Below are 41605 nucleotides of genomic sequence, written 5' to 3'. Positions count from 1 at the left end.
AGAAGGGTCCCAGATGGGAATCTGGGACCAGCGGGTCAGAGCCCCGCCAAGTCGCATCGACGAAGCAGGGCGCCGACCTGCCGCCGTCTTGACCGCCCCCCCCGCGCCACACAAACCCAACATCAAGCACATCCGCAATTCTCCGCCGCAATCAGTGTCCACCTGCGGCCCCCTTCCGGCCGTCGCGACTAATCGCTGGACTTTGACCTTCTTCCTGTCGAGCAGAAACCCCCGGCCGTGCTTGAGGACCGTCAGTGTGTGCGTCGATGCGGTGATTCCAGTTCGTCGCGCTTGCCGACCGAACGGTCACGAAGCCGGCACGCCCCTCGGTTCGGGCAGATTGACGACCCGGCGGACTGTCTCGGCGATCTGCCGGTGGCCGTCGTCGGACAGGTGCAGGCCGTCGAGCGTGCCGCGTGCCGAGCCGATCACGTCGGACAGGATGCGCTTGGGGATCAGGGCGACGTCGAACTCTGACGCCAGCCGACGCTGAATGCGTCCGTACTTGTTAAAGAAAGGAGGAAGAGGTAGTTCAAACATGACCAGCCGGCGGGAATCGCCGCTCAGCGTCTCAAGAAGTCGGCGAAGATCATTTTCAAAAACGTGCCCGGGCGTTCCCCCGAGAAGGTCATTGCCGCCAATCTCGATCACGATGATGGCCGGGCCCGGCGGCACGCGCTTGGCTTGCTCCATGGCGGTGCCGGCCGTCGCCCCGGCGGCCGACAGGTCCACGATCTCCACGGGCACGCCCGCCGCAAGCACCTTGGGCCATGTCATCTCCTCGGTCCCCATGCCCGCGCTGAGCGAGTCGCCGATGACGTACACTTTTTCCTGTCCTTGCGGTTCGAGCTTCGGCAGCAGCCGGTGCGGAATCTCCATCCCAGCCGCGGCAAGACAGAACAGCAGCGAGCCGATCCGCAGAGCAATCCCGACTTCGCGCTTCAGCATGGGCTCCGACTGATGGATGAGCCACGCGACGATCGTGATGAACCACAGACCATAGAACCATATGGGAGCGGGTGTAGCGGAAAGAAGAATAAACAAGACCCCCATGATCAGAAGGACGCGAGCCGCCAGAACGATGCGAATTCGTCTTGAAGGTTTGCGTTTCTTGCCGGCCGCCAGCACGAGCAGCCCGATGATGACGAGCGCTATTCCCAGGAAGTACGCCCGCCCGTCGGCGAAGAATAAGGCTATGCGCATGGTCAGCATCTTGTCCTGTCCGCCACGAGAGGCCACGTGACTCGGCTACCGCCGCTGTCAGTTGGACCGCCGGCCGCGAACCTGTGAGAGGCCCTTTCGACGGCAGGTCGCGGACGCAAACAGACTTTGCCCGCGCCGACTTCCTGTCGTGTATCGGCTCAGGCACTTGCCGCACTATACGGTCGTTTCCTGCCGAACGCCAGTGTGGACGCCCGACAGGATCAGCGCTACAATCGCCGGTCGCCGTTTCGGACGGCACGGTCGGCCTTGCGGCGGGCAGGCCATGATTCCCGATGCGGCGCCCGCCCTGAAGCAGAGTATGCCACGCGATTCATGCCCGTCATCGGACCGGCAAGGCAAGACACCGGCCCAGACCGAGGCTTTGCGGTGTAGCGCGGTCCGGCCGTTGGGAGGTGATTATGGTTGAGAAGATCATCATCATTGGTTCCGGGCCTGCGGCGTGGACGGCCGCGATTTACGCCGCCCGGGCGAACCTCAAGCCCTTGGTCTTCGCTGGCCGCCCCAAGCAGACTCCCTCGACCGTTTTGCCGGGCGGTCAGCTCATGCTGACCACTGAGATCGAAAACTTCCCCGGCTTTCCGGAACGGATCACCGGGCCGCAACTCATGGCTCGGATGGAACAGCAGGCCGTTCGTTTCGGCGCACGGATTCAGACCGACAACGGCCAGAACCCCGATGTCTCCAACCCCGACGACGGCCACTCCTACTCCTACCACGACGTCACCAAGGTTGACCTGTCGGCACGCCCCTTCAAGGTCTGGGGCGAGGACGCCACGATGATCGAAACGCACAGCCTGATCGTCGCCACCGGCGCCACCGCCAACTGGCTGGGCCTGCCCAACGAACAACGGCTGGCCCGCAGCGGCGGCGGCGTCAGCGCCTGCGCCGTCTGCGACGGAGCCCTGCCGGTGTTCCGCAACAAGGAACTCGCCGTCGTCGGCGGCGGCGATTCGGCGGTCGAGGAAGCCACCTACCTGACCAAATTCGCCTCGAAGGTGTTCATGATCCATCGCCGCGATCAGCTCCGCGCCAGCAAGATCATGCAGAAGCGGGTCTTCGATAACCCCAAGATCGAAGTGCTCTGGAACAAGATTCCCGTTGACGTGCTCGGCGACAAGTTGATCACCGGCGTCCGGCTCAAGGACACCAAGACCGGCGAGGTCAGCGATCTGCCGGTTGGCGGGCTGTTCGTGGCGATCGGACACACCCCCGCAACGGCTTTCCTCGAGGGGCAGCTCGAACTCGACCAGAAAGGCTACGTCAAGCTCAAGGATGCCTACCGGACGACGACCAGCGTGGACGGCGTCTTTGCCGCCGGCGACGTCGTCGACAGCGTTTACCGACAGGCCATCACCGCCGCCGGCATGGGCTGCAAGGCGGCCATCGATGCCGAGCGATGGCTGGCCGAGCAGGGCATCGAGTAGAACAGAACCTTGGAGCCGCGCCGGATGGATCGGGGCGCGATGGCCGACTGCATCGCGTCATCATTCTCGTTTTCTTGGCTCGGCCATCAGCACCGCAATCCGGTACACCCATGCATCGGCCGTCCACTCAAAGGTCGGTTGCGTTGCCTGGACAACCGGCCGTGAGGACTGCGCAAGACCTTTGCCTATCGGGGAGAGGTGCACGACGATCTCGCGGCTGATGCGGTCCTCGCGGGCATAGAAGTTACTGAGAGCCGTCCATTCCGGCTCACCCGGCAGCCGATCGTCGATCACCAGAACCGAATCCTTCCGCAGCAGCAGCGACTCGGGATCGACTTCGCCGATGACCAGCGGGTAGCGCGGCGAATTGCCGCGCGGGTTTGACGGGCTGATGTTGCCGATCCAGCAGATGCGCCCGCTGCTGTGCCCCAAAAGCTGGCTGCACGAACTCGGGGAGTGAAAGGACTCGCCGTTGTCGTACGTCCACGGCTTGGGTGGCGACCAACTTCGGCCGTGGTCGGTGGACACCGCATACCATCGGTAGCCGGGCAGTTCCGGTTTGCGGTCATTGCTGCCGCGGAGCACCATCAAAATGCGGCCGTCAGGCGCCTCGATAATCGTCGGTTCGAGCATGCCGCGGGTCGAACGGGTCGCGTCGCCCTTCACCAGCTTGGACAACTCCCAGTCGAGAATGCCCGAGTCGTTCCATCGGGCGATCAGCACGGCAGAATCGTGATAGGTGTACCCGCCGCCGGGGTTGTAGTATTCGCCGTCGGGGCCGATCGGGGTGATCTGGATCGGCTGGAGGATTTCTCCCGTCCGGATTCTGATCGGCACGCAGGCGGTGTCGCCGATCATCGCCGAGTTCTTTCCGACCCAGACGTTCGGCAGAGGATGCTCGTGAGAATACTCCGTCCCTTTGTGGACAATCGGCCCCTCGTGGTAGTTCGTCTTCCCGCCGTCGCGGCTCAGGGCATAGTGCAGCGTCCAGTACTTCATGCCCTCGAGCGGATTATCCGTCGGCAGGATCGCCTCCTGAAACACCGTGACGAGCACGTCCCGTGTCGGATCGACGAACCCGGGTTTCATGGCCCGCCGGCGCGTGCCGCCGGGAGCGGATTCGTTTGTCACCGGTGCGGAGACGGAATGGGCCGACGAGGGCGTCGGCCCCACTGCGCCGCCGGATACTCGCTCGTTCGTGACCAGCATCGCGGGCGTTGACCATGTCCGCCCGTTGTCGTGGGAGAACCGCTGATACGCGATGTCCGCCTTGTCGCTCTTCGTCTGCTCGGAGTACCGGCTGATCATCTCCTGGCCTTCGCTGCGAACATAGAAGGCCTGGGCCACCACCCTCACGCCCGGCCGGCCGGGAATGAACACCTCCTTGCCGACGAGCTTGAATGCCGGACCGGCCTTGCCAAACACGGCCGGTGCACAAACGGCAATGAGCATCAAGCCAAATAAGGCGTGGCGTAAACGCGTTCTTCGGACAAGGAAAACACTGTTCATGTGTTGATGTCCCGTTCTTGAATGTGCAGAAATCGGCCGCCTTCGCCATTGTCGGCTATAATAGCGCCGCCTCGTCCGACTGCATAGCCGGACTCAGCCGTTGGGTGTCCTTGCGGGATAGGAGAGTATCCGCTTGAAGACTGATCGCACCGCCAAGCTGCCGCCGTTCTTCACCCATCCGATCGGGTCGCTGCCACGGCCGAAGGCCCTGCTCAGCGTCCTGGACCGCCGCAAGCAGATGGATCCGGGGCGCCTGGCCCGCGTCATGGACGACTTCGTGCTGTTTGCCATCCGGCTTCAGGAAGAGGCCGGCATGGACGTGGTCAGCGACGGCGAGTGGCGGCGCGAACAGTACATTCGCGAGCTGCTGGGACGGATCGGCGGTTTCGAGAAATGTCGTCGGTACGAGCATCAAGGCGAAGTGAAGTACACCGACGTTGTCGTCCGCCGTATCGCCGCCACGGAGCCGGTCTTCGCCGAGGATGCGGCTTTCCTGGCCGGTCACACCGAGCGGGTGACCAAGTTCGCCCTGCCCAGCCCGTTCCTGATCGCCTTGCGCTACTGGCACGCCGATCACAGCCGCGAGGCCTACCCGACCATGGAGCACTTTCTTGAACACCTGACCGAGATCTTGGCTCGCGAGGCACGGGCGCTGGTGCAGGCCGGTATCGACATCGTGCAGATCGACGATCCCGCGCTGGTGTACTTCTGCGACCGGGATCTCATGGCCGGGATCAGTTCGCACGACGAGCGTCTGCGGCGGGCATGGAACCCGGAGAAAGAGCTCCCCATGGCGATCGCGGCCATCAACCGCGTGGTCGAGAACCTCCGCGCCGAGACTCACTTGCATTGCTGCCACAGCGTCTACAAGCGGCGCAGCGACGTGACCGGCAACTACAAGCCGCTTCTGCCGGCCTTCAAGGATTTGAAGGTTGACCGCGTTAACCTCGAGTTCGCCTACAAGGACACAGGCGACATCAGCGACCTCAAGCTCCTGCCTTCACACCTGTCCGTTGGAATGGGCGTCGTCGACGTGCGAGGCGAACAGATTCCAACGGTGGAGCAGATCGAATCCCTCGCGGCCGCCGGGGCGGAGATCCTCAGTCCCAATCGCATCGCCTTGAATCCCGACTGCGGTTTCGCTCCCGAGGCCGTCGAGCCGCCGACGATCGACGAGGCGTTCGAGAAACTGTCGCACTTGGTCGCCGCCGCCACGCGACTGCGAGAGCGCTTGTCTTCGACCAAGCCACGGGTATGAGGCTAACGGCTGACTGACAGCCAGGAACCAATGGCTCTTAAGAACACGTTTCACATGGGTAGGGCACGGTCGGAGCCGCCGGAGGCGGCGAAGACCTGCCCGCCCGAGCTCAACAATATGGCAGGTCTCGGTCGCCCCGGCGACCTCGCCGCCGCCCTGCCGAATGCTCGCTGACAGCCAGGAACCAATGGCTCTTAAGAACACGTTTCACATGGGTAGGGCACGGTCGGAGCCGCCGGAGGCGGCGAAGACCTGCCAGCCCGAGCTTCACATATGCTCTGATACGCTTAATCTGCTGGGAGCCGGAAAGAGGAGCACCGCCACCGATCATCAATGATCGTCCGTCACAGGCAAGAGCTCCTTGATCGGAACTTCCATCTCCATCGCCCCGACCGAGACGACGGCCATCTGCTTGTGCAGGAGCATGCGGACGATGGTGCCCTCGCGGTCGAAGCGCCGGACGAGCACGCGGTGGCCGGGCTGGAGCGAAAGAATCATTGCGACCCAACGTTCGAAGCGGGCCTGCTGCTCTTCGAGTTCGCGACGGGCGTTTTCGGCGGCTGCCTGCTGCTTTTCCGCTTCGACACGAGCGGCTTCGGATTGCTGCCGTGCCAGCTCCGCCAGGCGGCGCGACTGCAACGTGCCGGCAATCGCGCGGCTGAGCTGCTGATGCGAGTCGGCCAGGAAGGCCCGAGCCGCCTTGACGATGTGCGGCGGCAGGCCCAGTCGTGAGGCGATATTGATGGCGTTGCTGTTACCCGGCTCGCCGATCAGCAGGCGGTACGTCGGCCGTAACGTCTGGGCGTCGAAGTCCACACAGGCGTTTTCCGCGCGGGGCTCCGTATACGCCAGGCTCTTCAGCACTCCCAGATGAGTGGTCACCAGGGCCGGACACTTGCGTTTGAGCAGCTCAGCCACAATGGCTCGCCCCAGGGCGGCGCCCTCCTCCGGGTCGGTGCCCGCGCCGAGCTCATCGATGAGCATCAGCGTACCCGGCCGTGCGTGTTTGATCATGGCCATCACCCGCGAGATATGGGAGCTGAAAGTGCTGAGCGACTGCTGAAGGCTCTGTTCGTCTCCGATGTCCACCAGAATATCGTGATAGATCGGCACGCGGCTTCCCTCGGCCGCGGGTATGGGCAGGCCCGCCTGGGCCATCGTGCAGGCCAGTGCGACTGTCTTGAGAACCACGGTCTTGCCGCCGGTGTTCGGTCCGGTGATGATCAGGATGTCAAAATCATCCCCAAGGCGAATATCGATCGGTACGACCTCGCGCTTTTCGCCGCGGCCCGCCGCCTGTTTTTGCATCTCGACCAGCAGGAGATGCCTTGCCTGCCGAAGTCGCAGCGAGCCGTCGTTGGAGATCTGCGGAATGTGCAGGTCGTAGGATCGGGCAAACCGCGCCTTGGCCGCGATCAGGTCCAGGATGGCCAGGGCATCCAGAGTCTTGAGGATTTCCACGCTGTTGAGGTGCAACTGGTGTGTCAGGTTCCAGAGCAGGCGGCTGATCTCTGTTTGCTCGTCGTTCTTGAGGGTGATGATCCGGTTGTTCAGTTCGACGGCCTCGGCCGGCTCGACAAACAGCGTGGCCCCCGAATCGGAGCTGCGGTGCACGATACCCGGTACCCGCCCGCGGTGCTCGGCCGCCAGCGGCAGGACAAGTCGATCTTCGTGAAAAGTGGCATTGGCGTACCGCAGCCAGCGGGTCACATGCCGGTCGCGAAGGATGCGGTCGAATACGTGCCCGATGCTGATGCGGGCATTGGCAATCTCCGTCCGAATGGCCCGGAGCTTGGCACTGGCGTCGTCGCGAACCTCGCCGCTGCCGTCAATAACTCGATGGATGACGTCCGCGATGGCCTGGAAGTCGCCGATCTTGTCGCAGACTCGCCGCAGTTCGCCGGATGCCGAGCTCAGCTTGTCGCCCCAGCGGACGATCCGGTGAGTCGCCTCGAGCGTCTCGGCAACGGTGGCGAACTCAGCCGGCTCCGGCAGGTGGGGGGGAATGGCCGAACGGACGATTTCCCGAACATCCCGAACGCCCCCAAACGGCGGGAGTCCGATCGTGGCGCTCGCCTCGATCATCTCCTCGATCTGCCGGAGCCATTGCCGAACAAGGTCCTCCCGCACGACGGGTCTTACCTTCGAGACCATTGCCCGTCCCAGCGCGCAGCTCGCATGTTCTGCCAGGATCTGACGAACACGATCGAAATCAATCTTCTCCAGCGTGTGCGTGTCCACAGCCGCATTCTACGAAACGGGCAGGCGGCCACAAAGTCGCTCGACCGGATGCTCCAGACCGCCGGGCCGCACGGCAGTACTGGCAGGGCCGTTCTGAAGCCTTGCTTCGATCCAGCCCCGGCTCCCCGACCCGCCGCAAGACGGATGGAACCCCGGCGCCAAGTGGCCGCTGGGAGATCCTTTGGTGACTTCAATATACGCTCTCGACTGGCGGGCATGTCGGCGGCCTGATGCCCCAAGATCCGTCTCCATGCGCATCTTTTGCCCGTTTGCCGGCGATTCTTGCGCGATTTTGAAAGGTCCGAGAATCCTTGCCTTCCGCGCCGAAAACATCTGAAGAGCCCACCGACCGGACGTCGATACATACGCAGCATATTATCGGAACAGGCCTGCCAGGATGGCGGCGGATTTAAGTCGAACGGTGTTGCTGAGGAACCGATAAGAAGCCCGATCACTCTCTTCTCGATGGGAACTGGATCGGGACAGTCATGGGCATGCCAATCAACACACGGGCCAGAATGGTTCGCCGAGGTCGCGGGGCAGTATGTGCGGCTATCATCACCACGTGCCTCGTGGGATGCACCTGCTTCGAGAAGGCTAAGGAGGAGAGCGAACGACCGCTTCCTCCTCCGCCACCCGAGCCGGCCATGCCCGCGGCCCAGGACGCCCAGATCACCCTCTTCGGCGAACTCCCCGAGTTGGCCCGCTTACCCTTCCATCCCAGGGCCAACGCCCCGATGAAGCAGCACTCCTTCACCGCCGAGGGAGCGGATTTCGACGTCGACGTTTCACCGGATGGAAAGAATCTGGTATTCGCCTCAACCCGGCATTCCACGCAGGCCGACCTCTATATGAAGACGGTCGACGGTGTGGCCGTCACCCAGCTCACTTCCGATCCGGCGCCCGACGTTCAGCCCTGTTTCAGCCCCGACGGCAAGAGCATTGTTTTCGCGAGCAATCGTTCTGGCAACTGGGACCTTTGGCTCATCGGTACCGACAACGGCCAGGCAACGCAACTGACCCGATCACCCTGGCACGAGATTCACCCCTCGTTCTCACCCGACGGCCGGCAAGTAGTGTACTGCATGTTCAACGTCCGGGCCGAGCAATGGGAATTGTGGATCCTTCAACTTGATCGCCCCGATGCGCGGCGAATGATCGGCGTGGGCCTCTTCCCGCGGTGGAGCCCCAAAGGCGACAGCATTCTTTACCAGCGCGCACGCCAGCGCGGCGGCAGATGGTTCAGCATCTGGCGAATCGACCTTCAGGACGGCGAACCGCGATTCCCGATCGAATTGGCGGCCAGTTCGCAGATGGCCTTCATTCAGCCGACCTGGAGCCCGGATGGCGATTGGGTGGCATATGGAACTGCTCTGCCACAGCCGGTCCCGGCTGATCCCGCCGCCGGACCCCTGCCCCCTGCTTCGCGAGGCGACATCTGGATCATGCGGGCCGACGGAACCGGACCCCGGCAACTGACCGACGGCCAGGGGGCACACTTCGGGCCCTGCTGGGCGGCGGACGGTCGCGTCTACTTCACCAGCCGTCAGAGCGGTTCCGAGAATATCTGGTCAGTCCTTGCAGAGGCGGTCGCGATGCCCCAAACCCCGCTGGCGGCGGATGATAGCGCTGCCGCGCCCGCGGGTGCCCACAGCGCCGTCGTGCCCGCCGGCAACCCGCGGGGAGGATAAGCAAATGGAGGAGAAGCGAATAAAGGGTTTTTGGGAACCAGGCGTTTAAGCTGGTCCCGAAAAGAGCCGAACTACGAACTAGAAATGTCTCGGGCCTGTGTTACCGAGCCGCAGAAGCTGACCCGGGACCGGTGCGGGCGAGCCGCAGTCGCCGTCGGGCCGCGCTGCACCATACGGAAAGGGTGCTCGATCAGGGATGATCGCCGTGGAAAGCCATAGGGTCGTCCGAGAGCCCCGGCGAGACCCTCGCCGGAACCGCGAGAACGCATGGGGGTATAGATCCAGATACTTCCTCATTCTTGCGATGCTTGGGGCGGGCTGTTCGGCAGCCCGGCAACCCATGGAACAAGAGGCCGAGCCGGCGTTGTACCTCCCCGAAGAGGTGCGCATCGCGGTGGCTCCGGCGCTGAATCATAGCGGCGGCGCGGAGTTCGATCCGGCCAGGGTGGGCGACTTGATGGCCTCCGAGCTGTCGGGACTGGAGGGGGTGAAAGTCGTCGGCGTCAGCCGTGTGTTGGCGGTTCTGGCGGAGCAGGGTGATGTCCGGATCCGGTCTCCCGAACATGCGTTGGAGGTGTGCGAGCGACTCGGAGTCGACGCGATTCTGGTCTTCGCGGTTACCGAGTACGACGCGTACACCCCCGTGGTCGGCCTGGCGGCTCAGCTTTACGGGCCGTGGCGGCCCGAGTGGCCGCAAGGCGGACTGGACCCCGTTGCCGCATCCCGCGCGGCCCGCCCTTTTCCGGTGCCACAGGGTTTCGGGGGCATCCGACCGCAAGCCCAGGTGCAGCGCACGTTCAACGCCGCTCATGAAGCCGTCCAGCGCGACGTCCAGCGCTACGCCCATTCACGGTCGGCAACCGCAGGCCCGCTCGGATGGAAAAGATACCTCGCGAGCCAGGAGGCGTACCTGAGATATTGCTGCTTCACCCTGGCCCGCGAATTGTTGTTGCAGAGGATGGAGAACAAGTCGGCAGCGGCCGTTGCCGCCGCCGGGGAGACGGGACAATGAACCATGTTCGGCAGCTCTCGTTGGTGAAAGGCAACCACCGGTACGTGTTCCGCTACAAGGCCGGGGAGGAGCCGTCCATCATCGCGGTGTTCGCCTCGATGGCGGCGGACCCGGAACACGATTTCGATTGGTTCGACGCTGCCGTTCTTTCGTACCAGATGGGTCGAAGACTCGAGATGGATCTCGAGAAAACGCCGGCTTGAGGTCGCTGGTTCGGATGCGAGCGAACGGCCACAGAGCCAGGTTGATAAACGCAGGCAATCGCCGCCGGTGCTAGAAAGTCATGAGTGAAACGACCTTGATCGATGAATTCCTTAATTACCTTCGTTTTGAGCGGCACTTCTCTCCGCATACCGCCAAATGCTACGCAGCCGATCTGCACCAGTTCGTGGAGTTCCTTGGCGGCCCGGCGGACTTTCAGGGCTCAACCCCCCCCTCCACAACGACTGGGCAGCCTCCGGCCGGCGGAGCAGCCCCTGCCGCGCCGACACGCGCCCAGGTTGACACCCGTGAAGTCCTCAAAGGCGTCCAGACCGAGGACGTGCGGAGGTTCCTGGCCTTCCTGACCGACCGCGAGTACTCAAAGAGCACGACCGCCAGGAAGCTGGCCACCTTGCGCAGCTTCTACAAGTTCTGCCTAAAGCGCGGTTATGTCTCGGCCAACCCGCTTTCGGCCATCCGTACGCCGAAGCAGGAGAAGCGCCTGCCGAAGTTCCTCGAGGAGGACGAGGTCCGCAAGCTCCTTGAGACCCCCGACGTGTCCACGCTGCTTGGCGCACGCGACCGCGCCATGCTGGAGACCATGTACTCCACCGGGGTTCGCGTAAGCGAACTGGTCGACCTCAATATCGAGGATGTGGATACCGCCAACGAGTGCTTGCACATCCACGGCAAGGGAAAGAAAGAGCGGCTCACGCCGATCTCGCCCACCGCCCTGGCCTGGATCAAACACTATATGGACATGCGCCGGGCCGACCCGCGAGCGTCGACCTTCGACCAGAAGCCCGTGTTCGTCAACAAGCACGGGAAACGCCTCAGCACTCGAAGCGTGCGCCGCAAACTCGACAAGTACCTGTCCATCTGCGGCCTGGACCCGTCCATCAGCCCCCACACGCTGCGGCACAGCTTCGCGACCCACATGCTTAACCGCGGCGCCGACCTGCGCGCGGTCCAGGAGCTGCTCGGTCATCAGTCTTTGTCCACCACCCAGATCTACACCCACGTGACCACCAGCCGAATGAAACAGGCATACGACAACGCTCATCCGAGGGCTTGAAACGGCACTGACGGCAATAGCACTGCGTTTGAAAACCAACGACAGCTTCGACCGAGAGGCACCCCTTGTCCGGGTGCCTCTCCTGTTTTCCAGTTGACTTTTCAGCATCTGAAAGCATTAGATTGGGTAGAGTGGCTGTGGATACGTCGCTCATACATAAGGAGCTTCGGCGTGAGCCGTAACTCGATGATTCATAAGCCATTGCACGCAGGGTAGTCGTCAGTGGAATAATAGTCATCATACATTCATCTTCCCGCCCGACGACTCATACATCCCCGTCCGCAGCCATTCGAATCGCGGCCACACCGCATCGCCCGCATTGCGGGCCGGGGTGACCGCAACAAAAGGACAAGAGCACAGGTTCGTCTCAGCCGTTCGGTCAGGGCCGTGCCGTGTGCCCGACCAGGGTCCGCGCGCCTGCCCGAACGTCACCGGAGCGTGCAACGACCGGCGAACGTCGCCGGTTCGTCTGCGGATAACTCGTGGTCTCAGCCGTCGGTCCGGCAGCCTCGGCCGGCGGCGGCGCCGGAGGTTGTCATCATGCAGCACGAGTGGCCGAGAGACGGCGGAAGAGCTGGACCCTGCGATCGACAATGTCCAGGCAGCCCGTTCTCATATTTCTCATACCCGATTCGATCCCTTCCGCCATCAAGCGGCAACCTCATGATGCACCGGACAAGCCGAAGGCGCGAACAGCATGTGCGAAAGCACAGGAGGTGTCATCATGAGGCGCAAGAACCGATGTGGTTTCACTCTCATTGAACTGCTGGTGGTGGTGTCGATTATCGCCCTGTTGATCGCGATTCTGCTGCCGAGCCTGACCATGGCCCGCGAATTGGCCAGGCGGGCAGCCTGCGCGGCCAATCTGAGCGGGATCGGCAAAGGTTTCTACACCTACGCGATGGACAACGGGGATTCTTGTCCGATTGCCGCCCCTAACTCGACGATGAATCCCAACCCGTCTCCGGTGGAGTACTACAACATGACCGGCAAGAACGGCGGCGCCGGAACTCTCGGCGACCCCGGCCGGCAGCCCAGCGGCAGCTATTGGGCCCAGTTGTCCACGACTCGGACCTTCTGGCTGCTGGTGAAGATCAACGGTACCTCGTCCCGTTCCTTCATCTGCCCGTCCAGCGGCGACGCGCCCGACAACGCCGAGAACCCGGCCGACTATTGGGATTTCATGGCTGCAAGCCCCGGGACGGACCAGCACCGCGGGTGGGCTGCCAACCGGAACAACGAGACCCATGTCAGCTACGGCACACAGGTTCCATACGGCTCCAAAGGCAGGCCGGGCATCGAAGCCGACCCGCGGATGGCCCTTGCCGCCGACAAGGGCCCATACGGCGGCGTATCGCTGGGTAATCCCCAGATCATTGCTCCGCCGCCGGGTATCGATTTGCGGAATGTCAGTCCCGACGAGTGCATGCCGTACAACTCCGGCAACCATGGCGGCCTGGGCAGCGGCCAGGGGCAAGTGGTGCTGTTCGTCGACAGCCACGCCGAGTTTCTGAACAAGCCGGTCGTCGGTGCGGCAATGGACAACATTTACACCGCCTGGAACCTGAACGGGAACCAGCCTGAGCCCACGTCGCGCTATTGCGGCAGGCGTCCATCGGCTGATCTGCCCTCGCTCGTTCCGGCAGCGGACAGCGACACGCTGATCTACCCGTGATCCGGGCCGACATCACCCCCCGGGAGGGTCGGCTCGGGCGGTCGGGCTATGGCCGGCGGGGGCAACCAGCCACCCGCCGGCTGCCCGGCCCGGCAGATGGCTGTCCTGCATTTGCCCGAGCATGCTCAGCCGGTATTGCCATCACGTGAACCGATATCTAAGCTGGCGACGAAAACCGGGGCCGGCTCGCTCGACGCCGCTGTCCGGACGGCATTGCCCGCAACCGCGGTTTCCCCGAGGGCAACGTATCGTCGACCTTCCGATGTCCCCGTGTTGGCTGAAACGCAGCCGGGATTGTGTGGCGTTTCCATTTGCCGCAGTTTTTGGAGATCTTTTTCAGTGACCAAGCACGAGAACTACCGGCGTTACGGCGACGCATCTCCGCTACCGCGTCGCCAGTTCGCCAGTGACAACTATGCCCCTGTTTGCCCTGAGGCTTGGGAGTCGATGGCCGCGGCCAACCGAGGCCACGCCCCCTCGTATGGTGAGGACGCGTGGACGCGCAAGGCCTGCGATCTGATCCGCGAGGCCTTCGAAACCGATTGCGAGGTCTTTTTCGTGTTTAACGGTACGGCAGCCAACTCGCTGACCATCGCCACTCTCTGCAAGCCGTACCACAGCGTCATCTGCCAGGACATGGCCCACGTCGAGACCGACGAGTGCGGCGCGCCCGAGTTCTTCTCCAGCGGCAGCAAGGTGCTGCACGTCCCCGGCAGGGACGGAAAGCTCGATCCCGCCGGCGTCGAGCACACCGTCAAGCGGCGAAGCGACATCCACTATCCCAAGCCGCACGCTCTCAGCATCACCCAGGCCACCGAACTGGGTACGGTCTATTCGGTCGAGGAACTGTGCGGGCTCGGCGACTTGGCCCGAACATTGGGCCTGAAGATTCACATGGACGGAGCCCGTCTGGCCAATGCGCTCGTGAGCCTTGCGGTCAGCCCGAAGGAAATCACCTGGAAGGTCGGCGTGGACGTGCTTTGCCTGGGCGCCACCAAGAACGGCGGATGCTTGGGCGAAGCAGTGGTCTTCTTCGATCGCAGCCTTGCGGATGAGTTCGACTATCGGTGCAAGCAGGCCGGCCAGCTTGCCTCCAAGATGCGTTTTCTGGCAGCGCACTGGATTGGCCTGCTGGAACACGGGACTTGGCTGCGACATGCTGAAAATGCCAATCGCTGCGCCCGCCGCTTGGAGGAGCAGCTTCGGCGGATACCGGGCGTGCGCATTATGTTTCCCTGCCAGGCGAATTCCGTCTTCGTCGAGATGTCGCCTGCCATGGTCGAGGCGCTCCACCAACGCGGCTGGCATTTCTACACCTTCATCGGCTGCGGCGGCGCCCGCCTGATGTGTTCGTGGGACACAACGGATGAAGACGTCGACGCCTTCGTTGCCGACGCTCGCGAAGTCGCGGCACAGTAGGGCCGATGCCATCCTCGGCTCACCCGCCCGGCTGGCAGGTCACGATCCGCGCACCGGCCGAGGTGCCGGACGATCGTCTTGACCGCCCGATCCTCCGTCGATACCTTGGTCCCTTAGTGCCGCCGATCGCCGCCTTCAGAGCGGCCGGCGGCCCTCCAATGAACCGGCCCAACGGCCAGAACCCGCAGGCCGTGGAACCGTAAGTCCATTGGAATCAGCAGCTTGGAGAGGTGCCGGAGTGGCTGATCGGGCAGCCTTGGAAAGGCTGTGTACGGCTTGTCTGTACCGGGGGTTCGAATCCCCCCCTCTCCGTTGATCTCCCTTCAAGAGTGGGCTTTGCGTATTGCAGGTGACGCTGCGCGTGGAATCTGCAAGCGTTTATAGCCTCCGTTTGCCGCACGGCCGCTTTTCCTCTGCCCGATGTGTTGGACAAGGCAGCAGGATGGGCCCCAAGCATGTTGAGACAGCCGATTCCCTCGCTTGCTCCGGGTTGTGCCCTCAGTTGCGATGCCGTCCGGCAGTAACCGCTTCCGTCATCTCTGTGCTGTGCAGACGCCGGCCAATCTCGCCGGCCTCGGCCGCCGTCAGCGTGAATGCGTTCCCCAGGCCGTGATGGCATCGCTGGCACACGCAAGACACCGGCACGCCCGCGCGGCCTTGTTCATCCAAGCGGACCCGTGTACCGTCAGCGGAAAGTATATCCGTCGGATCAAGGGCACTCGTATCGATATGCACCAAGTGACTTCGCGTATCGCCGATGGAGACGATTTCGCCCCTCGGCAGCTCGACGTCGCGGCACGACCCATTGCTCGCCACGAGCGGCATGTGGCAACTCTCGCATCGCACGGCCTCAACGTAGTCGCCCCACTGGAACACGTTGCCTTCATGGGACGCCGTGTCGAAATCGAGGTGGCAGTTGCCGCACGTGTTTCGCAATCCGTTTTCCCGATCGCGCAGAATGGAGGCGTGCGGGTTGTGGCAGAATGTGCAGGAGAAGCCTTGGTGGGGACTGGCGGCAAACTCCGCGTACTGCTGGCGGCCAAGGATGCATTTGCCTTCGACCGCGATCTCGGAAGGCTCGTCCTGGTTCACATGACACGTCGCGCAGATGCCGCCGCTGGAGTCCACCGTGAGTTTCCCGGCGGCCGGGTCCAGGAGATGACGGCTGCCCGGCCCGTGGCAGGCCTCGCACTGCACGCCGGCTTGCGACCATGTTCCTTCGATTCCCGGAAGGTTGCCCTGCCGCCGGCCTCCGTTCATGGCCAGTGATTCGGGACCGGTAGTATGGCATCGAAAACAGTCTTCGCCGAAAGGATGGGGCGCAACCTGCTCCGGCTTGAATGGGACGAAACCCGCGGGCAACAGAGCGGCGGGGTTGGCCAGATTGTATTGTGTGAACGTACCTGCGGTACCGTCCGTCAGGAGGAAGCCCGCGGTATCGACGAAGAGGGCCGACTTGGCGGACCCGCCGATGACGAAACTGATATCGGACCAGTCGAGACCCGCGGGCGGATTCGGAGCCTCGCCCAAGCCCGGCGTAGCGGGGTATTCGGGAGCGATGCCCTCGACCACCTTCAGGGCGTGGCTGTGACCATGTCGGGCATGGAGCGACCCTGGAGCCGGGTGACAGGCCGCGCAGGTTATGGCGCCGACGTACTCCGCCGGAATATCGTCGCCGTTGTTTGGGGGATCGTCCGGGGGCCAGACGATGCCCGGGTCGCACCCGGCAAGCGCAATCATCGCCATTAAACCGGCGACAAGCACCGTGCCAACCGAAGGGAGACCGGTCATACCACCACCCAGATGACTTGACCTGATGGGCGTTTTCCACATCGACACCCCAACAGTCACACCCAACAGCATAAACAGTGTCACACACGATGGCAAAGTCGCGGTAATAGTTCTGAGCAGTATCGACCTTGTGAATGGCTATGGCCGGGTGAAGGGCCCCATGGACGTCAAAACACTGGCATGTTACCAAGTTTGAACCGAAACGCCTACTGCAACACTGGTTTCAACCGGTGCTTATTCGCCGCTTGCCCCACAGCCTCGCTGCAACCTTCACCGTGGCGGTTTTCGACGAATGATTCGCGACCGGTGCATTGGGCTTGTCATCCGGTTGAGAAATCGCGTATCATGGCATATTGGAATGCAGCGGATGCGCTTACGCGACTCGGGGGGCAGCCGGACGGGGCGGCTGTTGATCCGCCAAAACAGTCGGAAGGAAAAGCACCGATGGTTTTCTTCATTCGTCTGCGCGCTGTTGTGGCGAAAACCTGTCTTGTTGTTGCCGCGGCGGTCTTGTGCCCGGCACAAATGTGTGTCGTCAGCGATGTCGACGTCGACGCAGACGGCTGGCCGGACAGTGTTGATCGGTGCCCTTTGGATCCGAACAAGAGGGCCCCCGGCTTTTGTGGCTGCGGGAGCCCAGAGACCGATACCGATGGAGACGGAGGACCGGATTGCATCGACCAATTCCCCGACGATCCTCTAAGTATCTACCATTATCACGACGTTGATGATGACGATGATGATTGTGGGTGCGGCGGCTCAGATAACAAGTGATACCGGCCGGACCCTTTCGCGGGCGGCAGACGTTGACCCGCCCAAGAGATCGAAAGGAGGAGTCTCAGTGGCATCGAGAAAACACCCCGGCAGCTTTCTTCTGAAGCTCTGCCTCACCGTGCTTGCGGGTGTTTTGTGCACAGCACAGATGTGCGCAGTCAGTGGGCGCGACACCGACGGGGACGGCGTGCCAGACGCCGCAGACCTTTGTCCCACGGATCCGGACAAGACTGCCCCGAAGATTTGTGGCTGTGGTGTACCGGAAACCGATACCGACGGTGACGGAGCCCCGGACTGCATCGACCAGTTCCCGAATGACCCCAACAGCATCTTCGAACAAGACGATTGTGGGTGTGGCGGGTGAGCAGAAAGCGAACACCGGGCCCTGTTGGCAGAGGCCTGACGGTCACCTTTGGTGAATGGACCGGGCGCGTACGAACGGCGACGGCAACAATGTGGCCGGGTTCACGAATGGTTTCGAATCGGCGGGAGCCGCAACAAGACCGAGGGCGACCGGAGGAGCTGAAAAGCGGCGTATGAGCAAGTCCAAACGCATGTTGTTCCGATCCTGGCGGAGCGCGGCCCTTGGACTTGCGGTGATTGGCCTCGCCTGTGTTTGGGGAGGCAGTACCTGCACCCCTGAACATCCTGTCCCTCCGTTTCCGCAGCAGGCCTGGCCCACGAGTCTGCATGCCACACGCCGTGGCAAGGCCACATTCTACAACGCCGAAAACGGCGGTTTCGGAACGCTGACCGGTATTGCCATCGAAGACCTCTGGTGCCAGGACTGTCACGCGAACACCCGGGCGGACGGAACGCCAATTGACAGTAGTACCTATCGGCCCGACTGCTCCGATTGCCACATCACCCCCGGCGATGCCGTAGCGGAAATCATCTGCCTCAAATGCCACGACCGCCGTAGAATCGAACGAAACCGCTTCACCGATGTCCACCGGGACCAGGGCATGACTTGCATGGATTGCCATACCACCCGCGAGATGTGCGGCGACGGGACGCCTTATCCGTCAATGATGGAACCGGGGGCCATGGACGTTACCTGCGAAGGATGCCACGCGGATCGACCAGACAATACCTCCCATTCCGTCCACGCCTCACGGGTACACTGCTCCTCCTGCCATGCCCAGGCGGTCGTCGTCTGCTACAACTGTCACTTTCAGCAGGATCCCGGGGCAGGGCGGCCGACGACTCATGTGGGGCCGGTCATGCGCGAGTTTACATTCCTCGCTCGGCACGCGACCACCGGCCAGGTGCACACCGCAACCATGGTACCCGCCGTCTGGGAAGACTCGTCCTTCGTTCTGATAACGCCCTATGCCTCTCATACCATCACGGCCAAGGGACGACCCTGTGACGCGTGCCACTACAACCAGACCGTGCGGAAATACGCGGAGACAGGCCGGATCACGGTGACCCGCTGGGATGCCGACGAATCACAACTCATCCAGCCACGGGGCGTGATCCCCGTCCCGCCCGACTGGCGACAGGCAATGCAGTTCGATTTCATCGAGTACTTGCGCAACCCTGACCTGCCGGAGGATGATCCGGGCCAATGGGGTTTTCTCAAATCCGGTGCCGACCTCATGCAGATGATGTACGCCGAGCCCCTCACCGTCGAACAGATGGATCGCTTGGAGGTTCAAAGGTATCGAGACTGAGGCCATTCGCGTTCGTCTGGAGCAGCCGGCGCTTTTCCGGATGGTGGTAGTACAGGAAGCGGGCAAGCCCTTCACTGCCATGACAGGCGCTGCACAGATTGGGGACGACGTAAGGCCGCAGCAACGCCTTCAGCCCGCGACGCTCGGGTTCACTCGCCGTAGACGCATCGACGGGCGGCAGACCTCCCGACGCCGCTCGGCCATGCGGCAGATGACAGGTCTGGCAGGTGACCCGGCCCTCTTGTCCCAAGCGTCCTTGGTTGTCTGCCAGAGGCAGGAAACCCGGTTGTCCGCTTGCCGCCACGTTCCGCAGGCCGCCGACGGGATGCAATGTCACGCGGACAAGCGTGCTGTGACCGCCCGCACCGTGGCATTCCAGACACGGCTCCATGTCCGACGAAAGCTCCTTGACCGCCCCGGCGAATCGGTCGACCGTTTGCGGGCCTGACGTGTCGTCATGTATCACGTGGCAGGGAGCGCAGAATCGCGCCGAGCGATCGTCGTCCATAGCGGCGAAGCGACGCTGCATGAACTCCTGGGAGTGCATGGTGCTCTCGATGGCCCGGGCGTTTTCGTGGCATGCAAGACATGCCGCGGGCGACTTGTTCGGATCGTCGCCTCGTACCAAGGCATGGTCGTCACGCGAATCGCCGTGCACATCGTGGCAACTGGCGCAGGTCACAAAACCAGCCGGCGATTGCCTGCACCGGTCATCATAGAGAGGATAGCATGAATCGACCCAAGCGACCTTTCCTGTGGTCGATGCGCCGCTTGGATGTCGAAGCGCAGGCGCGGCTTCAGCAGCCGATTGTGCGTCATCCGCGTGACAGGCCAGACACATCTCATCAGGATTCTCCGGGCGCTCACCGGTCGCCGACCAGAGCAGCGGGCTCATCGTGCCGTGAATACCGTGGCAGAAGCCGCACTTGCCGGTCTCAGAAGGTCCACGGTCGCGGGCATTCCTCAAATCCGGCTTGTTCCCGAAGTCATGGCCGCCGGCCAACCTGGCAACGTGGCCTTCGTGGCACTCGCCGCAGATTCGATCGGCTTGATCGACCAGAAAACGGCCGTGGTCCGTCCGATGCGGATCATGGCAGGTCACGCAGACCAGTTGGCGGGAACCGGCTGGTTGGGTACTCAATGAAGTGAACAGCTTGCTGGTCGTAGCGCGATCCGCAGCCAACTCCAGCGGGTGCCCGAACGGAAGGCGCGTGACCTTCTCTGCGCAGCGTCCCGCCTGGTGACAGGTAGTGCAGGTACCTGAAGGATCAGCCGGCTGAGGGTCAGGGCGTCGGGCATATTGATGGATGCTGTGGCAGGGACCACAGGGCCCGCTTTGAGCAGGCGTCTGACCAAGCCGGTTGCGCTCCGATGGGGCACTCTGCCGAAGATCGTGAGCCGAGTCTGCCATCCGTCCCTGCTCGGGGTGACAGCGGGTACACAAGCGGCTGTCGGTCAGCGTGTCGGCGAGCAAGTACCGATCGGTGACGCCGTCGTGCATCTTGTGGCACGACAGACAGGTGATTGTGTCGTCTGCTCCAAGCCGTCCCCCCATGGCGACGATTGCCTGGCGCTGCACGTCGTCCGAGAGCGGCGGCGATTGTGGATGCTCGCGAGGAGTGTCGCTCCTCCACAAACCAGGTCGCATTTTGGCATGACAATTCACACAAAGCTGACCGGTGTCGGCGCCCGGCACAAGAAGATGATCCTCGCGCGAACCGTGGGCCATGTGGCAGACACGACATGTGAGGTCACGCGGATCGGGCCCTTGGCGAGATTCGGGCTCGATCAGCTCCTCGGGAATGGCCCACGGCACGCCTTCCACAGGATGAACACGAGCGCTTGGCCTGCCGGTCCTTTCGACATGGCACGCACCACACAGCTCGTTGCCGGAGTTGGCTCTTCGCAGGGAAACGGCCGTGGCCATGTCATCCGTCTCGCCGGACGGGTGGGCGCAATGACACGTCCGGCACGAGATCTTCCCGTTGACCATCGGAAGGTCGGCCGGGACCTTCATTGATGCCGGCGGCTCCACTCCCGACCGATGACCGTGTTCCTGCCAGACAAGGCGGCGCGAATCGGCGACGGACCCATCGTGACACGAGAGGCACATGTCGGGTCGGCTGACAGCCGGCTCCACAGCCTCATTCAGCGAGAGCTTGATCAGAGCCGTGGCTGACGCCGGCCCCGGCGGCTGCAGCCACTCAATGTGACATACCGTGCACGACTGAGGTTGCTCGGGCACAAATTGGGGGCGCGACGGCGTCGGTACAGTGCCAGGCTCGTCCTTCTCGCTGATTTGAAGCCGCCTGACCCGACCGGGTTGAACTTCAACGACGTAGATTCGGCCTTGCCGGTCAAACGCGAGTCCTGCCGGAGTGACAAAGCGCATCGGCTCGCCTTGAGAATCGCGCAGAACGTCGATGAAGCGACCGTCGGTCGCGAAGATCTGCACGACGCCGAGCAGGTTGTCACTGATCCAGACTCTGTCCTGAGAGTCGCAGGCAATGCCCTTAGGCCGGTACAACTGGCCCATATCAATGCCGTAGGTACCAATAATGCCGATCAGATGCCCTTTGCCGTCCAGGACGCACGCTCGACCATTGATCACATCAGTAACCAGCAGATCCTGGCCCCGGTTGCAGTCGATCATGAACGGGTAGTGAAAGCGACCCGGCGTCTCGCCTCGCGATCCCACAATCGCTAGCTGATGGCCTTCGCGATCCAGGTGCAGCAACCGGTGACCGTCGTTGTCCACAACCCAGATGCCTCTGTCCTCGGCTAGCGGCAACACATCCGTCGGGTCTGCCGGAGGCCTGCCTTCCGCCGGGGGCAGGGTGATCAGTCGATCAAGGCGACCATCGGCTCCCCTGACGAGCAAGCGGCCATGGCCGGTGTCCGCGATCCATAATCGACCCGCTGAGTCGGTCTTGATTCCTACCGGCCGGGACAACGACTCCTCGCCAACCTTCCGAATCTCCGCCATGAACTGCCCTGCGGGGTTGAACATAACGACGCGGTCATTGGCCCCGTCGGCTACGAACACGGTACCGGCTGAGTCCACCGCCACGGCGGTGGGCAGCAGCAGAGCCGTCTGGCCGGGCGGCGTCCGGAACTCGTCGATCTCGCTTGCAACGAAGACGGTCCGCGCCGACGCCGGCCCAACCGCCCCGAAGATCAGCATCCAGGTCGGCAACGTCCAACAACAGCGAGATATGCGTCGCCTCAATTCCATCCCGATCCCCAACTGCCGTTCTCAAGGCCGTTGTCTTGAAGATGAACCTCAGTAATAATGGGCGTCGCGACGTCGCGTGTCACGTCGGTTGTGCAGCATTCGCGGTTGCGGGCTGTATCTCCACAGGCCGGTGCAGACGTCTCGCGTGGACCAAATACGTTTTCCAAGAGGCAGACACCATGACCGGTTCCGGGCAGGCTTCCGATGGAGGTGCAGAATCGAGGAATCCGCGGACTGATGAGCCGGAACCTGCGGGGTTCTCTCGGCCGTCTCGCCGGAGGCGGCGGATCAGGCGACTTGGTCGTGCCTTGGCTGTGACCGTAGTCGTGGTCGTGGTGGCGCTGGTCACGGCCGAATACTACACCGCCAGACCCGATTTCTGCGGGTCCTGTCACATCATGGAGCCCTACTACCAATCCTGGACGCGCGACGTGCACGGCTCGAAGCTCAGCGTGGCGTGCGTTGAATGCCACTACGCCCCGGGTGAGCAGCATACGATTCGAGCCAAGTTCCGCGGCCTTGCGCAGGCGGCCGGCTACTTCAGCGGCCGATCCGGCTCCGGCCGGCTGCGCACTCACGTCAGCGACGCAAGCTGTCTGACTTCCGAATGTCACGGCGACCGCGTTTACCTGAACAAGGCTTTGCCTGTGGGTGAAGCCGGAACCGAGACGCGCCTCGTCAGCAGCCGGGAAACCGAGGTCGCACGCACGCCCACGGTCAGTTTTGTGCACAGTAAGCACTTGCAGGTGGCGACGCGGCTCGACGAGACGACCAAGGCCCTTGAACGGACAACTGCCAGGTTGAAGACGGCTCTCGGCGAAAACGAAACCTACGTCGCCCTCGCTCGTGAGGCGGCTTCCGTGGCTTCGTCGCCCGAGCGCGATGCGAGAATCCGCGAGAGGGTCAGGCAGACCGGATCTGCAGCCGTCGAGGCTGATGCCTTGGCGTGGGGACGCCTCGAGCGCCTCAAGATCCGCCTGAGACAGCTCAGCGGCATGACATGCGCCGCTTGCCACACTTACGATGCGTCGGCGAAACAACATCAAGCAGTTGATCGACAGGTGTGTTTCACCTGTCACTTCAGCCACGAGGCCTTCAACAAGGAAACCGCCGAGTGCCTGCGATGTCACGAGGCTCCGACGCGACGGATTGCTGTTCATGGGTGGACCAGCAGTCAACCCTCCGCCGTCATGATGGATCATCAGGAGATCGTCCGTCGCAACATCGACTGCTCGAGCTGTCACGCCGACGTCGTGAAGGGCCGGGGCGCGGTGACGATCCGTGAATGCTCGCAATGCCACCATCAGGAACGGTATACAGCGGAATTTGCCGAGCGGACCATCAGACAGGTGGAAGATTACCACCGCGTCCACGTGGCCGCCCAGAATGCCCGATGCGCTGACTGCCACGAAACGATCCGACACGAACTGGCGGCGCCGATCATGACGGCGTCGCACGAAGGATTCCTGCAAGTGGTACTCGAGAACTGTCAGCATTGTCATCCCAATCATCATCACGAGCAGGTGCAACTCCTGGCCGGCATCGGCGGCCGGGGACCGACCCTCGCCATGCCCAACGCGATGTTCGGATCGCGTACCAACTGCCGTGCCTGCCACACGCAGCCCGGTTCGGACCTCAAGGGGGCGAGCGTGATCACGGCAACGGCCTCCGCCTGTGTCGCCTGTCACAACGAATCATACGGCTCAACGCTGGATCAATGGATTCACGAAATCGCCGTCCGGCTGAAGGAGTGCGACAACTCGCTGAAGCAGCTCGACAAGCGGATCGAGCAGGCCCGATCCCAGGGGCGTGACGTCCCGCCTCGTGTCCTGGAATTGGCTGCACAGGTCCGGGCGAATGTGCAGTTTCTGCAGTTGGGCAATGGTATCCACAACCGGAACTATGCATTGGTCCTCCTGGACATCAGCGAGGCCGGTCTCCGGCAAGCCGCCGGGCTGCTGCCGGAGCCGTAATGCCTCGCCAGGCCTCCGTAGCGATGGCAACTCACCCTGTTCTCGGCGACCGCGGCCGGAAACGGCTCCGATACCACCCCGATCAGTGGGGCTATTCGCAACATGCCCGATTGATAGCCGTTATTCATGACAGGCATAACACAGATCCTTTTCTATGCCGCGCAACCGTACTTGCGGTTCCTCGCGAACAAGCGGGATCGCACCGTCGGCAAGGACGCTCCATTCAGGAAAGGTGCCTTCCTGATGAGGGTTATGACAGGTGGCGCACACGATGCGCTGTTCGTTCTCCAGAGGTAATCGGGTCAATGCCCTCCCGTCAGGCTGACCCTGCGGAAACAGTGGACGTCCCGCCCACAGAATGGGTTCGAGAGCCGGCATCAGAGTCCGCATCGGTTCGGCAACCTCATGGCCGATGTGACCGGGCTCGAAGTAGTCCAGGTGATTCGGATGGCAGGAAACGCACAACGATATGCCGTCGGCCCGAAGCAGGGGCTTGCCCGTCCGTGTGGGAGGAGCGTCGAGGTCGAATGAGGGCAGATGACAAAACCGGCAGGCATCATCATTCCGTTGTCCTGCACCGTCGAGCATGACGTGAACGTTGAGCCGACCCCCACCCGCTTGAAAGGCGGCGATGTGGCATTCCGCACAGAAGGCCATCGGTCCTTGCGCGGAAACAGGACGCAAAAATGAGCCGTTCAGCGCCGGACGCGGCTGAGGATAATCGCACGCTCTGCGGATGTCGTGACAGGTGACACAGCTCAGGGCGCCCCCGGGTGCGGGCCAGTTGTCGGGACGCCTGACCTGATCGCCGGCGAACAGCCGACCCACTGGATGCACCTCGCGTGCGGCCTGCGTCCCATCATGGCATTGCCGGCAAACGTCATTGATTCTACTCTGCTCAATCGAGAACGTGCGGTCTTTCCGGATCTGGTGGCAGTGTCGGCAGCCGTCGGTCGACCAATGCGGATTCTCTGCTCGGCCGGCAGGTTGGCTGGATGCAGGAGCCGTCGACGTCGGCTCGGCGGAGGAGACCGTGATCACCCCTGCAACCGTAACCGCAAGCACGCCGCTGAGCACAATGTTGCAGAGTTCACCGCGCACGCTGCGACTCCTGCACGGGAGACTCAAAGACGCCGAGCAGCAGCAGCGAATCTCGCCCAAGCGAGTCGGACACGACGATGTATGCGGTCGGGTCGGCGGTCTCTCGCACGGCGGCTTGGGGAGGAGCCGGCATCCGCTCCGGCGACAGAGCGAGAATACCGAACGGCAAGGTCAGCCCGCGCCATGCTTCCGATTGTTCCCGTATCTCAGTGACGAAGCGGCCATCTCCGTCAAAAACCACGACGGATTGGCGGCCGGCGTCGGTAACCAGCATTAACCCGCCGGCGGTCACGCACACCTGCTTCGGCCGAATCAACTCGCCTTGTCCTCGGCCCGGACGCCCAATCGGATCAAGCCAGCGGCCATCATTGCGATAGCGGAATACGCGGGCGCCAATCGCATCGACGGTTAGCAGAACACCATTCCTGGTGAATGCCAGACCGGTCGGAGCGACCAGATTGGGCTGCGACTTCGGGGGCACCAGACTATCAAGCCATTGGCGGGTGGTCAGATCCCATCGGTCGATCTGATGACCGCTGGTGTTGCCCACGTAAAGTATGTTGTCGCCCACGCACAGCGCGGCCGGACGAAATCGCTCGTCTGACGCCTCGGCAGGTTTGATCTCGCCGCGGAATCGCTGATCTACACCGTAGTGAAGCACTGATCGGAGATTCGCATCCGCGACGTACACGCTGTCAGGCGCTCCGACTGCAATGTCTACCGGGCATCTGGGACGATGATCGGGGTCGCCCCAGATGAGGCTGCTCCCGTCCGCCAGGTCTACTGCGATGATATCCGATCGTCCCTGGTCACAGACGAGTAGTCGAGTGCCAAGAAGGGCCATGCCTTGAGGGTTGCGCATCGCGGTCTTGCCGAAGCTGCTCGGGCCGTACAGCCACAGTTCCAGAGGCGGCGTTCGATCGAAGGTCGGGAGCAGATGGCTCAGGTTGCCGTACAGGACAAGGCGAGGCCACGCATCCGCGGAGGGGAAATGGAGAGGTTCGAACGTGTGCTTGTCGGCGCGGTGAAGCGAAACGCAGCCTGCGGTCGGCAGGATGGCCGAAATCGCAAGGCCGATCACGGCCCGCGGGAGACTTCGAGTCACTTGATGTGGCAGGACAGGCACAGTGCGCTCCTGCGGTTTGACATCACCAACATCTTGTCCACGCCCGATCGGTTGTGAGGATCGTGGCACGAAATACACTCGACCCGGCCGTCCGGAAGCGGAATCTTGCCCTCGGCCGTGACCATCGATTCGGCTCGATACTCACGACGATTGCTCGGATAAGGGACTCCGACGGGGTGGTCCCGCCAGACGAATTCGTCCGGGACTGCAAACCCCTCCCGGACGCCCGCCAGCAAGGCATGGCCGGACCCCATGGTCGAGGTCGCGACGGTGCCGTCATGGCAGCCAAGGCACACCAGGCTTGTCGGCCCCGGCGTATAACGGTCCACCGCAAAGACGCGACGCTGCCCGGCGATGCGATAGACCTCCACAGTCGCCGGCTGTGTGGTCAACACCCCGCCCCCAGGTTGAGACGCGGGACGCACGGCCATCATGTGGGGGACGTGACAGGCGCTGCAGGCCGTACCGGCGCCGCCCAGGACGTCGGTGAAGTCGTGCTTACTCCCCACCAGGCTTCGGCGAAGGTCGGCAACACGACCGCCCGCATCGTCCGGACGCGATTCGGGTGAAGCAGGCCGATCGACGGCTCCGCCCGACGATATTCCCAAGAATAGCAGCAAAACCGTGAACAAGAGCCTCATGTCTGATCTCTCATCTATAAAGGCCTCGGCGGCAACGCCGCCGGGCATGTTTACCTCGCGTATTCAAACCGTACGTGAACGACGCCGTGGCAGGTTAGCGTGCAACTGCCGCGGTAAGTCCCGCGATCCTCGTATTCGATTCTCGCTCCCAGCCCACCGGAAGCGGGCTGCACAATGGAGCGATCAAAATTGATCAGGCTGCTGTGATTCCTGCTGCTGCCCTGCGTCCGGCTAATGCCATGGGCGTCGTGGCAGGCGGAGCAGGGCGACCGGCCGTTGACGACGTGACGGCTGTGCAGCGGAAAACTCTCGTTGTTCAAAACGCTGGTCCGCTCATGACATCGATAGCACAGCGCATAGGCGATGACACTTTCGACCGTGTAATCCCGTGTTGAGTAGTTCGCAATCAGTAGCGGCCTGTAGATCGACCCATGGGGCCCCGCCCGTCTGTTCAACGAAAGGGCTGATCCCGCGTCGGAGTTGTGGCAGTCGGTGCATTTGGTCAGCGATCCGACGCGCCAGGGGCTTGTCAGGCTGACGACGTCGTGATTGTTCCTTGGCGCCGCGACCGGATGGAACGACGGGTTCGTCGGCTGAAACTCCAGCCGGGTGTTGGTCTGATGGATGTCGCGAGTGATCACCGCATTCTGCGGCCGTGATGGGTTGTCGGCGTGACACTTGAAGCAGACCTCGTATTCCCTCATCGCTTCGTTCACCGGCCTGCCCAGGATGTTCACTCCCGAGACGTATCGCATTCTGTTGTTGATCGGCTCCGGTGCCGTGGCACCCGGCCGGCTGATGAAATCATAGGCGGCCGCATGCGGATTATGACAGTCTGCGCAAGTGACGTGCCGGCTCATGGTCAGCGGATCCTCGACCGGATCATGGCAGTCGAAGAGCAGGGGCGCATTGTGAGCGCTCGGCTTGCAGATTTCACTTTCAATGTTGGTGCTCGCGACACTGCCATTATGGCAATTGAGACAGTTGTCTTCCAGGTTCGCGAAACGGAGCAATCGCTCGCGACCTCCGGCCGAATGAATCTTGTGACAATTGCCGCAGGCGTTTTCCGCCACGGATGCAAAGGGCAGACGCTCTCTCATGTCGACGGCCCGGCCGCGGATGACGGCCCGGCTGGTGGCGTGACTGGCCACGCCCCAGCCGTCCCTGTCGTGGCACGACAGGCAAATGGCCGATCGGACTTTGGTGATCCGCAGGAAGTTGCCCAGATGGTTGTTGTGAGGATCATGGCAGGTGGTGCAGTGCATCTCGCCGTGCTTGCCAAGCGGGAGTTCCCGCGAGATCACGCCGGGATCATGAAGCTGGTGGTCGCGGCCCGCCAGAGCGCGGTCGTAACGAAAACCGATCGGGTGGTCATCCGACAGATCCAGCGACAGGTTGCCGCGGCCAAGAGCCATGGTGCGCCGGCTCATCACCACGATGTCATCCGGCCGGCCGGCGAGCAGGCCGATCGCCAGCGAGCCATCATGGCAACTCAGGCACATCTTCGACGGACCGCTGGGCTGGTCGATGCGGGCGTCTGTGGTTGAACTCTCATAGATCCGGTAATGCGTGGGAGGCATGTGGCGATTCCACAGCGGACGCTGCCCGGTGGCGTTGTGCGGGGTATGGCAGAAGATACAGACCTGCTCTTCTTCCATTGCGTGAATCCTGCCCGGACCGCCGACACTGAGGTCATGCGGAGACCCTACAACGGTCTGACGGCCGGCGGCGCTGCTCCTGGGTTGCTCGCCCGCAGACAGAAGGTCGCCGCCGCCGATCGCCCAGAGAGCCAGTAATGTCCATCGCCCGATTCTCATGATGGCAGCAACTCGAACACTTGCACACGGCGGTTATACGTGTCCGCGACCCAGATTCGTCCTCGGGCGTCAATTGTCAAACCTGCCGGAAGACTGAACTCGCCTATTCCCTGCCCTTCGTGCCCGAGAGACATCAGCAGCCGTCCGTCGGGCGTGAACGCTTGCACATTCTCGAAATGGGCGTCCACGACCCAGATATTCCCTCGCGGGTCGAATGCAACGCCCTTGGGCAACGAAAGATCACCCGCGGCGTCGCCTTTCTTGCCGATTTGGGCGATGAACGCCCCGTCCGGTCCGAGATACTGAAGTCGGGAATTCAGCGAGTCGGCGACAACCAGTGCGGGGCCCGGGCCGCAGGCAAGGTGTGAGGGCCCGTTGAACTGGCCGGGGCCGTTGCCGTGGGTTCCAAAACGCAGCACGCAGACTCCTCGTTCGTCAAAGGCCAGTAGTGCGTGACCTGCGGAATCTGAGACGTAGCAAAGACCGTTCTCTGGACAGAACGCGATGCCGGCGGGCCGCTCCAGCGACTCATTCCGGATCCAGCGCGAGGTTGGGCACCCCAGAACCGCGATCGCTCCAGCCTTCGCGTCGGCCGTCCAGATGGACGCGCCCACCCACGCCACGCCAACGGGACACTGCAACCTGTCGGACCGCCCGATCGTCGTCAGTCTTTCATATTTGCCCGCCTCGAGGTCAAGCAGGTGAACACAAGCCCCGTTGGTGTCGGCGACCGCTACGCGCCGGCAGTCAGGATGCACGGCGACCGCGTGCGGCGTCACAAAAACCTCCGGTGACTTCGGGCCGTGCAGCAATTCGTCCCACCTCTCGCTCAGGCTCTTCTTTGCCCGGACGCTCTGGCTGCCCGCAAGGCAGCCAAGATACTGAACGCGGGCGACGTCCGGCGGCTTGGGCCAGACCACCGGTGGACTGGGCGGCGTCAACGGCGATACCGCAACCTGAGAGCAGCCGGAGACTGCAAACAGGATGATCGCCGCTCCTGGTCTTGCGGTGTATCCGTGCGCCTTGATCATGGCAAATCCCCCCGGCGAGGCAGCAGATGAGTGAGATTGCGCCGGACGTTGAGGTATACCCCGAAACCGCCGTCCCGGTTCCCAGCAATCGACAGCAAATCGTACTCCACTGTCAGGTCCACGGTCAGCGCTCCTCGGACATACTGAAACCCGCATTCCAGGTCGATGCCGTGGGTCGTGCCATCGACCGTGTCATCCTCCCATCGGTAGCCCAATCCGTTCTTCAACGCAAGCATCTGATTGATGCGAAAGCGGTCCTTGACATCAATATCCAGCCACCAGACGCGGCGGCGATCCCAACCTCCCTCGAACCAGTATCGCGACAGCTCCCCTGTCACGTCGAGCGAGTGGTCGGCCGTGCGGATAAGCGATGCCCGGCCGGTGAAATGGCAGGCATCATATGGCTCGGTGCTGTCGTCATACAGTTCATACTCTGCACCGGCTGACCAGCGATCGCGGTCGAATCGCGACCCGAGACGATGCCGGTGGCTGTCGTGTCGTCGCCAGGCGGTTGCCTCGCTCGTGTTCACGTCTTCGCAGCGGCTCTCCAGTGTGTAATAGGGCGTGAGGCCGAACTTGAAGGCGTGTTCAACCAGGAAGGAGTTGCGAAACTCGTTCATACTTGCCTCTGCGGGGATGATGTACTGGTAGTCGAAGTACACCACCTCGTTGTCCTCGATGCGGCCCGTGGGAATTCGCTCGACTCGCACGAGCTGTCCGAGATCGGTAACCAGATAATCGCTACCCGCAACATAGTATCTCGTCCGGCGTTCGTTGTGCGCCAGGATCGATCCGGGCACGATCCCCCGCTGGTTGAGGTAAACGGGCCTGGAACCCCCAAGAACGTGCCCTTCCGAGAGGACGTAGCGTCGACCGGCGTCCCCGTGGACCTCGGTTCGCTCAAACGCGGAAGCGAGGTTGATGGTCAGCTCGCCGGACGAGGTCGGGCGGACGTAGCTGACGTCAAACCCGCCGCCGTACTCCACAGAGTCGACGTCGTCGTCCGCCGCTTCGTACAGGCCGAACGTGTCCACAGTGATCCGCAGGTCCTCGCGCGGTCGATACAGGGCTTCCACGTCGAATTTGTGTTGTGTGATATCAATCGCGTCCTGCTGAAAGCGGTAGAGGTTGTACCGGTACACCGTCTTCAGCTTGTCGGTATGCGCCAGGGACAAGCGAGGCAGGAACTCGATCTCGTCGCGGGCCCAATCGCCGTCTTCTTGGCCGTAACGCAGCAACGTGTCCAGTCGGTGCTGCCCGGCCGACCCGAACGCCAGCTCGTGGCTGAGACGAAGTTCGTCGCGGCGGCTGTCGTAGTTGTAGCTGTCGCCTTGGTAATTGCTCTCCTCGCGATCGTGATCATATTGAACCCGCAGCTTCTGGTCCTGGGAGATGGCCCAGGTATGGTCGAGGTAGAAGCGGCTCACTTCAAGCTCCTCGTCATCCAGACGGTCCCGGTTTCCCCGACGTCTCACGTCGCTCCATTCGAGGCCGAGCTCCGTCGTGGTCGGCCCCGCGATAATCAGGGAGGATATACCCGCGCTGGTATCGATCTCGTGCAGCGAAGGCAGAAAACGACGCGGCAGCCGATGATCCGATCGCCTGGCGTAAACGCTGAAGGAAACAGGCTTGGCCTTGAGGACGTCGAGCGAGACGTCGTATTCGTGCAGGAATCCGTCGCTTTGATTCTCCTCGCGGCTCACGCCGTCCGCCTGCTCGGTGAAGCGGGTCTGCGATAGCCCGAATTCCAACGTTGCCCGGTACTCGATAAGGTTGGCGTCGTAGATATGCCCCGCCAATCCGGCCCCGACGAGTTCGTAGAGCCGAAAATCACGGTTCTCATGCAGGTAGTCGCTCGTCTCACCGCCATAACGGACGCGCCGCTGCGCGTACTCGCCCTCGATTCCAACGTACAGGTCCGTCAGGTTGATGCCGAATAATCGCCGCTCGCCGGATACAGGGGTCTCGCCCGCGGCAGGGGCGGTCGTCGGCGGCGCCTGACCCAGGGCAACCAAGGCGAAAAGCGGGTGGACGATCTGCAGCAACGTCGCGATCGCCTTAATACCGGGTTCCACTCGCATGTCGCCGTTGCCGGTTGATCAGAAGAGACGCTCATCAGAGCCTTATGGCCAGAAATCTGCGCGGATTGCGCGCATCTTTCTGAATCGCAGTGCGCTTTGTTTGCGACCCGCAAAAAGGTAATCCGCCTCAGGGACGGAGCACTCATGCCCTCCCGCACAAGAACGTCCCGCCCCCGTCTCGCCGTAGCCGCACCCGCCAAGGTCCGTCATGACTGTCTTGGGCGACGATCATGCCTGTGACACGCCCAGGGCAAGAGCACTGCGGTTGCGATCATGACAGCGCCGGCGAACCATGTCAACGGCCATGACCGCTTTGCCCCGGCCGACCCCCAGCCGCCCCAAGATCCGTTCGGATGCTGAACGACGGCTATGGATGTTCCAGAGAACCAATGAACCGAAGCCCACTGCACCAGCTCGGTGGATTCCGTCGCGTTGTCCTGCATAACGCGCTGCCGGCACGTTTTGGGTGATCGCCGGAGCAGGGCCGTTTGCACGAAGAGGGATCTGGCGAGAACTGCTTGGCTGCAAACACGTTGAACGGTAGACTGACCGATTCTCGCAAAGAAAGCCGGCGCGGTGATCCGGTCGAAAAGCCAAGAATAAGCACTGCGGGATAGCGTACAAGATGATGGACTTCAATGCTGAAAGTGTGCGGGACAGTAGGCGCCGTGCGCGGTCGCTGCTGTTCGGCTTGGCGGTTTCTGCTCTTGCGCTGGGTCAACGATGTGTCCCCATCCAGCCGCAGGCATGCGTTCCCGAGTTGGCTGATGATGACCACGTGTTGGCGGTCGGCCGGCCGGCGGTGACCGTGTTCGAGTACGCCAACTTCGAGTGTTCACACTGCGGGCAGTTTGCGCGGGAAACCTGGCCGACCCTCAGACAGGAGTACGTTGACACTGGCAAAGTCCGATGGATCGCGCGACACCGGCCCTTCCGCAGCGCCTACGCTCCTGTCGGTGTGGCGGCCCAGGCCAGTGAATGTGCGGCCGATCAGGGAGCTTTCTGGGAATACCGCGAGCTGGTGTATGCCAACCAGGCAGACCTGAGCGTGGCGGCCCTGAAGTCCTACGCGGTGGAACTGGCTCTGGATACCCAAGCGTTCGACGCGTGCCTGGACGGCCAGGTCAAGGCGGCCGAGATTGACGCCGAACGGGCTGCCGCCGAGGCACTGGGGGTGTGCTGCACGCCATACTTCTTCGTCGATGGCCGGCCCTTTGCCGGATTCCGCACCGTCGAGGAGTTCCGGACGATCCTGGACGCCGCCCTCGCCGCAGCCGGGGCCGATTGATCCGGTTCAGCCTGGTCATGCCGCGGCGTTTGGCTTTGTGTCGACCTGACCGCTTCCGGGTTCTTCATCAATCGCTTTCACCGCCGTAGCCGGCACCTCGCCAATGGTGAAGTCCGCCGCTCACGGCAAGACGCACATCGTCCTCGATTCTGTGCTCGACGTTATTACTGTCCGGCTGAGACGGCCCGATTGTGTATCAAATGCCTGATTCTCAAGGATTCCCTCGCCGCAGGAGGGGGTACACGATTTCAATTCGGCCTTCCGGTTGTGCCCCCCTTTCGGGCATCCTTGGGGACACTTCGTCCCCAGAAGCCGCCTGTGAACCAGGGTCAAACCGTTTTCGCCCGGCAGGTCGAGTTGTTGCCGCGACGGGGCCTTCGTGAACGCCGTCCATCGGTACGAGAAGCAGCATCGCGTGCGCAGCTTCTCGCGCATGAATCGACTGCTCTGCATGATCTTCGCCCAGGTTACCGGCCGTGCCGGTCTGCCCGAGACGGTCACGTGCTGACGGCCAAGCTCAAGCATCGTTATCCGCTCCGCCGGGATCCGGACGAAGTGCCGCAAACACGGAGCGCCACGATTCTCGAAAGACCCCTGTTTGTCGAGTGTTCTCAGAGTCCACGATGCAAAAAACAGGTGCGGTCCATGAATAATGGGTGTTGTTCGAGGTATGACCGGACAGTCGTGATGTTGTATAATCAATCCCCATGGTCAGCGGCTTCTCCTGCAGATTGGCGAGGAGTCTTGCGTCTGCCGGCATCGCTTGCAGCACGGTGCTCAGTCTGCCTGGCTGCGCGCCGCTGTGGGTCGATTCGCCCTCAACTCCCGCGACCTTTGCGGCCGGTTGGACCATCGTGCGCGTGCAGCGGGCCAACGGCACTCACTTCAGTGCCCTGCTCTACTATCCGGCGCTCGCCACCGGCAGAGATGCCCCCGTTGACCCGACCGGCGGCCCATATCCGGCCGTGACGTTTGGCCATGGCTGGCTGGTTCGCCCGCGGTGGTATGACTCGACCCTGGACCATCTGGCCGCGCAAGGATACGTGGTCATAGCCTCCGCCTCGCAAACCCGGTTGTTTCCCAGCCACCCGAAGTTCGCTGCCGACATGCGACAGTGCCTTACCTACCTTGAACAGCAGAACGTCGATCAGGACTCGTGGCTCTGCGGGCTGATCGATACGGAGCGCTTCGGCGTCGCCGGTCATTCGATGGGAGGGGGAGCGAGTCTCCTGGCGGCCGCCGCCGACGATCGCATCAAGGCGGTCGTGGCCCTCTCGCCGGCGGAAACCTGGCCCGACTCGGCCATCGCCGCCGCAGCGAGCATCCACGTTCCGATCTGCTACATCGTCGGCTCGCAGGATAGCTTCACGCCGCTCGAGGTTCACACTCAGCCAATGTACGACAATTCCAATCCACCCCGGCAACTCCTTGTTCTCATCGGCGGCTATCACTGCGGCTTTATTGATCCCGCGGTACCGCTGTTCTGCGATTCCGGCACCATGGACCATCGGCTTCAACTCGACATCACCTGGGAGCGGATGACCGAGTTCTTCGACCTTTATCTCAAGGGCCGGTAAGAGATGTCAGTGTGAAGTCCATCTCGTGAGTCGCTGCCGGTCTGAGGGTCACGACAAAGGTCCTCGGCCGATAACCGTCGGCCGAGCAGCAGACCGCATATCGGCCCGCGGTCACTCTCGACAAGGTGTATTCGCCGTTCGGGCGGCTCTTCACCGAGTAACCCCAGGGATTCAATGTGACCGTCGCGCCCGGGATCGCCTTGTTTGTCAGGGTCTTGACCGTGCCCTTGAGTGTGCTCAGCGAACTGTGCAACTCAGCCTCACCCAAAACGGTGAAGCAGAGATCCTCATTCTCCGGCCCCGCAGTGCCGCCGAAGTAGCAACGGCCCAGCGGATAGCCGTCGTGTTTGTTCGTAAACGCAAAGAGTCCGGGCTCGTCGGCAAGGGCTTTCAAATAGTATGTTCGGCCGGAGGTGACCGGTACTTCGCCCGGCTGCCAGCTTACCGAGTAGACCTGTCCCATCGGGCGATAATTCCAGGGATGGCATGTTTTGGTCGGGCCAACCTGCCTGCCCTCTGGGCCGTCCTCGTGAATGCTGAATCGTGTCCTCACGTATTGGCCCTCGATCGCGGTGCCGAACAGTGTCACCACGTTGACGAAGGACCCGATCGCCTTGAAAGTCTGCCCGATGTGAGTGCTGCCGTGGCCTTTGCCGTCGGTTCTTTGCCATTGAGCCATCGTCCACAACCCGTCGTCGTCGCATTCGATGACACAGCGGATGTCCGCTTGCGGCTCCGGACGGCCGTCGTAAAACGCATGCCCGGGACCGTAGGACCGGCCGCCTTTCTTCTCGCAGACCGACAGGCTGAACTCGCCGTTATCCGGCCGCCACAGCTTGACATAGTACGACTGCCCCGGCAAAGCCGGAACCTCGCCGTGTCGCCAGGTGAAGGAATCCGCGGCATCGACGGCCTGGTCACGGGCCGGCCCGATCCGCTCGTGCGTGATTGCATCATGGATTGAGCAGTACAAGGCCGCGTTGTCGAAGGTCCAGACGGTGACCTTCACCACGTCGCCGGTCGCCACAAACGTCTGCCGGATTTCGCGGCAGGCCGGGCTCTTCTCCGTCGCCCGCACACGGACGAAATATGCGGCATCAACCTGAAACGTTCCCGGCGTGACGATATCTTCGCGAACCGGAACAAAACTAAACAGCTTCGGCCGGAAATAGTACAAGTCGCCCAGGACCAGCGAGTACTCGCCGGCCGCCAGGTCCTTGATCTCGTAATAGCCGTTGTTGCTGATCCGCGCCCAGGCCAGGTTGGTGCTCTCTCCCGAGCGGCACTGGGTGATTTCCATCTCATACAGGCTGGCGTCGTCGAAATCATGGGCGTATCCGGCGATACTGCCTGCCCAGGCCCACGAGACGCCTGAAACAAAGAACGTACAAGACAAAACCACGCGACGAAAGCAGTAAGCTGCCATGACCGTTCCTCACCTCTGCATAACGGCGGACGGCAAGGTCGCAGGCCGATCTTCAGACCCAAGCGGGCGGCCATTCAGGTCCTGCGCGCTTGAGTTCCCAGGGACACGCCGCGCACCGACTTCAATGCCCATGATCCATCCAACGGTTGACGTCAAGAATCCCGCTCCGCGACCGGCCTGTCAACACAGAATGGCACAACCACGGACCAATATCAACTCTGGCCCTGACAGCTTGTCCCCACCGACGCCTTGGCGCCCTCTTCAACGCCGGAGCATGGCTGCCTGAGAGGTGGTGACAGGCCCATTCTCCGCCACCGCCGTCCCCTCAAGGAACGCGGGAATTCGTCCCCATGAGGGCACAACGGGCGGGTCCAGGGGCACGATCGCAGAGTCTCTCAGGATGGCCCTGGCTTTCTCCGAAAGCACGAACCGGACGAACTCCTGGGCAATCGTTCGATTCCGGCAGCCCTCCGTGATGGTGATGCCAAACGAAACGCAGGAACCCGATATGGTTTCAACACCTCCGCGGTAACTCGGCACTTCGGTCTGGGCCTTCGCATATTGACTCTCAAGACCAGGGTCACCGAGGTTTATGGCCGGCGGCAGACTTACGAAAGGCAGATGGTGATCAACCACGTGACAGCGGTACAGAAACGCATAATCATAGGCCGCGCTCGTTTCCAGCAACGACAGCAAGGTCAGGGCGTCCTCCTTGACGTGCCTCGGATCACAACCGGCCTTCAGTTCCTCGTAAAGTCGGCGATGACCGGTTTTCGTTGCGTAGTGCTTCTCCGCGAGCTTCCAGCAAAGCATCGCGAAGTACCCGCAAGGGTCCTGAGTGGGGTCGGCGTGCGAGTAGTGAACGTCCTTTCGCAGCAGGATCTCGTACCAGTTGTCCGGTGTGATCTCTGAAGCATACTTGCCGGCGTCGGTGTGCCCGATGACCATCTCGGTGGTGCCGAACTTGACGACCCATGTGGCCGTATGCGGATTGAGCATTCTTTCGACCAGGCGGGCGTCGGCCACCGCCGCCACATCGCACTTGCGCAGCGGAACCAGTCGCAGGAGCACCACACTGCCTTGAAACTCAAGCTCAATGTTAACGTCGGGGTGCTCCTTCTCGAACTCGCTCTTGATGCGGGTGAAGCTGTGTGCCAGGGCATCCGCGGCGAACACCCGCAGCGTCTTCTTCTGCTCGCCCTTCAGTCGAAGAAGAAGTACCATGGCGATAATGACGGCGATCAGACCCAGCAGTTTCAGCGTTCGACCTCGAGCCTGGCCCACTGACATTTCCTGCAACCTCAAGAAACCCGCCTTGTTCGACGACCGTACGGACGGCCGACCGCCGGATTGGCGGCGGCCCACGACCGACTTCGTGTATGCTACCCCGACGAGCCGGCGGCAACCGGCGCCGCATCCTCGCCGGGGAATATCAATACGCGTCGGGATGGAATCCGGATTCGCACGCGTTGCCCGGGTTCCAGCCTCATCGTTGCTTCTCGCCGGCTCGACAACTGCCCTTCGAGCCGCACTTGGTCTGAAAGCGATCGCATGAGCACCGTGCACGTACAGGCATGCCGTCGGACCGCCTCGATGACCGCGGGGCTTCCCTCCTCTGTGCACGAACCGGGGCCGTCGGCAACCTCAGGTGTGATTTCGACGTCTTGTGCCCGGATCCCCAACCAGCAGGCTCGATCGGGCGTGATCGGCTCGCCATGGGCAGCCGCAATCATAAGATCCCCGACTCGAAAGAGCCGTTCACCCTCCGCCGGCCCTGCTCCAACGCATTGCCCGCGGAGAATGTTTTCGACGAGCAGAAACCTGGCCACGGGCAGGTTTGCCGGGTTCTCGTAGACAAACCGGGGTTGTCCAACCTGCTCGATCCCGCCGTCAATCATGATGCCGATCCGGTCTGCCAAGGCAAATGCTTCATCGAGGTCGTGCGTCACCAGAACGGTCGTCAATCGCAGCCGACGCTGAACGTCGCGCATCTCCACATGGAGTTGCCGCCGCGTCGAGGTGTCCAATGCCCCGAACGGCTCGTCCAGGAACAGCACGCGAGGCTCCACGGCAAGTGCTCGCGCCAGCGCAACCCTCTGCTTTTCGCCGCCGCTGAGGCTCCGGACATCCCGCCGGCTCAACAGCGATTCGATACGGAGCATGCTCGCAACCGAGCGTATCCGGCGGTCGATCTCCGTAGAGGGCGTGTTCCTGATGCGCAACCCGAAGCCGATGTTCTCGGGTACGGACAGGTGGGGAAACAGCGCAAGATCCTGTGGAACGTAGGAGAAACGACGCTGTTCGGGAGGCGCGGTCGTGATATCCGCGTCTTCGACAAGAATGCGGCCGTGAGCGGGCGGCTTGACGCCCATGATCGTTTCAAGCAGGAGGGTCTTGCCCGCACCGGATGGTCCGATCAGCGCGAAGCATTCGCCCGCACTGATCAACAGGCTCACCTTCTTCAGCGAGAAGTACCCGTATCGGGCAATGACGTCGCAGACCTGGATCATGAGCTTCTCCGCATAAGCAGGCCCACCATGATCACCACGACCACCGTGACGAACGTCAGGACCAGGCTGAGCGCAATGGCGCGATCCAGGCTGACGGACGCCAGATTCAGGTAGATGCTGACCGGCATCGTTTCTGTCTTGCCCTTCACCGCGCCGGCAATGGTTGAGGATGCCCCGAAGTCGCCCATAGCGCGAACCCAGCCCAGCACAAACGCCGCAATGATGCCGTTTCGAGCCAGCGGCAGTGAGACGTGTCGAAAAGCCTGCCAGGGCGTGCAGCCCAGAAAGCGCGCCACCTGCTCCAGCCGGGCGTCGACCGCCGAAAACGTCGAGCGGACCACGAGAACCGAGATGGCGTACGCCAGGAAGAACTCGGCCAGAATGATCCCCGGCACCTCGAACACGAAACGGATCAGGTGATCTTCTATCCACGTTCCGGCCTCGGTTCGAAAGATAAGCAGCAGCGCCACGCCAAGACTGATCGGCGACATCACAATAGGCACGATCAGCAGGCTCTCCACCAGCCATCGTCCCGGAAACTGGATGCGAGCCAGAGCCAGGCCGGTAGGAATGGCCAGCAAGATCGCAGCGACTGATGCGAGGCCCGACGTTATGAAGCTGAGGTAAATGGCGTGCTGGACGTCGTGCTCGGTCAATGCCCGCAGCGGCGCCTTGGCGCCGGTGTAGGCGCCCTGAACCAGAATCAGCATCAGCATCAACGTGGTGCTCACACCCACGGCCGTCAGCAAGATCGCATCAAATCGGTTTCTGATCATGTCTCTTTGAGCACCCAGAAGCCGCCGGGCGGCAACTACCATTCCTCAGGGAGTCTCCATTCGCCGCCGACGGGAGTATCAGGGAGCGCGTACGTGCGCGCCTCCTCCAGCGTCGTGACGTAGTGCCATCGTCGAAACGACTCCCTGCCTTGGCCGTTCACCAGGAACTCGATAAGCTTCAATGCTTGTTCTTTTTCTTTGCTGAAGACCGAAACGGCGATGGGAAGGTAGCCGATACGGGGGACTTCGTTCGGCTTGAGCAAGATGGTTTCGATCTTGTCCGGTTGCCAGTAGTGGAACACCTCCCAACCGAGAATCGCGTCCACTGAACCGATCGCCACGAGTTGAGCAGTCTTCTCGCACGACTCAACATGGGTGACGATGTTGGGCTTGACCCGAGCAGCGTAACCGTTCCGCTCCAACACCTCTGCCGCATAGAGCCCTACGCAAACCGAGTCGGGGCGGGCAATACCCACTCTCACGCCCGGCTTTGCCAGATCCTCCAGCCCCTTGATGCCCTTGGGATTCCCGGCCGGAACGTTGATCGCCGGTATCAGATAGGCCACACGACGTTCCGTCTCCGGCAGGACCAGCCGTTCCCGCTTTGCCATCTCCATGAAATCCGATGACCCCGGAAAGTACAGGTCGCCCCTGCGGGCCAGTTTCATCTCCGCCAGCATCTTGCCGGACCCGCCGAAATGCAGCAGCATCCTGGTTCCAGTCGCGTTCTCGTAGACTTGTGCCGCCTCTTCGACAGGCGGCTTGGTTGCCGAACCGACGAAAAGCTCCAGTGTCACGCCGGACGCCTGTCCGCTGCTATCAGGCCGAGACGAAGTCCCCGGCGAATGCTTGCCGTCAGACCCCGGCCTCTCGTTGCATCCCACGACCAAGAAGAACATCACCGCCGGCCACGACGCCAAACGCCTTAACAGAATGCATCTCCGGGACATGGGAGTGTTCCTCCGCGCCCTTTCAATTTCGCACGACCTGCGGGATGACGGACATGATCTTACCTTCGACTTGCCCTGGGTCCAACCGCCCCGGAAAAACGTCAAAGCCGTTTCAGACACCAGATCGGGACTTCCGGTTTCATTCGTCCCCCACGCCTGCCTCGCGCTGGGGGATGGATCTTCGACTCGCCGCGCCAGGTCTTCGATTTCGTTCCTCCGGTTTCACTCACTATGACGTCAGCAGACCTCGAGAGCCCTAGTCGATCGCCACCTTTGGGGAGGTCATCTCTCGGGGGAGAGCCAACCGCGTGAATCGCTCAACGTTGCCTTGGCTGCCCACCCATGCGCTGGCTCGCTCAAGCGAGAGGGCCAACCCCGCGGTGTCCAGCTTGCCGGGAGCAAGCTCCTGCACCACCTTCTGATCGCTCAGCCGCAGCACTCGGAAACTCCCGTCGGACCCAAGGGCCGCCAGGTAGGCCGAGTCGTTGGTGAACTCCGCCGCGGTCAGCTTGACCAACCCGCGGCCGCCTGGTCCGGATTCGCCCGGCCGTATCGACCACACGCTCTTGTGCCCGGCGTAAAGCGTCAACCGGCACGAGTCGTCCTGCACGATGAACTGCTCCCCGTCGGGCAGATACCGAACCAGCGTCGCGATCGGACCGACGCGCTCCTTCTGCCGCCACATGATCCTGCATCGCAAATAGTCAATCTCCATCACGCCGCTATCCGTGCCGACAAGCAAGTGGCGTCCGCCCGGGCGGGCGTCGAGACTGAGAATCCGCGATTCCTTCAGAGTCTTGCCCAGGGTCTGGAAATCGCTGCCTTCGTACAGCATGTCATGTTGACGGTCCGGGATGCGGCGCACGAGGGTGCCGTCACGAAGGGAAACAATGTCCACGACGCCCGTGCCTCCGCAGGCGATGTGAGCACCGTCGTCGAGAAAGGCGGCTGCTCCGCGATCGTCCCCACCGCCGGGAACGGAGAGGATTAACGGTGCGGCGGCGGACGAGGCGGTGTTCCACACCCGGCAGTTCCCATCCGTGCCAACCGTGGCGATATAGTCACCCTCGGGGCTCACTCGCAGCTCGCGCACCGACCCGCGA

Annotated in this window: 31 protein-coding genes and 1 tRNA gene; 15 read left to right on the top strand and 17 right to left on the bottom strand. The window is 62.4% G+C overall.

What is annotated here, in order from left to right; translation table 11 throughout:
• Positions 1–306: 306 nt before the first annotated feature.
• Positions 307–1203 carry a GDSL-type esterase/lipase family protein gene (locus tag PLL20_11055; GenBank protein HPD30524.1) on the bottom strand — a complete coding sequence of 299 codons (897 nt, stop codon included), beginning with the start codon at positions 1201–1203 and terminating at the stop codon, positions 307–309.
• Positions 1204–1622: 419 nt separating this feature from the next.
• On the opposite strand from PLL20_11055, the gene PLL20_11050 reads away from it, so the two are divergent.
• Complete coding sequence (locus tag PLL20_11050; protein ID HPD30523.1) at positions 1623–2648, top strand: thioredoxin-disulfide reductase; 1026 nt, start codon at positions 1623–1625, stop codon at positions 2646–2648.
• 60 nt (positions 2649–2708) lie between these two features.
• Here PLL20_11050 and PLL20_11045 read toward each other — a convergent pair whose 3' ends face one another.
• A complete protein-coding gene (locus tag PLL20_11045) occupies positions 2709–4157 on the bottom strand; it encodes a sialidase family protein (GenBank protein HPD30522.1) in 1449 nt (482 codons plus the stop codon).
• Between the two features lie 133 nt (positions 4158–4290).
• On the opposite strand from PLL20_11045, the gene PLL20_11040 reads away from it, so the two are divergent.
• Entirely contained in the window at positions 4291–5415 is a 1125-nt protein-coding gene (locus tag PLL20_11040) for a cobalamin-independent methionine synthase II family protein (GenBank protein HPD30521.1), read from the top strand.
• Between the two features lie 330 nt (positions 5416–5745).
• On the opposite strand, the gene PLL20_11035 is transcribed toward PLL20_11040, so the two are convergent.
• The gene (locus PLL20_11035) at positions 5746–7656 is read right to left on the bottom strand and encodes a DNA strand exchange inhibitor protein (GenBank protein ID HPD30520.1); all 1911 of its coding nucleotides are present in this window, start codon (positions 7654–7656) and stop codon (positions 5746–5748) included.
• A 494-nt stretch (positions 7657–8150) separates the two neighbouring features.
• Here PLL20_11035 and PLL20_11030 point away from each other — a divergent pair, with 494 nt between their 5' ends.
• The 7 genes from PLL20_11030 to PLL20_11000 all read left to right on the top strand — a co-directional run bounded on the left by PLL20_11030 (position 8151) and on the right by PLL20_11000 (position 15041).
• Positions 8151–9347 carry a DPP IV N-terminal domain-containing protein gene (locus tag PLL20_11030; GenBank protein HPD30519.1) on the top strand — a complete coding sequence of 399 codons (1197 nt, stop codon included), beginning with the start codon at positions 8151–8153 and terminating at the stop codon, positions 9345–9347.
• 340 nt (positions 9348–9687) lie between these two features.
• Positions 9688–10359 (top strand): hypothetical protein, encoded by a 672-nt coding sequence (locus tag PLL20_11025; GenBank protein HPD30518.1) that lies wholly within the window; start codon positions 9688–9690, stop codon positions 10357–10359.
• On the top strand, positions 10356–10562 hold the full coding sequence (locus tag PLL20_11020; GenBank protein HPD30517.1) for a hypothetical protein: 207 nt from the start codon (positions 10356–10358) through the stop codon (positions 10560–10562). Before PLL20_11025 ends, PLL20_11020 begins: the two co-directional genes overlap by 4 nt.
• Before the next feature lie 80 nt (positions 10563–10642).
• Entirely contained in the window at positions 10643–11635 is a 993-nt protein-coding gene (gene xerC, locus PLL20_11015; GenBank protein HPD30516.1) for a tyrosine recombinase XerC, read from the top strand.
• A 724-nt stretch (positions 11636–12359) separates the two neighbouring features.
• Positions 12360–13310: a prepilin-type N-terminal cleavage/methylation domain-containing protein gene (locus PLL20_11010; protein HPD30515.1), complete on the top strand. Its 951-nt coding sequence runs from the start codon at positions 12360–12362 to the stop codon at positions 13308–13310.
• A 339-nt stretch (positions 13311–13649) separates the two neighbouring features.
• Positions 13650–14729, top strand: coding sequence for a low specificity L-threonine aldolase (locus tag PLL20_11005; protein HPD30514.1), 1080 nt, complete (start codon positions 13650–13652; stop codon positions 14727–14729).
• Positions 14730–14953: 224 nt separating this feature from the next.
• Positions 14954–15041: transfer RNA gene (locus tag PLL20_11000), tRNA-Ser, on the top strand.
• Between the two features lie 186 nt (positions 15042–15227).
• Here the strand turns inward: PLL20_11000 and PLL20_10995 are convergent.
• On the bottom strand, positions 15228–16520 hold the full coding sequence (locus tag PLL20_10995; GenBank protein ID HPD30513.1) for a cytochrome c3 family protein: 1293 nt from the start codon (positions 16518–16520) through the stop codon (positions 15228–15230).
• A gap of 841 nt (positions 16521–17361) precedes the next feature.
• On the opposite strand from PLL20_10995, the gene PLL20_10990 reads away from it, so the two are divergent.
• Both PLL20_10990 and PLL20_10985 read left to right on the top strand, forming a co-directional pair.
• Entirely contained in the window at positions 17362–17658 is a 297-nt protein-coding gene (locus tag PLL20_10990) for a thrombospondin type 3 repeat-containing protein (protein ID HPD30512.1), read from the top strand.
• Positions 17659–17830: 172 nt separating this feature from the next.
• Entirely contained in the window at positions 17831–18970 is a 1140-nt protein-coding gene (locus tag PLL20_10985) for a hypothetical protein (GenBank protein ID HPD30511.1), read from the top strand.
• On the opposite strand, the gene PLL20_10980 is transcribed toward PLL20_10985, so the two are convergent.
• Positions 18921–22199 (bottom strand): cytochrome c3 family protein, encoded by a 3279-nt coding sequence (locus PLL20_10980; protein ID HPD30510.1) that lies wholly within the window; start codon positions 22197–22199, stop codon positions 18921–18923. The two genes, PLL20_10985 and PLL20_10980, sit on opposite strands and share 50 nt — an antisense overlap.
• A 320-nt stretch (positions 22200–22519) precedes the next feature.
• Between PLL20_10980 and PLL20_10975 the strand changes: the two genes are divergently transcribed.
• Positions 22520–24178, top strand: coding sequence for a cytochrome c3 family protein (locus tag PLL20_10975; GenBank protein HPD30509.1), 1659 nt, complete (start codon positions 22520–22522; stop codon positions 24176–24178).
• 120 nt (positions 24179–24298) lie between these two features.
• Here the strand turns inward: PLL20_10975 and PLL20_10970 are convergent, their stop codons facing one another.
• The 6 genes from PLL20_10970 to PLL20_10945 are packed head-to-tail and all read right to left on the bottom strand — an operon-like array spanning position 24299 to position 31975.
• Positions 24299–25279, bottom strand: a complete 981-nt coding sequence (locus PLL20_10970) for a hypothetical protein (protein ID HPD30508.1) — start codon at positions 25277–25279, stop codon at positions 24299–24301.
• Entirely contained in the window at positions 25269–26405 is a 1137-nt protein-coding gene (locus PLL20_10965) for a hypothetical protein (GenBank protein ID HPD30507.1), read from the bottom strand. The genes PLL20_10970 and PLL20_10965 overlap by 11 nt, the downstream gene beginning before the upstream one ends.
• Positions 26381–27046, bottom strand: coding sequence for a cytochrome c3 family protein (locus PLL20_10960; GenBank protein ID HPD30506.1), 666 nt, complete (start codon positions 27044–27046; stop codon positions 26381–26383). Before PLL20_10960 ends, PLL20_10965 begins: the two co-directional genes overlap by 25 nt.
• A 50-nt stretch (positions 27047–27096) precedes the next feature.
• The gene (locus tag PLL20_10955) at positions 27097–28863 is read right to left on the bottom strand and encodes a cytochrome c3 family protein (protein HPD30505.1); all 1767 of its coding nucleotides are present in this window, start codon (positions 28861–28863) and stop codon (positions 27097–27099) included.
• Positions 28860–29894 carry a hypothetical protein gene (locus tag PLL20_10950; protein ID HPD30504.1) on the bottom strand — a complete coding sequence of 345 codons (1035 nt, stop codon included), beginning with the start codon at positions 29892–29894 and terminating at the stop codon, positions 28860–28862. Before PLL20_10950 ends, PLL20_10955 begins: the two co-directional genes overlap by 4 nt.
• Entirely contained in the window at positions 29891–31975 is a 2085-nt protein-coding gene (locus tag PLL20_10945; protein ID HPD30503.1) for a hypothetical protein, read from the bottom strand. The genes PLL20_10950 and PLL20_10945 overlap by 4 nt, the downstream gene beginning before the upstream one ends.
• Before the next feature lie 625 nt (positions 31976–32600).
• Between PLL20_10945 and PLL20_10940 the strand changes: the two genes are divergently transcribed.
• The 3 genes from PLL20_10940 to PLL20_10930 all read left to right on the top strand — a co-directional run bounded on the left by PLL20_10940 (position 32601) and on the right by PLL20_10930 (position 34840).
• A complete protein-coding gene (locus PLL20_10940) occupies positions 32601–33263 on the top strand; it encodes a thioredoxin domain-containing protein (GenBank protein ID HPD30502.1) in 663 nt (220 codons plus the stop codon).
• Between the two features lie 379 nt (positions 33264–33642).
• Positions 33643–33771: a DUF4372 domain-containing protein gene (locus PLL20_10935; protein ID HPD30501.1), complete on the top strand. Its 129-nt coding sequence runs from the start codon at positions 33643–33645 to the stop codon at positions 33769–33771.
• A 265-nt stretch (positions 33772–34036) separates the two neighbouring features.
• A complete protein-coding gene (locus PLL20_10930; protein HPD30500.1) occupies positions 34037–34840 on the top strand; it encodes a dienelactone hydrolase family protein in 804 nt (267 codons plus the stop codon).
• Here PLL20_10930 and PLL20_10925 read toward each other — a convergent pair.
• From PLL20_10925 to PLL20_10900, 6 genes are all read right to left on the bottom strand, one after another.
• Entirely contained in the window at positions 34827–36266 is a 1440-nt protein-coding gene (locus PLL20_10925) for a carboxypeptidase-like regulatory domain-containing protein (protein ID HPD30499.1), read from the bottom strand. The genes PLL20_10930 and PLL20_10925 overlap by 14 nt on opposite strands.
• Before the next feature lie 261 nt (positions 36267–36527).
• Positions 36528–37550 carry an extracellular solute-binding protein gene (locus PLL20_10920; protein HPD30498.1) on the bottom strand — a complete coding sequence of 341 codons (1023 nt, stop codon included), beginning with the start codon at positions 37548–37550 and terminating at the stop codon, positions 36528–36530.
• A 98-nt stretch (positions 37551–37648) separates the two neighbouring features.
• Complete coding sequence (locus tag PLL20_10915; protein ID HPD30497.1) at positions 37649–38776, bottom strand: ATP-binding cassette domain-containing protein; 1128 nt, start codon at positions 38774–38776, stop codon at positions 37649–37651.
• Positions 38773–39552: an ABC transporter permease subunit gene (locus tag PLL20_10910; protein ID HPD30496.1), complete on the bottom strand. Its 780-nt coding sequence runs from the start codon at positions 39550–39552 to the stop codon at positions 38773–38775. Before PLL20_10910 ends, PLL20_10915 begins: the two co-directional genes overlap by 4 nt.
• A 35-nt stretch (positions 39553–39587) precedes the next feature.
• Positions 39588–40349, bottom strand: coding sequence for a substrate-binding domain-containing protein (locus PLL20_10905; protein ID HPD30495.1), 762 nt, complete (start codon positions 40347–40349; stop codon positions 39588–39590).
• A gap of 409 nt (positions 40350–40758) precedes the next feature.
• On the bottom strand, positions 40759–41605 hold an 847-nt coding region (locus tag PLL20_10900), incomplete at its 5' end, for a hypothetical protein (GenBank protein ID HPD30494.1).

This window comes from Phycisphaerae bacterium (assembly GCA_035384605.1).
Lineage (GTDB): Bacteria > Planctomycetota > Phycisphaerae > UBA1845 > PWPN01 > JAUCQB01.
Note: the sequence above shows the minus strand (reverse complement) of the source record. Positions and strands in the feature narration are given on the sequence as shown.

Bases quoted from the DNA above. Each gene is read 5' to 3' on its own strand.
- PLL20_11055 (HPD30524.1), bottom strand. From the start codon at position 1,203: ATGCGCATAGCCTTATTCTTCGCCGACGGGCGGGCGTACTTCCTGGGA.
- PLL20_11050 (HPD30523.1), top strand. From the start codon at position 1,623: ATGGTTGAGAAGATCATCATCATTGGTTCCGGGCCTGCGGCGTGGACG.
- PLL20_11045 (HPD30522.1), bottom strand. From the start codon at position 4,157: ATGAACAGTGTTTTCCTTGTCCGAAGAACGCGTTTACGCCACGCCTTA.
- PLL20_11030 (HPD30519.1), top strand. From the start codon at position 8,151: ATGCCAATCAACACACGGGCCAGAATGGTTCGCCGAGGTCGCGGGGCA.
- PLL20_11025 (HPD30518.1), top strand. From the start codon at position 9,688: ATGGAACAAGAGGCCGAGCCGGCGTTGTACCTCCCCGAAGAGGTGCGC.
- PLL20_11020 (HPD30517.1), top strand. From the start codon at position 10,356: ATGAACCATGTTCGGCAGCTCTCGTTGGTGAAAGGCAACCACCGGTAC.
- xerC (HPD30516.1), top strand. From the start codon at position 10,643: ATGAGTGAAACGACCTTGATCGATGAATTCCTTAATTACCTTCGTTTT.
- PLL20_11010 (HPD30515.1), top strand. From the start codon at position 12,360: ATGAGGCGCAAGAACCGATGTGGTTTCACTCTCATTGAACTGCTGGTG.
- PLL20_10995 (HPD30513.1), bottom strand. From the start codon at position 16,520: ATGACCGGTCTCCCTTCGGTTGGCACGGTGCTTGTCGCCGGTTTAATG.
- PLL20_10985 (HPD30511.1), top strand. From the start codon at position 17,831: ATGAGCAAGTCCAAACGCATGTTGTTCCGATCCTGGCGGAGCGCGGCC.
- PLL20_10960 (HPD30506.1), bottom strand. From the start codon at position 27,046: ATGAGGCTCTTGTTCACGGTTTTGCTGCTATTCTTGGGAATATCGTCG.
- PLL20_10955 (HPD30505.1), bottom strand. From the start codon at position 28,863: ATGAGAATCGGGCGATGGACATTACTGGCTCTCTGGGCGATCGGCGGC.
- PLL20_10950 (HPD30504.1), bottom strand. From the start codon at position 29,894: ATGATCAAGGCGCACGGATACACCGCAAGACCAGGAGCGGCGATCATC.
- PLL20_10945 (HPD30503.1), bottom strand. From the start codon at position 31,975: ATGCGAGTGGAACCCGGTATTAAGGCGATCGCGACGTTGCTGCAGATC.
- PLL20_10940 (HPD30502.1), top strand. From the start codon at position 32,601: ATGATGGACTTCAATGCTGAAAGTGTGCGGGACAGTAGGCGCCGTGCG.
- PLL20_10925 (HPD30499.1), bottom strand. From the start codon at position 36,266: ATGGCAGCTTACTGCTTTCGTCGCGTGGTTTTGTCTTGTACGTTCTTT.
- PLL20_10915 (HPD30497.1), bottom strand. From the start codon at position 38,776: ATGATCCAGGTCTGCGACGTCATTGCCCGATACGGGTACTTCTCGCTG.
- PLL20_10910 (HPD30496.1), bottom strand. From the start codon at position 39,552: ATGATCAGAAACCGATTTGATGCGATCTTGCTGACGGCCGTGGGTGTG.